Genomic DNA, 57671 nt, shown 5'->3' on the forward strand with positions numbered 1-57671 from the left:
GTAGATGGTGCGAACAAGCGAACGGCCCTGGCGGTGCACGGCTTTTTTGCGCTTGAACTGTGCTTTAATGGGTTTGCGCTTGGCGTAAGGACCGATAAAGGTGGATACCGTAGCGGCGGTAGGGCGTATGGCAGCAGTTACTTTACCAACTGTTTCGCCCAAAGCCATGAACAGCAGAGCCCCAAAAAGTAAAAAGTATTTGTGTGGCATAGGGAAGTAGAAAAGGTGAAATGGTTGGGCTAGGTATATTGGGTGTACTAAACATAGGAAACTTATATGGATTATAGAAAATATTTGCTTTTTTATAATTCATTAATTCAATTACTACTTTCCTATTGCTGAATTTTAATGATTGGCCGCGTAACATTGTATCCACAAAAAAGCCCCCCGGAATCTATCTGGGGGGCTTTTTTGTGGCAATAGAGAAAAGGCGTATAGACCTTTATTGGGAAGCAATTACCTACGAGTCTTGGTTGGCCTTAGGCTTAGGAGCGGTATTTTACTTTTTCTCCTTTTGCTCATCAATCGGCTCGGCCGACGTGTTGTCGTCATCGGCGGCTTCAACGACCTTATTAACCACTACTACAGCTACGGCCGCAATGGCGGCAATCCCCAGAATCAGCTGGGTAGTCGTTAGGCGCTGAGCTGTCTTTTTCAGCAGCGCCCCACCGTGCTTAAGCAGGTCGTCGATACGGTCGTGGTCGCCCTGAAAGATAACGTGGTAGGCACTCTCAAGCGTACGGGTGATGTCTTCGGGCAGAATTTTTTCTAGCTGAGCTTCTAGTTGGGTTTGGTTGTCCATAGCGGAGGTTAGTCGAAACGAGTGAAAAGTCGATACAGGATGGTGAGGTAGCCACCGGGAAGCATGTACGCAAAAAGCCGCCAGCAGTTATTAGTTCTTCTTTATTCGGCGGTCAGCGCTCAGCGAGTAATGCGGTGGCTGTTGATAAGAGCAGCCGGCCAACGAATCATAAATCAGTAAAGAAGCTCTCTATTTCAACACCACCAACAGGCGTGAGCTAGCGCGGCTTCCTTCCACCACATGACAGTAGTAGGAGCCCGCAGCAAGCCCCTGAACATCCAAGGATAGCTTTTGCGGGCCTTTGGGCAGCGTTCGGTCTGCCAGCCGCACCACCTCCCGACCTATCGTATCGAATAGTAATACCTGCACATGGCTGCCACTGGCATCGAAGGCTATGGTCGAATAGTCGCGCGCGGGGTTTGGGTACACGCTGAAGTTGGCCACACTCACCTCGGCCGCTGGAAGCACGCTGGTCACTACGCTTGAGCGCAAAACTGGTACGTAGGGCAGTTGCCCGGTAGTAGAAGGTAGTAGCGCGTTGAGCGTACTTTGCGGCACCAAAAACCAATCTTTCAGGATGCTGGCGTAGATGCTACGAAAGTCGAACTGCATGGGCACGTTGTCGTTTACGCCCGCACTGGTGGGCAGCAGCGGATTGGTGCCATGAATCAGGGGGTTGACGCCGGTGCCGAACACAATAAGAGGAGCGGCCGCGCCGTGGTCAGTGCCTTTGCTTGCGTTGGATTTGATGCGCCGCCCAAATTCGGAGAATGTCATCCCCACCACCCGGTCCTGCACCCGCAGACGCTGCAAATCATCCTGAAATGCTTCCAGCGCCTGTGAAATCCTGCCCAGCAGCGTCGCATGGGTGCCCGTGGAGGTACTGCCCGTAGCGGCTACCTGGTTGGCATGGGTATCGAAGCCCCCCATATTACAGACATATATCCGGGTTTGTAGGCCCCCAGCTATCAGCTGCGCTACAATCTTAAGCTGGTCAGCTAAGGTATTCTGGCCAGCCGCAGGATAGAGCGGCGACAAGTTTTTGGCCTTACCAGCAGCCAGCTTTATACTGTCATTATATACCTGGGTTTGTTGCACGACTCGCCGGATAAAGGTGAGCTCGTGGCCGGCCGGCGTGTTGGGGGCGGTATCTACGCCGCCGGAAAGCAGCTGGTAGAAGGAGGACGTGCTGGCAATGGCCATCCCCATATTCACGGTGGGGCCCTGCACGCAATTGCTCACCACGGAGCCAATACTGATAGCCAGCGGATCAGGAGTATCAGCGCTGGGAAACCCGGTCGGAAAGCCTGGGTACTCCCCATCGAGGTAGCGGCCCGCCCAACCGGAGGTAATGGTTACGTTAGAGTCGGAGCCGGAGGTCCAGATGTCGGTAGCGCGGAAGTGGCTGAAATTAGGGTTCGGGTAGCCTACGCTCTGCACTACCCCAATCTGACCATTCGCATACATATTCTGGAGGCCTGCCATAGCCGGATGAATACCGGTAGCGGCGGTTAGGCGCAGCACTTCACTTTCGGCAATGGCAACATCGGGCCGGGCCTTCATCAGCGACGAATACTGATCAAGCGGGATAATCATGTTCAGGCCATCATTGCCGCCGTTGAGCTGAATAAGCACGAGTACCCTGTCTGTTTGCGTAACCCCGCCCGTGAGTTGGTATAGCTCAGGCGAATAGCCATAGGCTCCGATAGGAAAGCCCCCCATAAGCGCTGGCAGTACAGCTGCGGTCGCGGTTGTATGAAGGAAGTCTCTGCGTTTCATAATCAAATGACTGGAGTAGATGAGGAGGCGCGAATGGCAGAAAGCAGAAGCTCGTTGGCAGGCCAGCGCGTCATTTCTGCCCTCCCCTGAGTATTTGCTTGTTAGCTCAGATGGTATTCCGCCAAGCCCATCATCGCCCGGAGCATAGCTTGCAGCTTAGTCATCACGGCCGCTTTTTTGGCCGCAGTAGTCGGCGTGGCCAGGTAAGCATTCCACTCTACTGTCCACTCGAAATCGGGCAGGCCAGGCAAAAGAGTGTCTTTCAAGAAGTCTAATTGATTGCTGGTAAGCGCGATAGGCAGAAGAAGCTTCGCGTATTCGGCTACTAGCTGAGTAGGATCGGCCGCCACGGCCGGAGGCAGCGTGAGCGTGAGGGCAATAGGGTCAATGAAAATCTTAAAGCTGTTGCGAGTGAAGCCCGGACCAATGAGCACATCGGTAAACTGATTCCGCCGGGGCAGTGTCACGGCATTAATCCACATTTCGTAGAACTGCGGCGTTTGGTAGTAGGCTGGCCATCCCGCCACGTTGGGTGGGTCGCCGAGCAATTGCTGCTGCACGTTGGTCTGGGTATTGAGGTAGTCCCACATACCGTACTGGGCCACGACACTCGAAGCGGGAGGAAAGGCTACCTGCATCTGCCGGCATGCTGTCACGGAGAAGTCCAGGGGGCTTTTAATGACGCAGCCCAGGTTGGCAGCGTCAAAAAAATGCTCGCTGGTAAGTAAAGCCCGCAGTACCGGAGCCACCTCGTAGTTACTCTGAATGAGCAGTGTCGCCATTGGCTGAATCACTAGCTCCTCCGTCGACTCATCAATAACGTAGTACACAAACCAGCGGTACAGGGCCCGGCAAAGGTTGCGCGCCGTCTCGGCCTGACTGAAAATCATGTCAATCAGGGTCTTGTACTCCTGGTCGCCGCCGTTGCTGATAATACGGTTTCCAAAGGCCGCCGAAAACTGCTTGGTGCCCGTATCGTGGCGGCTGGCCGTGTAATAACCCGTCAGGGTGGTTGTGTTATCGCGCCAGCCAGTAAGCACCCGAGCGGCCGCCTTCACGTCATCTTCCGTATAGTTGGTGTAGTTTCCGGGGGCAATGAGGGGGCCTTTTCCGACGGTGAAAAGCTCCAGCAGCTCACGCCCGTAATTCTCATTGGGGGCCGCCGCCGTACTCTGATTGCCATTGAGGTAGCGGAGCATGGCGGGCGTGATTGTCACGTCCTTAATTAACTGCTTGCTATTGCCGAGCGCCTGCTGCCGAAGCAGTGCAGTATAGGCATAGCCGTAGCGCGCATCGTTAATATCGCCTAACTCAACTACGAAGCGATTGTGCCAGAATAAGGTCATCTTTTCCGTCAGGGAAATCCCCTGACCTACGAGTTGACCCATCCACCACGACCGCAGCGACGAGCGGCGCGCGCCTTCCACCGCCTGATCAAAGGGTTTCGTCACCCATGTCTCGCCAACGGCCACGCTGGTATCGGCGGCGGCCACATTCAGGGGCGGGGAGGAGGGGGCAGTGGGCGTGAGAAGGTCGTTCACTACCTGTGTCAGACCCCGGCTCGCCGCCGTTATAATCTCGGTGCGGGTCGGTCCAAATAAGGTTCGACGCAGCAAATGAGCCGCCTGCGCTTCCGTCCAGGAACCGCTATAAGGAGCCAGGCCAGTCGTAGTGGTGATAGTAGGCGCTGGCAGCTTTTTGTTCGCGTATGGGCTAATGCTTTCCTCGCCACCATCACCGGTCAGGCTGGCAGATGCGCCGGCTTGGTGCACGGCCGGTGCTACTAACGGGGCTGAAATGGCCAAGGCACGGCTATTTTTCAGAAGAAAGGCTCTTCGATTCATTAGTAGCGCGAATAGGTAGGGAAAGAAGAACCTAAGACCATTAAAAATAGAGTATTTATAGCACTAATACTAATAGCTTAATTTTGCACTAAGAGTAGAGACGGGTACAGTGCTTATGACTTATAAAGTTGATGCACATACTGATAACGCAGAGGTACTACAGTAACAGACTGCACAAAAAAGCCCCCCAGGCCTAAGGTCTGGGGGGCTTTTTTGTGCATTAGGCGCTACTTATTCGTAAACCTTTACTACGAACACAAAATCCTGCAGCTTACGCAGCTGCTGCGGCCGCGTGTTGCCGGTGAGCTGATTGAAACGAGGTAAGTTGTACGGTTGAGCAGGCTTCGCCGTGGCCAGCGAATCAACCAGACGCATCAGGTACGACGACTTGGTGGCGAAAGCGGCACTTTGCACATCCGTCTGCCGACCGCTGATTATCCCGATTAGGTTGCCGCGGTCGTCGAGCAGCGGGCCGCCGCTGTTGCCCGGATTCACGGGAATAGAAATCTGATAAAATCCAGTGTCACCTTCAAAACCCGACCGAGCACTCAGCGAGCCATCGTTAAACACCAGATCTTCCCGTGGATAACCCAGGGTGTATACTCTCTCACCCAGCTCGGCCAGGCCACGCTTGAACGAATAAGGCAAGCGCCCAAAACCATTAAACTTTGGATCAGTAATGCGCAGGATAGCTAGGTCGTGGGCTACATCGGAGAAGACGGGCTCGGCGCGGTAGCGCTGCCGGTCGCGGCTCTCAATGAGGACTGAATCTGCCCCCTGAATGACGTGGTAGCTGGTTACCAGGTAGCCGTCGGTAGTCAGGGCAAAGCCCGTTCCGCTAAACTTACCCGGATTTACTTCCTCATTAGGGCGTGGCTCATCCATCTGAGTGAGGGCCTTATTCATCGCACGCTGGTTGCGCTTGATGCGCTCTACCTCGCGTCGCAACACCGTGTAGCCGTATAGCGAAGGCTTTTGCTGGGCCGTACGCCACATCTCCAGGCCAAGCAAGGTGGCGAATACCGCCAGTATGGCCACCGAAGCCGCTACCGCGATAGTGGCCCGATGGCTGCTCCAGAACTCCCGCAAGTGCTGCTCCGTGCGCGAAATGCGCATGACCGGCATGGAAGGGTGGCCAGTTTCGAGAACGGCTTCCGTGGCGGCCTGCTCGGCGTCGAGGGCGGCCTGCATGGCCCGCAGCTTGCGCCGGGTAGTCAGACGCCGACCATAGCCATGCAGGGTGTCAGTCAGCTCATTGAAGTCGACCAGCTGCTGGGCTAAGTCCGGCTCGGTAGCTAGGCGGTGCTCCAGGGCAGCCTGCTCTTCCGGGGGCAGCTGGCCGCTCTGGTAAGCGTCGAATAAGGCGTAGTAATCAGCTTCAGTTTTCATAAGACTAATCGGAAGCGCGCTTCCTCTGTACTGGGAACCGAGTGGGTCGCTAAAAAGATTCTTCTTCCTTATAATGAGTGAAAAACAGCTTTTTAAGACGCACTAAGCACTTGTATTTTTGATTTTTGGCGTTGTCGGCGTTGGTATAGCCAAACTCAGCCGTGAGTTGCTGCATGGATTTCTCCTGCAGATAAAACCCTTCAAGCAGCGACCGGCAAGGCTCTCCCAGGTGGTTGAGGGCTTCGGCCATAGTAGCGAAGCGCTGATCGCGGTCCTCCGCCTGGTCTACATCCGCCTCCGCACCGGTTTCGAGGTAAGGCTCATGGTCTTCGAGACGACCGCCAAAACGGTTTTTCTCAGCTAACCGCTTGAGCCACAACCGACGGCACACCGCGTAGAGGTAGGTTTTGATCTGGCAGCTGAGCTCCAAAGAGCCTTCGCGCACCTTTTCATAAAACACCATTACGCCCTCCTGATACACGTCCTTGGCTTCGTCCTCGGTGCCGCTGTTTTGCAGCACCAGGTGCGAAATCATGGGCAGATGCAGGCGGTACAGTTGTGCCAATGCCCGATCGTCGCCGCCTTGGATGGCGGCCACGAACTCTTCATCAGTGTAGGAAGGTTGACCCTTACCCATTCGCTTTGGTCTTTAATACAAAGAAGGTGAGTTAGTAACCCTCCCCAAATTTATTTTCTACTACCAGGTTACCTTTTGCCTCTACAGGTATAAAGGGCGTTTTTTAGACAACTTTCCAAACCTAACACCAAAATGAAGAACCTTCTGAAAGTATCTGCCCTGGCTTTTGTATTCGCTGCTGCCCTGACTTCCTGCGAGTCGAAGCCCGCTACTACTGAAACTACCACCACCGAGATGAGCACCGAGACCACAACTCCTGCTATGGGCGACTCAACTATGATGTCGGCTGATTCGACCATGATGACGGCTCCCGTCGATGGTGCTTCTACCACGACTACGACGACTACACAACAATAAAAGTAAGCAGCTATTGGCTTAGGCCAGTGAGTTGCTAAACGGCCCGGCTTCCCTAAAAAGGAAGCCGGGCCGTTTTTTTAAGGTATTTGGTTAAGAGTTAATTCAGTGGGCGCGGTTCAGTGTGCTGTATACCAGCGCTTTGACTGCGGAGCTATAGTTTTTCTTCCAGCCACAAAAAGCCAGCGCCCAGCAAAAACAGCCCAAAAAACCAGGCCGCCGGCCACGATTGGCGAGTGAGCTCAGGGGAGGCCGCACGAGGGGATGAGGAAGTTGCCAGCCACGCCTGCGCGGCCTGCCGGCGCAGCTCATTCTCGGGCCCGAGCCAATTTTGCCCCCCAAACACATAAAACCAGTGGGATGCTTTGTCGGGCAAAGCCACACGATACCAGCCCGCCGAGTCGGGCCAGAATTGACCGGTGCTCCACTCGGGCAGGCGCGTATCCTGGCGCATAGACAGCGTTACGGGCCGTCCTGCGGCACCCCGCACCGTGGGCGCGGCAGCAGGAAAGGCGGCCGCTGTGAGTTGCACCTCTACGGGTACATTGGAGCGGGGCCAGGCAGTAATGACGCGCCAGGTAGCGGTAGCTGGCTCGGGCCGGGCCACCGCCGTAAGCAGCCGGCTCCAGTAGGCATTATACGTGAGCGAATCGTTTTGCAGAGCCCAGCGAAAGGTTTCGGGCAGCACCGACACCACCATTGTGCCGGCTCCCACGCGCTGGGCCGCTACCACTGCTTGCCCTTGCCCCGTCGTAATAAGAGGGCGCAGACGGGCCGAAGCCCGCACGGTAGCCGGCACGGTAGTCGTAGCACGGCCCGGCCCGCCTTGCCACCGAACAGGCTGGGGCCGCGCCGAGGCTGCCGTAGCCACCGGCACGATGCTGAAAGCGGCCCGACCCGGTGTAAGGCGGGGCAGCGGCCCGGCGTCGGCCAGCAGGATAAGGCCCGGCCCACCGGCGCGCAAGGCAGCCGTCAGCTGCTGCGCTTCGCCGCCCGCCAGCGTGCTCGCATCGGCTACTACGGCGTCGTAGCGAGTCAGCAGGGCGGGCGTGAGGCGGGAAATATCGTGGGCGGGCTGGTTGAGAAACTCGGTTTGGGTCAGGCCCCGGCTGATGCCCACGCGCAAAGCCACCGCGTGCTGGCGGGTACCGAGCTGGTTTTTGAGAAACTTAAACTCAAAGGAAGGGGTGCCGGCCAGCAGCAGCACCCGCAGGGCGCGGGTCGGCACCACCTCCACTGGCACGGGCTCAGTAGCCAGAATTTGCCCCCCGCGCCGCGCTATCAGCTCGTACACCGCCAGGCCGGCCGCTTTGGGCACGTACGTCAGCTGAAAAGCCCCCCGGCCGGCCGGCAGGCGCACGGAGTCGCGCGGCGCGCCCCCGGCCCGGAGGTGTACCCACACCGGCGCGGATTTGGCAGCATCGGGGAGCAAATTGTCGAAGAAGCCCGCTATCAGCAACGGTTGGCCCAGCTCCGGGCGAGGCGTCCAGTTGGCCGTGCGAAAACCCACCCGAGCCGACGGCGCGTGCCAGACAAGCCGAACCGGGCCTAGCATCGGTAGATCGGCAGCTGGCAAACCCCGACCCAAAACGTGCAGGCGGCGCAGGCTGGGCTGCTGCTCTCGCAGCTGCAAAAGATTGCTAACCATTACGGTATCGGCACCGGTGGTAGAACTAGTGCGCCACAGGCGGGTAGCCGGCCCCAGGCGGCGCAGCAGGGTGCTCAGGGTATCGGGCTGAAAACCATCGGTCAGCAGAATAGCCTCGGCGCGGGGCCCTGGTACGGTGCGCGCGGGCGGATAAGCAGTAAGCCAGAGTCCGGCTCCGGCTACTGCTCCGGCCAGCAGGCGCAGCACGAGCCGCTGCCGATTGGGCCGCCGTAGGGCCACCCAACTCAAGCCAAGAACCAGCAGCCCACACAAAGTAAGCAGGGCGTAAAACAGAAACGTGGGGGGCATTTTAGACAAAGCTTACCGGCTTAATTCTTGAAAATACCGCTGCGCCAACGGATTAGCGCCGGGCGGGCGCACGGGCGCGGCGGGCGGCGCGGGCAGCAACCCAGTAAGAGCCCGCTCCACGGAGGGCATAAGCTCGGGGCGTAGCGGCCGGCCGGCGCGCACGTCGGCTACCAGTCCGCGCAGGTCGCGCAGAGCCGCGAGATAGGCGCCGGGCCGCTGCAAAGCTGCCTGGGAGATGGCCTGTCCGGCCCGCTCCAGTACCAGTGCATCGTTGGGCTTCACGGCCTGACCCCGCCGGGCGGCACCCAGCCAGCGCAGCGCGTCGCGCACGGCGGGCTGCGCTGGCTGGGGGGCAATTTTCTGCTCCCGGCGCGGCGCGGCGGCGTTGCCCATCTCGCCGGTGAGGCGGAGGGTGGCTTCGGGCAGCACGGGCGGCGTAAAGCCTGATTTTTTGACGTAGGCGCGGGTTTGCTGCTGCACCTGCTTGAGCAGGCGCAGGGCGCGGTACTCGTAGGGCAGCGCCTCCTTCAGCCGACTGGTGCGCAGGCGCAGCTCGGCTTCCCACATTTGGGCTAATACGCCGCGCAGCTTGGCTTTCACGGCGGGCTCCAGAAAGTCGGCCGTTTCACTGTCGTCGTGCAGGTGCATGTAGGGCTCCATGAGCGCGGCCGTGGCGGCCTGGCCGGGGACGTCGGTGGCGGCAGGAAACTTGTCGCCGCTGTGGTCGTGGCCATCGTCGGCTGAGTGTACTTCCTCTTCTTTGCTTTCCTCCTGCTCGGCGGTAGCGGGGTTGTCTTCCACTTTTTTCTCGACGGGTGGACGGGTGGCGGTTTCGCCGATGCCCTGCTCAAACTCTTCGCCCAAAAATTTCCCGTAGCGCATACGCAGGATTTTCTGGTCGAAGCCCAGGTTGTTGCCACGCTCCGCAACCGTAGTGGCCGTCAGGCGAGACTGCTCCGCGATAAGCTTTTCGGTGTCAATAATAATCTGGCGCTGACTGCGGAAGTAGGCCGGCACCACGTTCACGCCCAATGACAAATCGGAAGTGCCATCTACCAAGGCCGTGTCTTCCCACTGCACCAGATAAGTATCGGAGCGGGTGCTGCCGCGGGCGTTATCCCAGGCCTGCACGTAGAAATACACCTCGTCGCCGTAGGTGAGGCCGAGCTTGGGTAAGCTGAGCAGATGCGTAGCCGTGGCCTGCGTGGGCTGGCCCCGCAGTGGCCCGCTGAGGTCGGTGACGACCTCCGTAAATTTCACGGCCTCGCCCTGCCCTTGCGCCACCGTAGCTACCAGGCGGGCGCGGCTCAGGCCGTAGTCATCACGCAGGGCGATGCGCACCGCTAGTTGCGGCTTATCGCCAAACTCGATGAGGGTATACGGCTTCGGATTCTGAATCTGAAGTACGGGTGCCTGGTCAGGCTGCACCTCAATGGCGTAGTCATCGGACGGTTTGCCCGCGAACCGCACCCGGTACAGCACGGAAGCCGTCAGCGTCTGCTCCGCCACGAAGGTATTTGCCTGCCCCGCCACGGCCCGAAAAACGACTCGCCGCTGGCCCAATTCCAACTGGGGCGGGGCATCGGTGGCCCGATTCACCCGCACCGTCCAGCGCACCTTCGACCCGCTGGGGCAACGAAAGGAAGCCATAGCGGCGGTAGTGGCCGGCTGCCGCGTATAGGCGGGCGGCGTCACGTTAATACGGGTGTCGATAACGCGCGGCGCGGCCTGGGCTGCCGGGTTGATTTTTTCTTCGGGAAAGTTCAGGGCTACGGCCGGGGCTGTGGTAGCAACGGTGGTTTGTGCCGTTGGCCTCAGCCACCAGGCCGCCCCGGCCAGGAGCAGCAGCAAGCCCGCCCACCCTAGTGCCGGCCGGTGATTGACCGGCAGCAATGTTTTCTTCGTGTCTCGCAGCTCTTGCAGACGTCTGCTTACCCGTTGCTGCTGAATGCTTTCCAGCAGATTAAAGGCAGATGGTTCGCGCAGCAACAGGCCCGTGCTGTCTTCCAGTTCTGGGAATTGCCGGTCGAGGCGTTGAGTAACCGGCACCAGACTGGACTGCCAGTAGCGGCGCAATCGCAGGATGACAAAAGCCACCAGAAGCACCCCCGCCCCGCCTGCTGCCCAACCAGGTAAAGGCCAGGAACGAGCTACTATCGCTAGCAAAATGCCCCCCGCCACTACGGGCAGCAGCAGGGCCCCCGTGCGGCGCAAAGCGTAGCCGCGCCACTCCGCCCGGAGGGCGGGCGAGGCCGCCACAAAAGGTGCTTCGGCAGCTTGGGTGGTAGGTGTCATGCAGTGGAAACTGAAGAAGAAATTGGGCGACGCTGCGCCAGCAGGCGCTCTACGGCAAATAGCAAACCCGCCAGCAGCACCGCCCAGGGCCGTAGGTTGGTGAAAGTATCAGCCGCCGGTTTAGCCGCCGGCTGGGGGGCATTTTGCGCTGCTGCCAGGCGAGGCTGAATTGCCGCCTGAATCTGAGCCGGGGCAGCTATTCGATAGTCATTACGAGCCAAGGATAGGGATGGGGTGGCGGGCTGTACTAAGTCCAGGAGCAAAGCAGGCAGCTCCGGGCTGTCCGGCAGGCCACTCCAGGCGGGGTTCAGACGCGTGTGCAGCTTGTAAACCTGTCCCCGCCCCTCGGCCCGCCGCGACAACACGGCCTGCCCCGTGCCATCGGCCCAGACAGTGGCGCTGGGGGGCAAAGTTGTAGCCTTGGCCCGCCGCAAAAGAGGAATAAGTGCTTCCGCGCCAGGCGGGCCAAATGATGCCGTAGTAGCTACGCCCGGTGCTGGTGCCTGTTGCCACCAGATTAGTCCCTGCCTCACCCGCGCTTTCCACGCGGCCGGCATCGGCGCATCGCTCAGCCAGAATACCCACGCCAGCGAATCGGTGGACGTAGGGGCAACGGCCGAAACCGTAATGACCGGGGGCACCAGCAGGCCGCTGCCCGCCGCCCGCAGCGCCGCCCCCAAATAGCGCGCATCTTCGGCTTGATCAGGTGCATAATACACCCACAAGCGCGGTGCGGCCCGTTGCACGGGCGTACCCGCCGAGTCAGCCGCCAGCCGCACCACGACCTGACCCGTCGGGCTGGTTTCATAGCGCAATCCAGATAAGTCTGGTACCGTCAGGGCACCATCGGCAGCAGGACGAGCCACCGACGTGGCCCGAAACGTTGTTTTCTCCTCGTCACTGCGCCCAATTAGTAGTCGCAGCTTATCCGAGCCGCTGAAAGCTGCTGCCTGCACCCAGGCACCCGAATCAGCAGTAGGGATGAGCTGCCAGGTGAGGTTGGGGGGTAAATTTGGGCGAGTGCCCTGCAAATCAGCTAGTCGGGCGGATGTGAGCAAATGCACGGGCCGCTCCGCAAAGCGACGGGCCGCTTGCTCGGCCCGCGCCCACAAAAAGGCCGTTTCAGTAGTACCCAGGCTATCAGTACTAGCGGGGGGAGCGAGTAATGCCGTCCACTCTTCCGCTGAAATTAACAGAAAACCCCGTTCTAAACGGCTCACTTCGTAGCCCTTGCGCCGTAGCGAATCAACCAGCGGGCGCACCGAGGGAATGTTCATTGAGGTCAGCAGCTCCGGGCTTACCAGCACCTGCCCACGGGCGGGCGGCGCGGGGCGCTGCCAGGCTGGCCCGGCCAAAGCCACGGCCAGTATTGCCACCACGGCCGCCCGCAGCAGCAGCAGCAATAGCTGCTCCAGCTTCAGGCTACGCAGCCGTCGGTTGGCCGAGGCCGCCAGCCACCGCACGCTGCCCACCCGCACCGTACGGCCCGGCCGCCGGTTCCAGAGGTGGATGGCCAGGGGCACCAATAGCCCCAGCAAAGCCAGCAACGCGGATGGAGTGAGAAGAGTGAGCAAGAGAGGAATAAATTAAGAGTTTATTGAAAATAGGCAGTCATGCAGGGGCGGAGCCGAGGTATGACGTTCTAGTGGGTTTGTATTTGGAAAAAAGATAGTATCATTCAAAAACAGAAATTCAATTAAAAAAGCCCCCCAGCCGCTCATAGCTGCGTCTCGCGGCGGCGCAGAAACTCGCGCAATGCCTGGTCCAATGGGTCGGCGGTGCTGAGCTGGTGATAGTCGAAGCCGTGGCGGCGGGCCGATTGGGCCGTAGCGCGCAGCCATTCCTGGTGGTTCTGCTGATATGCCGCCCGCTGCTGATCGGCGTCGAGCTGGAGAATCTGGCCGGTTTCGAGGTCTTCAAACGTGATGGAGCCCCGGTAGGAAAACGTCACTTCATTTTGGGCCACCAGATGCAGCACCAGCACCTCACCGGCTACGGCCTGCAAACGGGTGAGCAGGCGTTCCATCTCCGCTTCCTCTTCATATAAATCACTCACGAAAACCGTCAGGGCACGCTGGCGGCGGGCGGTGAGTGGAGCCAGGATGGCCGACGTCGGAAAAAGCCCCCCGGCCTCCGTTTTTTCCAGCAGGTTGTACAGGCGCGGCAGCTGGCGCGACTCGGCTCTGGGGGGCAAATGCTGCACTCCCTCGGGCCGCAGGATGCTCAGTGCCACGGCATCGCCCTGATTGGTAGCCAAATATGCCATGCTGGCCAGCACCAGACGGGCGTAGTCCAGCTTGGTCAGGCCGTTGTCGTCGCGGTGGTTCATGCTGGCGCTGGCATCGAGCAGCAGATGCACCAGCAGACTCGTTTCCACCTCCGACTCGCGGATGTAGTAGCGGTCGGAGCGGGCGGCCAGACGCCAGTCGAGGCGGCGCAGGTCGTCGCCGGGCTGGTAGGGCCGGTACTGGCTGAACTCCAGGCCCGTGCCCCGCCGCCGGCTCCGGTGCTGACCGGCTAGAAAGCCTTCCGCCGCCTGTTTGGCGGCCAGCGGCAGGTTGCGCAGGGCGTGTAGGGTTTCGGGAGCGAGCATTTCCTAGAAGTGAGAAGTGAGAGAACGTATCATGCTGAGGAATCGAAGCATGATACGTTCTCTAAAATCTAAACAGCTACCGCTTTCAGCAGCTCCGCCACGGCGTCATCGGCCGTAATATTTTCGGCTTCGGCATTGAAATTCAGCAGCACCCGATGCCGCAGTACCGGCGGGGCCAGCGTCCGCAAGTCATCCAGCGTCACCGCGAAGCGGCCTTGCAGCAACGCCCGTGCTTTGGCGCACAGAATTAGCGCCTGCCCGGCCCGCGGCCCCGCACCCCAGCGCCCGTAGTCCTGAATAAACTTAACCTGCGTAGTGGCCGGCCGCGTAGCGCGCACCAGGCGGTTCACGAAATCCAGCAGCTCGGGGCTGAGGCTGACCTGGCGTACGAGCTGCTGCAACTGACGAATATCGGCGCTGCCCAGCACGGGCTTTACCTCGGCGCGGACCGTGCCCGTAGTGCCACTGAGTACCGCCAGCTCTTCCTGCTCCGATGGGTAGCCGATGCGTACGTAGAGCAGAAACCGGTCGAGCTGGGCTTCGGGCAACGGGTAGGTGCCGGCCTGCTCAATGGGGTTTTGGGTGGCCAGCAGAAAGAAAGGCTTCGGCAAAGCGTGCTCCTGACCGGCGTAGGTTACGTGGCCTTCCTGCATGGCTTCGAGCAGGGCCGCCTGCGTTTTGGGCGGCGTCCGGTTGATTTCGTCGGCTAAGACCAGGCTAGCGAAAATAGGCCCCTCATTAAACTTGAACGAGCGGTGGCCCGTGCCGTGGTCTTCCTCCAGTACTTCAGTGCCCAGAATATCGGTGGGCATGAGGTCGGGCGTGAACTGAATGCGCCGAAACGACATATCGGTGGCCGCAGCCAGGGTGCGCACGAGCAAGGTTTTGGCCAGGCCCGGCACGCCTTCCAGCAGGGCGTGGCCGCCGGCCAGCAGCGCTACGAGCACCTCATCGAGCACCTCACTTTGGCCGACGATTACTTTGGCAATTTCTTCTTTGAGCGGGGGAAGTTTGGCCAGCAGGCGATGTACTTCTTGTTCGGTCATGCAGGGGGCTTTTTCGGGCGTCAGTTCGTTCAGGCGTCGGTTCCCGCAGAGTTTCGCGGAGGGAAGGCGCAGAGGTTGGCTTGCGCCCTCCTTCGGGTCGCAGTGTTCTTTTAGATTCTTATCAATTCTTCATTCCTCATTAAGGCTACGCTGTCAAAGCATACATCAGGATGTTGACGCCGAACTTGGTGTTGTCTTCGGCTAGCCAGCGCTTGTTGCGGTAGTCGTAGTCCCACTCGCAGCCGTAGTCTTTGTTGGAGTACAAAACCCCAATACGGCCGTTGATTTCCACGGCTTTCAGGTAGTCGTGAATCAAATCGTCGCCCCAGCCATTCAGCTCGAAACCGGTGGGCGGGGGGCCGTCTTTGAAGGTGAAGAACGATTTGTAGAGGGGGTGCGTTTTAGGGATCTTCCTGAGCGCGCCGGTTCCGAAACACTGGCGCATCTGCTCCTCAAAGGAGCGGGCAAAGAGGCCGTCGATGTCGTGGTTGCAGTCGTCAACGAATACGAAGCCGCCGTTGCGCACATATTGGGTAAAATTCTGCTTTTCGGCCGCCGAAAATTGTACCAGGCGGTGGCCCGAGAGGTAACAAAACGGGTAGCTGAACAGCTCCGGGCTGTCGAGGGCCACCACTTTCTCCTTCTGATTCACGGGCACCGTCGTGTACTGAATCAGCGAGTGCAGCAGGTTGGTGGGCATTCGCTCATCCACGGAATCCCAGTCGCCGGAACGGTATTGGAGGCGGACGAAGGTAAAAGGAGCGGGCATAGCAGCGAGTAAGCAACGAAAAAGAGACGGCGCGGGGCCAACAAAGTTGCCTGGGGGGCAAATTCCAGCCGGAAAATACGGGCTTCCGCCCAAACGCACGGCCGCTCTCCCACCAGGGCTCACCAGCCCTCTTCCCGCTTTGGCCCAATTAATGCAAACTATTCATCTATAAATAATACACAGCCCTTGGCAATACTCTATTCTCCCCTACGTATTACTTACTCAATCTAACCCGCAGCCTACTATGAAACGTACTGTCCTATTGCTCTTTAGCTTGTTTTCCCTGGCCCTAAGCGCCCAGGCCCAATTTGGTGTGAAAGGTGGTATCAACCAGGCCGTGCTCAGCGGCAACGTCGGCGATGGTGCCGAATACCAGACCTCGTATCACGCCGGTATTTTTTATCAGGCCAAACTCCTCGGCCCGATTTCCCTGCAGCCCGAGCTGCTCTATTCTATGCAGGGTGCCCAGGCCCGCAGCCTCGTCCGCGACCAGTCGCTGGAGGAGTTCGACACCAAGCTGCACTACCTCACCCTGCCCGTGCTGGCGAAAGTGACCATCGGGCCCCTATTCGTAGAGGCCGGCCCGCAGTTCAGCTACCTGGTGTCGTCGCAGGATGAAGGCCGTACCCAGGTAAATATGACCAGCTCCGGCCCCCAGGAATACTTCGACTTCAACCGCAGCAACAGCGGCGACTACAAAAAAGGCGACCTGGGCGTAGCCCTCGGAGCCGGTATCAAGCTGCCATTGGGTTTGGCCGTGGGCGGCCGCTTCACCACCAGCCTCAACAACATCGGCGACTACCGCAACATCAGCGGCGTAAACGACCCGGAACTAAAGAACCGCGTGTTTCAGGCGTATGTAAGCTTTCAACTGGGGCGAGATAACTAATATGCTTTTCAGTTAAGTCAACAAAAAAGCCCCCCCAGAGCAACTCTGGGGGGCTTTTTTGTGAGAAAAACCAGTCGTTTACTTCGATGCTTTAGCCGCCAGCAGCAAATTATATTGCGCAATAATGGCGCGCATGTCGCGGTACTGGTAGTCAGACAGGTCCTGCTGAATCTTCTGCGCCAACTCGGGGCAATCTTTAAAGTATTCTGTCATTTGCTGGCGGAATATGCTGCGCTTTACTTCTACCAATTCGCCGCCTCGGCGCACGTACCAGTGGTTGTTTGTGTACGGAATGGCAGCCATAACCATCACTGCGCCGGCCAGTGGCGCAACAGGGATAGGAATAGCTTCCGCTTCCGCATAGTTGAACAGCTCTGCCGGCCCTTCCAACAATCTGGTAGCCAGCACCTTTTTGTTCTTTCCCTCAACAATCATAGTCTCAGAGTAAATACCTTCGACTACCATCGACTGCACCTTATCGACGCCTATCATCTTCATTTTCGGCTTGGATCGGATGTCGGGCGACTTATCGTAGAAGCTCAGAACCTTGCCGAAACCGTCGGTGCTGACGGGTAGATATAGGCGAATTTTGCGGCCCTCCGGCGTAGTAACTTCGCCCAGGGCAAAGCCTCGATATTCCCTGCCTGGTTTGGTTGAATTTACATCAAGGGTGTCTTGCTGGGCGAAGCCTACACCAGACAAGCCTAAAACGAGCCCTACAACGAGTAAAAGTTGTTTCATACAGAGTCAATGCGATTGTTTAAATCCGAAGCCGCACTACGCAAAAAATCCGACTGAAAGGTTTCAGGCGGACTTTTTACTACAAAAAAGTATGAATTTTTCGCGTTAACTACACCGCGTCCGACAAGCTGGTGAAGGTAAAGTCCCGAATCTTCAAAGGCGGCACCAGATTGCCCCCCAAGCGTTGCGGTTTGCCAATCGCCTCAATATTATTCAGCATAATGATGGGGCTTTCATTAAAGCGGAAGTTCTTCACCGGGTGCTTGATCTTGCCGTTCTCGATGTAGAAAGTACCGTCGCGCGTCAGGCCCGTGTACAACAGCGTCTGCGGGTCCACGTCGCGGATGTACCAGAGGCGCGTGACCAGGATGCCTTTCTCGGTGCTCTTGATCATGTCCTGCACCGTTTGGGTGCCGCCCTCCATGATAAAGCCGTTGGGAAAAGCGGTGGGTGCTACGTTGTTTTTCTGGGCCCAGAAGCGCGAGTAGAACATGTTCTTCATCACGCCCTTCTCAATCCAGACGGTGCGCTTCACCGGCAGGCCGTTGCCATCGAACACATTGCCCGGCGCTTCCGCATTGAGCGGGTCGGAGTAGATGGTTACGCGCTCATCGAACAGCTTCTGACCCAGCTTGTTGCCTCCTCCCTTTTTACTCAGAAAGCTGCGCCCTTCATCGGCCGAGCGGGCGTCGAGCGAATACATCAGGTTGTTGAGCAAGCCTTCATCGGAAACCAGCGCGGCCGGCTCCAGAATTACGGTGTACTTGCCCGGCTCAATGGCTTTGGCGTTCACGGAGCCAGCGGCTTTATCGGCCGCAATTTTGGTCAAGGCTTTGGCGTCGAGCTTGTTGGCGTCGGTGAAATCGGCCACGGCGTAGCCCGAGCCGGTCCCGTCGGGCGTGCGGACGGTGATAGAAAAGTCGAGGTTGGTATCCTGCTGGTAGGCTTCGAGCCCTTTGCTGTTGCGCAGGGCCAGGAAGCTGGCGCCATCCTCCAAGTAGCCCGCGGCCGTGAGCTTGCGCTCCTGGCACAGGGCAATGCTGTCGGCGGCGGCTTTGGCCCGGAAGTCGGGCGTGATGCCGGCCGTGCTTTGAGCAAACGCCACGGGCGTCAGGTACTGCTGCGGCCCCAGCAGCGGCACATAATCAGGGTCTTCGGGCGCGAGGCGGGCAATTTCCTCGGCCCGCTGCACGCAGCGGCGTAGCGTAGCTTCGTCGAACTCGTTGCAGGTGGCCACGCCCGAGCGTTTGCCAAAACCGGACTCCACCACCAACGACACGTTGTCGGTCGAGCCGGCGGTGCTCACGTTGTTGCGGGCGTAGCGGATGTTGCCGCTGGTGCGCCCCCGCAGCGAAACAGTACACTCGTCGGCCTTGCTATAGCTCAGAACTTTCTTGAGAATAGTCTGAGCTTCGTCTTTAGAGAGAATGGGCATTGTGATTTGCTGATGTTGATGTGTGAATGCGTTACCTCACCCCTAGCCCCTCTCCTCCGGGAGAGGGGGACTAGTTTCTAGCTTTTACTAGTGTCTAAAGCTAATTCCCCTCTCCCGGAGGACTTCGCGCCTCAAGCGAACCGTAGCTACGGGTGGGGTGCCCACTATCCAATCTTGCGTGCCGTGTTAATCACGTTCACGCCATTAAAGCGCGTGGTCGAACTGCCGTGGCTCACGGCGCTGCTCTGCGAGGGCTGACCTTTGCCGTCGTTGAAGAAGCCCGAGAAACGGTAGTCGGACTCATCACAGATGGCGGCGCAGCTGTTCCAGAACTCCAATGTGTTAGTCTGGTACGCCACGTCTTCCAGCATACCCGTGATTTTGCCTTTGTCAATCTCATAGAACACCTGACCACCAAACTGGGAGTTGTAGCGCTGCTGGTCGATGGAGAAGGAACCGTGGCCGGCGATGTAGATGCCTTTGTCCACGCCTTTTACCATGTCGTCTACCGAGAGCTTCGCCTTGCCGGGCTGCAAACTCACGTTGGGCATCCGCTGGAACTGCACGTCGCTCCACGACTGAGCGTAGCAGCAGCCATCCGACTCATTTTGACCCACCATGGCGGCCTGGTCGCGGATTTTCTGGTAATCGATGAGCATGCCGTCCTTGATGAGGTCCCACTTTTTGGTCTTCACACCTTCATCGTCATAACCCACCGCACCCAGCGAATTCGCCTGCTGCTTATCGGCTACGATATTCACCAATTTAGAGCCGTAGGGCTGCTTTTTGGCTTTCCATTCCAGGGTAGCGAAGCTGGTGCCGGCATAGTTGGCTTCGTAGCCCAATACGCGGTCCAGCTCCGTGGGGTGCCCCACGCTTTCGTGGATGGTCAGGCCCAGGTGATGAGGGTCCAGCACGAGGTCGTATTTACCGGGCGTTACCGATTTAGCGGTCAGCTTTTGCTTTACCTGCTTGGTAGCGGCCGTAGCATCCTCCAGGATGTCGTAGCTGTTTTTATAGCCTACCAGATCAGAGCCGGCGGGGCCAGCCACTTTATCAGCGGCTTTGGGCATCATGTACTCGTAGCCCATGCCCATAGGTGCGCTCAAAGCCTGGCGGCTGCGGAACTTGCCGGAAGCCCGGTCAATAGCGGTTACGCTGAACGTGGGCCAGATGCGGTGAATATCCTGGTCGATGTAGGAGCCGTCGGTACTGGCAAAGTACTTCTGCTCATTCACCTGGAACAAGGCTGAGTTGATGAAGCTGGCGCCATTTTCCAGGGCTTTCGCATTGGCACCCAACAGCAAGTCTACCTTTTGAGCAATGGGCACCTCGAAGGCATTCTGCTGAATGGGCGTCTTCCAGCTCACTTCGCCGTGGCCTTTCACCGGAGCCAGCTTCACCTGCTCTTTCTGCACCTTGGAATTCGCTTTGGCAATCTGCACGGCTAGCTGGGCGGCTTTGGCTAAGCCTTCCTCACTTACCGTATTGGTGGCCGCAAAGCCCCAGGTGCCATTGGCCAGTACCCGCACCCCGGCCCCGTAGCTTTCGGTGCTTTGAATGTTCTGCACCTGCTTCTCGCGGGTGAAAATGCCTTGGTTCAGGGAGCGGCCAATGCGTACATCAGCGTACGAAGCCCCTGCTGACTTAGCCGCGTTGAGGGCGGCGTCGGCCAGGCGCTTTTTCAGGGCTACGTCGGCGGCGGGCACCAGCAATTGCTCGGGCGTAACCAAATTGCCCCCCAGGCCGGGGAAACCGGGCAAGAACAGGGCGCCGGCCGCTAAGCTGGACATCCCGACAAAATCGCGTCGTTTCAAGAAAGTAGAAGTTTTGAGTGAGGAGTAAAATGTAAGTACAAAACCCGCCGGCCGTAGCCGACGGGTTTTGTAGTAATCAACCGCTAGACAGCGTCCGACAGACTCGTGAAGGTGAAGTCGCGAATCTTCAAAGGCGGCACCAGATTGCCCCCCACGCGCTGGGGCTTACCGATGGCCTCCAAGTTGTTGAGCATAATAATGGGCGACTCATTAAAGCGGAAGTTCTTCACCGGGTGCTTGATCTTACCATTCTCGATGTAGAAGGTACCGTCGCGCGTCAGGCCCGTGTACAACAGCGTCTGCGGATCAACGGGGCGGATGTACCACAGGCGCGTGACCAGAATACCTTTCTCGGTGCCCTTGATCATATCCTGCACTGACTGGGGGCCGCCTTCCATAATCCAGCCGCTGGGGCGGGGAATGTCGGGGATGCCGGCTTTCTGGGCCCAGAAGCGCGTGGTGTAAAGGTTTTTTACCACACCTTTCTCAATCCAGGTCATTTTCTGCTGGGGGCGGCCATCGCCGGAGAAGGTGAGGGTCGGAATCTCCGCATTGAGCGGGTCGGAATAGATGGTTACGCGCTCATCGAACAGCTTTTCGCCCTTCTTATTTCCTCCCCCTTTTTTGCTCAGAAAGCTACGGCCTTCGTCGGCGTTTCGGGCATCCAGAGCGCCCATCAGGGCTGCCAGCAGCGAGGCGTCGGTGTTGGCTACCAGCGCGGCGGGCTCCAGAATCACGGTGTACTTGCCAGGCTCGATGGCTTTGGCACCTACCGAGGCGGAAGCTTTATCGGCGGCAATCTGGGTCAGGCGGGCCGCGTCGAACTTGCCGGCGTCGTTGTAGTCAGCCGTGGCGTAGCCCGAGCCGGTGCCGTCGGGCGTGCGCACCGTCACGGAGTACTCCAGGTTAGTGGCCTGCTGGTAGGCTTCGAGGCCCTTGCTGTTGCGCTTGGCTACAAAGCCGGCTTGGTCGTTCAGGAAGCCCGCCGAGCTAAGCTTTTTCTGCTCGCACAGCTTCATGCTGGCGGCGGTTTGCTGGGCGCGGTAGTCGGGCGTAATATTGGCCGTGGCTGCCGCAAACGTGGCGGGCGAAGGAGCTAGGTATTTCTGAGCCCCCAGCAGCGGCACGTATTCGGGGCTCTCCGGCGCGAGGCGGGCAATTTCCTCAGCCCGCTGCACACAGCGGCGCAGCGTAGCCTCGTCGAACTCATTGCAGGTAGCAACACCCGAGCGCTTGCCAAAGCGCGACTCGACGGCCAGCGACACGTTGTCGACGGCCCCGCTGGTCGAAATGGCATTGCGCGCCGAGCGCACGTTGCCGCCCGTAGTACCGTTGAGCGTGACTTCACACTCGTCGGCTTTGCTGTAGCTCAGCACTTTGGTCAGGATAGCCTGAGCTTCGTCTTTGGAAAGGATGGCCATGTATATGTTGTGGATGTACTGGTTTTGTGTGTGGATTTGCCCCCTGGTGGACCCCACCCCTAACCCCTCCCCGGTGGGGAGGGGAACTAGTTTTCTAGCTCTTTATTCAGTTACCTATTTTCTAAAGCTAGTACCCCTCCCCACCGGGGAGGGGTTAGGGGTGGGGTACTAACCAATCTTGCGTGCCGTGTTAATCACGTTCACGCCATTAAAGCGCGTGGTCGAGCTGCCGTGGCTCACGGCCGACACCTGCGAAGGCTGTCCTTTGCCATCGAAGAACGACCCGAACAGACGGTAGTCGGACTCGTCGCAGATGGCGGCACAGCTGTTCCAGAACTCCAGCGTGTTGGTCTGGTAGGCCACGTCTTCCAGCATGCCGTCAATCTTACCCTTGTTGATGGCGTAAAACACCGTGCCGCCAAACTGCGAGTTGTAGCGCTGCTGGTCGATGGAGAAGGAACCACGACCGGCGATATAAATGCCTTTGTCCACGTTCTTGATCATCTCATCTACGGAGAGCTTCGCCTTGCCCGGTTGCAGGCTCACGTTCGGCATGCGCTGGAACTGAACTGAATCCCAGGAATCGGCATAGCAGCACCCGTCGGACTCGTTCTGGCCGACCATGGCGGCCTGGTCGCGAATTTTCTGGTAATCAACCAGCACCCCATCTTTAATCAGGTCCCACTGCTTGGTTTTTACGCCTTCATCGTCGTAGCCTACCGCGCCCAAGGAGCCGGGCTGGAGCTTATCGGCCACGATGTTGACCAGCTTGGAGCCGTAGGGCTGCTTTTTGGCTTTCCAGTCAAGCGTGGCGAAGCTGGTGCCGGCGTAGTTGGCCTCGTAACCCAGTACACGGTCCAACTCGGTGGGGTGCCCCACGCTTTCGTGGATGGTCAGGCCCAAATGGTTCGGGTCGAGCACCAGATCGTACTTGCCCGGCACCACCGATTTAGCGGTGATTTTCTCCTTGGCCTGCTTGGCGGCCAGGGTGGCATCTTCCAGAATATCGTAGCTGTTTTTGTAGCCAATGAGGCCCGTGCCGGCCGGGCCGGCAATTTTCCCGTCGGCCTTAGGATTCATGTACTCGTAACCCATGCCCATGGGCGCGCTCAAAGCCTGCCGCGTCCGAAATTTGCCCGAAGCCCGGTCGATGGCCGTTACGTCAAACGTGGGCCAGATGCGGTGTACATCCTGGTCGATGTAGGAGCCGTCGGTGCTGGCAAAGTACTTCTGCTCATTTATTTGGAAGAGCGCCGAGTTGACGAAGTTGGCCCCGTTGTCCAGGGCTTTGGCATTAGCCGCGAGCAGCAATTCCACTTTCTGGGCAATGGGCACCTCGAAGGCATTCTGCTGAATGGGCGTCTTCCAAGCTACTTCACCGTGGCCTTTCACCGGAGCCAATTTTACCTGCTCTTTCTGCACTTTGGAGTTGGCCTTGGCAATCTGCACGGCCAGCTGAGCGGCTTTGGCCAGGCCGGCTTCCGTCACCGTGTTGGTAGCGGCAAAGCCCCAGGTGCCATTGGCCAGCACCCGCACCCCAGCCCCGAAGCTCTCACCGCTGGCGATGTTCTGCACCTGCTTCTCGCGGGTGAAAATGCTTTGGTTCAAGTACCGGCCGATGCGTACGTCGGCGTAGGAAGCGCCGGCCGATTTGGCGGCGTTGAGGGCGGCGTCGGCCAGGCGCTTTTTCAGGGCCGGGTCCACGGTTTCGAGCAGGCGTTCAGGATCAACCAGGGTGCCGCCGAAACCTGGGAAACTAGGCAGGAATATAGCGCCGGTAGCCAGGCCCGCCAAGCCTACAAAATCACGTCTTTTCAAGAAGGTAAGGTTTTGGGAAGATGAGTGGAGAGGGAAGTTTAGGCAGAAATTGGGAGAAACTCAATTTCAAAGACAAAGAATGCCCCCCAGGGCTGCATTGAGGAAGCAGATTGAGGTTGACCGCCTTTTTGGAAAATTCCCTCACTTAATCAATCCCAGCAAATCAGCCGCGATGCCGGGCCAGGGCTGGTTTAGATCCAGCGTCACGACGCGGACGGGGTGGCCGCCGAGCGTGTAGCGCAAATCCACTTCGCGGGCGGCGGCGGGGTAGAGCAAAATGCCTTCTAAAAGTTGACCGGGGGGCAAATTCTGATTCTGCAAGTAGGCATACAACTGGTACAGGTGCGGCGCAATGAGGCGCTGCCGGTCGTAGCGCGGGCGCAGGGCGGCGTAGTAATACTTGGTGTCGAGGATAATTTTGCGGTCGGGCGCTTCCAGTGTGGTGTCGGTTATCATGGCCGGCAGCAGGCTCAGATCGTCGGGCTCGTCAGCAGCGGCCTGCCAGCTGATGGTTTCCGATAACACCCGAAACCGGCGCTGCTCCAGACGGTAGAAATTTCGCACGAAGGCTTCAAACAGCTGGGCCATCAGCCGCTCATCGCGCCGAAAATCAAGAAAGCGCGCGGGGCCGTCGGCAGCCGGCTCGGGTAGGGCGCTGCGGTGCAATAATTCGCACACATTCAATAACAGCGCCTCATAGCCAACAGGGCGAGTGCGGCGCACGGCGCGCAACGTGTGGCCGCTCAGCGGCGTGGGGGGCAAATCGGTGGGGAATCGCCGCCGCACGGCCCGCAGTTCCTGGCGTAGTGAGACCGACACCTGCCGCGCCCGCCCCAACTGATCCAGCGCCCCGAGCAGCACGCGAGTAAAGGGCGTATCTGGCCCCAGCTCGTCATAAGCGCACACCGCCCGTCCTTGCCGCAGCAGGTCGCGCGACAGCGAAGAGTCCAGCAATACGCGTCCCCGCAGCTCGCCCAGTTCCTGCTCGCGCTCCGCGTACGCCTGCTTCAGCCCCCGCCCCAACAGCCGCCGCGTACCCAGCAGCAACACCCGCCCCAGCAGCTCCACCGGCTGATGAAACGCCGTGGCCTCGGTCGTCAGCCACGCTTCCGGCTCCGGCAAGCGGTTCCAGGCGTAGCAGAGCAGGTAGTACAGGTTTTGGATGGGAATCATAAGGATAAATGAAGGTCGTCATCTTTCAACGATTGGCCTCACCCCCCGGCCCTGTTCAACGAGTGGCCTCACCCCCCGGCCCCCTCTCCAAGGGGAGAGGGGGAGCCAGGCGCTCGGCCTACGCGGCTACGTCGGCTGCTGCCTCCGCAACCGCTACCGTATAACTCAGATGGTTTCGCCGCGAAAGAAATTCAACGGCAGTAAACAGTCGCCCTAAAAAGTCTGGCTCTACAACCTGGTAGCAGTACCTGAGGCGACACCCGAAGGTGCTGCGTAGGCCGAGCGCCTGGCTCCCCCTCTCCCCTTGGAGAGGGGGCCGGGGGGTGAGGCCACTCGTTGAACAGGGCCGGGGGTGAGGCCACTCGTTGAACCAGAGGCCAACGGGGCTGGTCCTACCGCAGCAGCCGCTTCTTATGCGCCGCCGCCTTAGCTGGCTGATCGAGCCAGTACTCATCCAGCAGCGGCGCGATTTCCTGTTCCAGAATCAGCCTCAGCCAGCTCTCAGCGGTGGCCGGATCAGTGGGGGGCTGGCAGAAGTAGCTGTGGCCTACCTGATAGTCCTCGCCCAAGTCCGCGTCGTCACTGATAGCCTGGTTCAGCTCCGTGAGCCGCGCCACCAGCCGCGTGATGACAAGGGCCGGTACGCCTTTTTGGGCCAGAAATTCTTGCAGGCGCGCGCCAGACTCAGGCTGCATTTTTACGAAGGCAAACCGCCGGCGCAGGGCATAATCCAGTGGGGCCAGGGAGCGGTCGGCCGTGTTCATGGTGCCGATAACGTAGAGGTTATCGGGTACGAAAAACCGCGTCGCGTCGGGAGGCGAGTAGGGTAAGCGAACGGCGTGGTCCGGGCCGCGCTTATCGGCTTCCAGCAACAGCAGCAGCTCGCCAAAAATCCGGCTCAGGTTGCCCCGATTGATTTCATCAATCAACAGAAAATACGGCTTGCCGGGGTCCTGGGCGGCGCGCCCGCAAACGTCGGATAGTACACCCGGCGTCAGCCGAAAAGTGCCCTGGGCATCGGGCCGAAAACCCTGCACAAAATCCTCGTAGCTGTAGCTGGGATGAAACTGCACCAGCTCCACGCGGGCCGCGTTGGTGGCGCCCAGCTCCAGCCAGGCCAGGCGCCGGGCCAGAAAGGTTTTGCCCGTACCGGGCGGGCCATGCAGAATCAGGTTGCGCCGGCGCCGCAAAGCCGCTAGCGCATCATCCAGCTTTTGCTCCGACACGAATAGCTCATGCAAAGCCGCAGCGCGGTCGTAGGGCGCGCTGGGGGGCAAATTATAGCTAGAAGCGGGCTCCTGTACTTCCGTTTTTTGCTCCTTAGTTTTTTCAGCCAGAGCTGAGTCGCTGGGGCGGCCGGTGTACAAATCCTGCATGGCCTGCTGGGCGGCCACGTCGCCGTCGAGGGGGGAATTGGCCAGGCTGGGACGCTTGGTGGCAACCGTAAAATCAAGCTGTTCCAGCAGGCCGTTGGTGGGGCCGCCAGCGGGCAGGGGCCACTTGGCATCAGTCTGGCCGGTAGCAAGGCGGTAGGCTAACTGGGCCACGGGCCGGGGCGGGTAGCGCCGCCCCCGATACACCAGGTCGTAAACGGTGCTGGGGGGCAAATTCAGCCCTTGCCGATCGATGTGCCGGAGGGCGCGCAGCACATGGTCGCGGGTAAGCTGGGAAGGGTCGAACGAAGGGGCAGGCATCCGGTTTTAAAGGTAGGAGCAAAACGGATGCGACACCAGAAAGGGTTCGGGGTGGCGGGAAAAGGATGTGTCGGAGGCTGTAAGCTTGCTCAGAAGTGGATTGCGAAGGGAAAGCAAGCAACTTTTGAGTAACTAGGGTGCCCTTAACATTCCTTAATCAGAATGTCATGCAGAGCAACGTGAAGCATCTCGCGTGCTGACGTTGCCAAGCTAACCGTGTCATGCTGAGGCCACGAAGCATCTCTACTGGTTTTCAACCTCAATGGTACTGCCACGAAGCGGTAGAGATGCTTCGACAAGCGGCCGCCAGATGGAGCATGACAATACTATTGCAGGCAGGATGCTTCGTCGCCACTTGATGCGCGGAATGCTCGGCATGACGGGCTAACTACAGCTTTTACACACCGACTTCCTCCAACGCCTGCCTATCTCTTTCTCCTCATCTCATGAAAAAACGCTACCTCACCGCCGCAGCCCTGCTGCTCACCGCCGCTGCCCTGGCCCAAAGACCCGCCCCCGCCCCGCAAGCCGCCGCGCCCGCCGCTTATCAGGAAACGGCTCCCAAAATCAACGCCCTGGTTCACACCAAGCTCGATCTGCAATTCGACTACAAAAAGCGCTACGCCTACGGTAAAGCCTGGCTGACCCTGAAGCCCTACGCCTATCCCACCGACTCCCTGCGGCTTGATGCCAAAGGCATGGACATCAAAACGGTGGCCTTGGTAAATGGCAGCAACCAGCAGCCCCTGAAATACAGCTACGCCGACGGGCAAAACCTGCGCATCAACCTCGGCAAAACGGTAGCGCCCGGCACCGACTACACGGTCTATATCGAGTACACGGCCAAGCCCGATGAGCTAAAGACCAAAGGCAGCGCCGCCATTACCGACGCCAAGGGTTTGTACTTCATCAACCCCGACAGCGCCGTGGCCGGCAAGCCCGTGCAGATCTGGACTCAGGGCGAGACGGAAGCGTCCTCCGTGTGGTTTCCTACTATCGACCGGCCCAACCAGAAAACGACCTCGGAAATCAGCCTGACCGTGCCTAGTAAGTACGTGACGCTGAGCAATGGTGCGCTGGTAAGCCAGAAACCGGCGGGTGCGGGCTTGCGCACCGACACTTGGAAAATGGAGCAGCCCCACGCGCCCTACCTGTTCATGCTGGCCATCGGCGACTTTAAGATTACGAAGGACAAGTGGCAGGGCAAAGACGTCGATTATTACCTAGAACCCGCTTACGCACCCTACGCCAAGCAGATTTTCGGCGATACGCCCGAAATGCTGGAGTTTTTCTCCCAAAAGCTCGGCGTGGCTTACCCCTGGAATAAGTACGCCCAGATAGTCGTGCGCGACTACGTGAGCGGGGCCATGGAAAACACCACCGCCACCCTGCACGGCGACTTCGTGCAGCAGACGCCCCGGCAGATGCTTGACCGTGACTACGCCGGAGGGCTTTCCGTCATTGCCCACGAGCTGTTTCACCAGTGGTTTGGCGACTACGTGACGGCCGAAAGCTGGAGCAACCTGACTGTGAATGAGTCGTTTGCCGACTTCAGCGAAGGCCTCTGGGCCGAACACAAGTACGGCCAGGATGCCGCCGATGCCCACAACTACCGCTACCTGCGCCGCTACCTCGGCAGCCCCCGCGACGCCGTGAAGCCGCTGGTGCGCTTCTACTATGACGACAAGGAGGAAATGTTTGACCTGGTGTCGTACCAGAAGGGCGGGGCCGTGCTGCAACTGCTGCGCACCCACCTCGGCGACCCGGTGTTTTTCGCCGGCCTGAAGCAGTACCTGACCCAAAACGCCCTGGGCACCGGCGAGGCTCATCAGCTACGCCTGGCCCTGGAAGCCGCTTCCGGCCAGGATCTGAACTGGTTTTTCAACCAGTGGTACTTCGCGCCCGGCCACCCCATCGTGACCATCGACTACGCCTGGGATGCGGCCCGCAAAGTGCAGTCCGTGACGGTGAAGCAAACTCAGCCGGGCGAGCCGTTTACGTTGCCGCTGGCCATTGATCTGTACGTGGGGGGCAAAACCCAGCGTCGCAACGTGGTGCTGCGCCAGCCCACTGAAACCCTGGAGTTCCCCGTGGCCGCCCAGCCCGACCTGGTGAACGTAGACGCCACCAAGACCATGGTTTGGCAGAAAACGGATAATAAGCCCCTGGCCGCCTACGCCTATCAGTACAAAAATGCCCCCCGGCTGGTCGACCGCCACGAGGCCATCGTGGCGGCCCAGGCCAAGCCCACCGAAGCCGCCGCCCGCGGGGTTTTGCTGGCGGGTTTGAACGATAAGTTCTATGGTCTGCGGATGCTGGCGATTCAGTCCCTGAACCTGGAAAATGCCGCCCTGCGCAAGGCCGCCACGCCTGTTTTGCGCAAGCTGGCCGCTTCCGACAAGGAAACCGTAGTGCGGGCCGAAGCCCTGCTGGCCCTGGGCAAAATCAAAGAGAAGCGCGATGAGAAGCTGTTTGCCCAGCAGCTCAAAAGTGAGTCGTATGCCGTGAAGGGGGCCGCGCTGCGGGCGCTGGCGGAGGTGAGTCCGGCCAAAGCATTGGCGCAGGCCAAGGCATTTGAAGCTGATAAAGGCAGCGGCCTCACCCCGGCTATTACGGAGGTATATGCCGCCCACGGCGGCGCGGCGCAGTGGCCCTACATCCGCGACAGATTCGATGCGGGCAGTCCCCGCACCAAAGCCATGCTGCTGGAAGGTATGCTCGCCATGATGACACGCCTCGATGACCCGACAGCCTTCTCCGAGAACCTCGATCGGATTAAAGCCGTGGCCATTCAATTCAAAAGTCAGGGGGCTGACAAGGCCATCATCCCGCTGCTGCAAGCCGTGAAAGACAAGAAAACCGGCCCCAACGCTGCCCAGGCCCAGCAAGCCTTAGACAAAGCAGTCCAGGAAATTGAGCAAGCGAAGTAAAATAGGAGCAGGAAGCTAGAAGAGCGTCATGCAGAGCGGCAGCGAAGCATCTCGCGTGCTGACGCAGGAGGGCTATTTACCAATAAAAAGGCGGTCATGCTGAGGTCGGGTCATGCTCCATCTGGCGTCCGCTTGTCGAAGCATCTCTACCGAGTACTAACCTCAATCACTGCTCAACGAAGCGGTAGAGCTGCTTGGACAAGCGGACGCCAGATGGAGCATGACCGCCAGATGGAGCATGGCAGGCCGCGTGGGTCGTTCATGCATACATTGCACTACAAGCCCCGCCGCTAAATACCTTTACCGCATAATCACCGCCTTATGTCCACTTCATTGAAGTTGTTCCTATTGATTCTGCTCCTCGGTAGCATCGCCCAGCTATTCCTGCCGTGGTGGAGCATCACGCCGGTGGCTTTCGTTCTGGCATTTTGGCTGGGTCGCCGGGGCTGGGGGGCTTTTTTGGCGGGTTTCGCGGGTATCGGGCTGGGGTGGCTGGGAATGGCCGCCTGGCTGAACATCCGGAACGACGGCCACCTGAGCCACCGCGTGGCCGAGCTGCTGCCGCTGGGCGGTAATGGCTGGCTGCTGGTGCTGGTAACGGCCGTGCTGGGCGGACTGGTGGGGGGAATGGCGGCGCTGGCCGGCGTGTGGCTGCGCCAGGCGCTAATGAGTAGCCGAGCGTCGGCGGCGCGGTAGCTTTCTGTTTGTAGCGGTAGCACAAAGAGGCTCGCAGAAAAGGCTACTGTCAGTCCGGGCACAGCGAGGAATCTGAAGGCCTTTGTTTACCAGTTTTACCCAGATTCCTCGCTGCGCTCGGAATGGCAGGCTTCAGACGCGGCCCCATCGCAAAAACCGGCGTGGGGGGCATTTTGCGCAAGCAGGTGCTACAGTTTGAAAAGCTGCGCTGTTAGTTAGCTTTACCGCATGCTGCCAACCGCGATTCGCTCCATCGAGATTTTCAAGCTCTTTCTGCCCCTGCACGAGCCGTTTATTATTTCCCTGGGCCCCATCAAGGAGGTGCAAAATGTGGTTATCCGGATCCGCACGGCCGACGGCTGCACCGGCTACGGCGAGTGCAGTCCCTACCTGACCATCAACGGCGAAAGCGTCGATACCTGCTTTGTCGTGGCTCAATACCTGGCCCGCGGCCTGCACGGGCACGATGCCCTCGATATTGCCGGGGCGCTGGCCATTATGAACCGCATCATCTACGCCAACAGCAGCATTAAAAGCGCGTTTGACATCGCCCTGCACGACATTGCGGCCCAGCAGGCCGGCCTGCCGCTCTACGCTTTTCTGGGGGGCAAATCCGATAAAGTCCTCACCACCGACATGACCGTGAGCCTGGGGCCGCCCGCCAAGATGCAAGCCGATGCCGTCCGGTTTCAGCAGCAGGGCTTTCCGGCCATCAAGGTAAAGCTGGGCGAAACCCTGGAGGCCGACGTGGCGCGCATCCGCGCCATCCGCGCGGGCATCGGCCCCGACCACCTGCTCAGCATCGACGCCAACCAGGGCTGGCACACGGCCGACGCGGCCATTGCCGTTTTGCGGGCCCTGGCACCTTACCACATTGCCCACTGCGAAGAGCCCATTGCCCGCCACCTGTTTATGGACCTGGCCCGCGTGTCGGCCGCGTCGCCCATTCCCATCATGGCCGACGAGAGCTGCGGCGACGAGCACGACGCGGCCCGCCTGATTCAGCTGCGCGCCTGCCCCCAATTCAACATCAAGCTGGGCAAGTCGTCGGGGCTGCACCGGGCCCGGAAAATAGTGGAGCTGGGCGAGGCCGCCGGCCTGACCCTGCAAGTCGGCGGCTTCATGGAATCGCGCCTGGGCATGACCGCCGCCGCCCACCTGGCCCTCACCAGCGCCGCCATCCGCCACTGCGACTTCGATACGCCCCTCATGTACACCGAAGACCCCGTGCTGGGGGGCATTTGCTATCGGCCTAATGGCATAATCGAGGTTCCTGACGTGCCGGGCCTGGGGGCCATTATTAATGAAGAGTATCTGCGAAACGCCGAAAAGCAGGTGATTGAGTGATAAAGAATTTAATCAGTAGTCAACAGCCACCTGTCTACTTTCTTCGTGGTCGAATAGCCGCCGCGCGGCGGCTATTCGACCACGAGGGCTACTTCACTTCCTGAAATTCTCCAAAAAAGGCCAGAGCCTCCAGCGTGTACTGGGGCACGGAGGAAAAGTGGTTGCCGTCTTTGATCGGGCGCAACTCTACCTGCGTCGCGCCGCGGGCGCGCATGGCTTTGTAGGCGTCTTCGGAGTTGAAAAACGGCACGTAGTCGTCGGCGGTGCCGTGGAAGAGGGCTAACGGGGCGCGGGGCCGCCAGTCGTAGATGTCGTTGGCGCGGAAGGCCGCCGTCATGGGCTGGTCGGTTTTGTTGAGAATACCCGCCCGAAACGGCTCCGTGAATAGCTGCCGGGCCATCTCCGGCACTTTGGCAAACGGATTGGCCTGGAGCTGCGTAGCCCAGGGCTCCTGAAAATACTGGGTGAGGGGCCGGTTGAGGTGGTACACCCGATTATAGGTGTCCAGCACCCATACGTAGGAGCTCAGAAAGTTCAGGGACTGCTCGGACTTCAGAATATAGTCGGCGAAGGCCGACTTATGGTACGCCCCCGCCCCCGGCGCGCTGGCCGTCACGGTAAGCTCTGGGGCGTGCTTTTCCTCCATCAGCTTGTGCAGGGCCAGCGTGGCAAAGCCGCCTTCGGAGTAACCCAGCAGAAAGTTCTTATCGTTGAGCTGAATCTTCTCCCGCTGGCAAAACTCCCGCGCGGCCCGCAGCATATCCAACGAGGCCGAGGCCAGCGACGCGGCGTGCTCGTACGGGTGCGGCAGGTTTTTGGAAGCGCCATAGCCGATATAATCCGGGGCTGCCACTAGGTAGCCCGAGGAGGCCAGCACCGAGATGGCCGTCCAGACTTCGCCACCGGGGCGGTAGTAGGAGGGAGCCCGGGCCTCATCTTTGGGCGAAATGGTACCGTGCTGGTAACTCAGCAGCGGCAACGCCTCGGCGGCCACCGGCACCAGCACCGCGCCCGACGCCGTTATGGGTTGGCCGTCGGTGTTGGGCGTGGTATAGGTGAGCCGGTATACCCGGATGGAATACCGGGTGAGGGCGCTAACGATGGGCAAATTGGGTACGCGCTTGGCGAGCTCGGTGGGCGTGTATTCGCCAATGAGGGTACTGCTCAGCAGGCGGTTGCTCTCGGCTAGAATAGCCGGCGCGACCGGCAGGGTCGGCGCCGCGGTAAGGGCGGCTGGCTCTTTGGTGCAGCTCAGGCCCGGCGCGACCAGCAAACTCAGCCAAAGCAGCAAAGCGAGATAAGGCAAGCGGTGAATTCGAATTCTCAAAGACAGTCAGATGAAGTTGGGGGGCAATTTTTACCCTCAACACTATTTAGCCCAAAAGATTTCGTGCCGCCAGGAAAGGACGGATGACCCTGGCGGGTGTGGTACCACGACTCTTTCTGTCGTGGTACCACTATCGTTGCGGATGCTTGAACGACGTTGTTCAACGATAGTGGTAGTAGACAGAAAGAGTCGTACTACCACTCGTGCAACTTCTGGCGGCCAACGATAATGATACTACGACGGGAAAAGCCGCACCACCACTCCCCAGCGCCACTTTTCAACCCAAACATTCCGTTACCTAAAGAATTAGTTGTTTAACTAAAATATTAGTTGTAAGTTTATCTCAATAACTCCCTTTCTCATGCAAACCTTCCCTGAGCTCACCCGCGCCGAGGAGCAGGTCATGCAGGTGCTCTGGCAGCGCGGCCCTTCTTTCGTGAAGGACGTGCTGGCCGAAATGCCCGCCCCGCCGCCCGCCTACAATACCGTTTCCACCATCATCCGCATTCTGGAGCAGAAGGGCTTCGTGGGCCACGAGGCCTTCGGACGTACTCACCGCTACCACGCGCTGGTCGCCCAGGATGAGTACCGCCGCTTCTCGCTGCGCAAGCTGCTGGGGGGCTATTTCGGCAATTCCTTTCCCCAGCTGGTTTCTTTTTTCGCGAAGGAAGAAAACCTCGACGCGGCCCAGCTCGACGAGCTGCTGCGCCATGCTTCCCCACCCCCAACCGCCGACTCCGATGAACCCGATCAGCCTGCTTAACTGGATGGTGCTCAGCACGGTGCTGCTGGGCGCGTGGTGGCTCTGCTACCGAATAGCCCTGCGCGACGAGCGCAGCTTTGCCTACAACCGGGCATTTCTGGTGCTGGGGCCGCTGCTGGCGGCGGGGCTGCCGCTGGTGTCGTTGGCCTGGCCCGCGGGCTGGGGTGCTGGTCCGGCCGCGACGTTGCCGGGCATCGCCACCGTGCTGCTGCCCGCTGCGCACATAAGGCCAGCGGGCACCGCCGCCGGCGTGGACTGGGCGCTCTGGTGGCAGGTCGCCTACGCCGTCGGCGTGTTGGCGGCGGTAGTGCAATTGGGCGTCGGACTGGGCAAGCTATGGCTGGCTACCCGCACGCTGCCCCGCGAAAAGCGCGCCGGCTATACGCTGGTCCGCATCCAGGGTCGGGTACCAACCAGCTCCTTTGGTCCGGTGGTTTTTTGGGATGAAACGCTGCCCTTGAGCGCCGCCGAAGCCCGTCAGGTACTAGACCACGAGCTGGCCCACGTGCGCCAGGGCCACACCTACGACCGGCTGCTGCTGGAGGTGGTGCGCGCCGTGCTCTGGTTCAATCCGTTTGCCCACCTCTGTAGCCGGGCGCTTATCCTCACCCACGAGTTTCTGGCCGATGAGGCGGCGCTCCGCCCCGAAGCCGCAGCCTCGTCCGAGGCTGTATTACTGCCGCATTCTTACACTCATCTGCTGGCCCGGCAAGTGGCCACCCGCCTCGGTTTCTCCCTTCCGCTTGCGCACTCTTTTTCTCATTCCCAAACCTTACGTCGCATTGCCATGATTCACCGAACCTCCCCCATCCGCCGCTGGAAACAGTGGCTCGCGCTGCCGCTGGTCGCGCTCCTAACTTTCACCGTCGCCTGCGAGCGAAATACGGAGACCGTCGCTCCGGCCACTCGCGCTGCTACGCAGAACGCGAAAATGCCACCACCCCCTCCGCCGCCGCCGCTTCCGCCGCCAGCACTTGACGTGGCACCGCCGCCGCCGCCGCCGCCGCCGCCGCCGCCCACACTCAACAGAGTCTATACCAGTGTAGAAGAGATGCCATTGTTTCGCACTGGCAACAATAATGATATCGTATCCTTTATTCAAAGCAAGCTTCAATACCCCGCCGAGGCTTTGCGCAACAAGGTGGAAGGCAGAGTTATCATTGCTTTTATAATTGATGAAGATGGTAAAGTAGGAGATGTTTCTATAGAGAAGGGAATAGGATCAGGCTGCGACGAAGCAGCGCTGAATGCAGTCCGCCAACTACCGCCATTTACGCCCGGCAAGCAAGATGGTAAGCCAGTGTTTGTGCGCTTTATGGTGCCCGTTCAATTTGCCCTAAGTGCCCCCGCAAAAAGCAGATAAGTAGCCGGCCTGACGGAGTTGGGGGTATCTGCTGCCGGCTCTTTCTGGCCCATTTCAAGGAGAAACCGCTTGAAAAGCTCCGGCCGCTGTCGGGGCCTTTCTGCGTTTGGCTTTATACGAACCGCCCGAAATGAGCTAACTTGCGGATAGTTATTGGCCTTCTAATCAAGATGTATTCAGTGTCCTTCTCCTTTTTACCCCGCCACGCCGTAGTGGCCGCCTCCCTGAGCCTGCTCTCTTTATCCGCGCTGCCCGGCTGCGGCACCCGCTCCGATGGCGAAAGCACCGCCGCTAAAGTCGCCGCGCCGGCCAGCCCCGCACCCCTCGACACGATGCAGATCAAGCTGGCCGCCATGCGCCGCGACTCGCTCAAGGCCGACTCCATCGTGCGGGCCAACGGGCAGCTGCCGGGGGCCATTTTGCCGGGCCACCGCATCGTGGCGTTTTATGGCAATATCCGGGCGAAGGGCATGGGTATTCTGGGCCGCGAGCCCAAGGAGCAGATGTTCCGCAAGTTTGATAAAGTCATCAAGGAGTGGGAAGCCGCCGACCCCAGCATTCCGGTGCAGCGGGCTATTCACAACGTGACCATTACGGCCCAGGGCGCGGCCGGCAAGGACGGCAAATACCGCCTGATGAACTCCAAAGCCACCATTGAGGAGGTTATTCAGTGGGGCAAGGAGCACAACTGCATCGTGTTTCTGGACGTGCAGGTGGGCCTGAGCAACCTGGAAAACGAGCTGCACAAGCTGGAGCCTTACCTGAAGGACCCCATCGTACACCTGGGCATCGACCCCGAGTTTGCTATGGAAACCAAAGGTGTGCGCCCCGGCAAGAAAATCGGCACCTACGACGCGAAAGACGTGAACTTCGCCGTCAAGTTTCTGGCCCGCATCGTGAGCGAGAACAAATTGCCCCCCAAGGTGCTCACCGTACACCGCTTTACCCAGGGCATGCTTACGAACTACAAAAACATTAAGACCGACCCGCGCGTGCAGATCGTGATGCACATGGATGGCTGGGGCGACCCGACCCTGAAAAAGGATTCTTACAAGGCCTACATTCAGCGGGAGCCTGTGCAGTATACCGGCTTCAAGCTGTTCTACGAGTACGACATCAAGCCCAAAAACTCCCACCTGATGACGCCCAAAGAAGTAATCGCCCTCACGCCCACGCCCCTGTACGTGCAGTATCAATAGTGAAATGGTGAAGTGGTGAGTGGTGAGTTTACCATTCACGTTGACATAAAAAAAAGCCCCCCAGAGCAACTCCGGGGGGCTTTTTTATTGTACGGCCTGAATAGCAAACTCACCATCTCACACCTCACCGCTAGTGGGCCGCATTGAGGTCGACGGCCTGACCGGGGCGGTTGCGCTTGATAATGAGTACCAGCGGCAGGCAAAGCAGGAAGAAAGCGCCAATCAGCAGGAAGGTCTGGGCGTAGGTGATGATGGCCGTTTGCTTCATCAGTGCACCTTCCAGCGCGGCGTAGGCCTGCTGCTGGGCCTGCATGAGGCTGGCGCCTTTAGCCATGAACCCGGCCACCAGCCCTTGCAGACGCTGCCGGGTTTCGGGGTCGTAGAGGGAGATGTTGGGGAGCATCGACACGCGGTTCTGAAATATGGAGCGGTCCAGGTACGTGCCCACCAGCGCCACGCCAAACGAGCCGCCCAGCTGGCGAATCATGCCTGTAAGACCGGCGGCCTGCCCGGCATCCTTGCCGCTGATGCCCGACAAGGACATGGTGGTGATCGGCAGAAAGAGCAGGGCCAAACCGAAGCCGCGCAGCATAAGCGGTCAGAAAAAGTCGCTTTCCCCGGCCAGGGGCGTGATGCGCGTGCTCATCCAGTAGGAGAAGAAAAAGAAGCTGGCGAAGCCCACGGGCAGAATATACTTCTGCGGTATGCCGCCCTGAATCATCTTGCCCACCACCGGCATCATAAAGCCCGATAGCAACGCGCCCGGCAGCAGCAGATACCCGGTTTGGGCGGCCGTAAAGCCCAGGATGCGCTGGCCTTCGAGGACATCGCGCGGCGGGAGCAGGAAACTACCATGCAGCTGGCCCTGAATAACGCTCTGCTCCACATTAAGGAGCGCGGCGAGCTGTTTCGCGCCATTGCCACCGAAATAAATCGGGTGGTGCCCTGCGACTATTTCGGCGTGCGCGTGCGCTTGTTGAGCACACCGGGAAGGGCATTTGCTGAGTTTGGCAAAGCCGCTGACGGCACTTTCGGACCCCTCAACGAGAACCGCTGGGACGACCTGCCCAACGCCGAAGAAGCCAGGCAGGCAGTAGTCGAGCTGTTTTCGCGGCCGGAGGTGTACATGGGGGGCAATTTTGAGGCGCTGACCCAGCGCTACGACCTGCTGCGCTATATCCGCGACCAACGGGGCACGCAGGCCTTGTTGTGCGTGCCCCTGGACGTGAACGACGCGCAAACGGCCGCCCTCATCCTTTCCAGTAAAGAGCCCCTGGCCTTCACCGACGACACTCTGGCCCTGATGCTGAATCTGGTGCCTCAGATTCAGCTGGCGGTGCAGAACGTGTTTGCCTTCGAGCAGATTGAGGCTTTGCGCGCGCAGCTGGAGCAGGAGAAAACCTACCTGATTGATGAGATAAATACCACGGGCAAGTTTGAGGATTTCGTGGGGCCGAGCGCCGGCATGCAACAGGTGCAGGTACGCATTACGCAGGTAGCGCCCACCGATACGACGGTGCTGGTAACGGGCGAAACGGGCACCGGCAAGGAGCTGGTAGCCCGCGCCATCCACAACCTCTCGCCCCGCCGGGAGCGCGCCCTGATTAAGCTCAACTGCGCCGCCCTGCCCGCCCAGTTAATTGAAAGTGAGCTTTTTGGTCACGAAAAAGGCGCTTTTACGGGCGCTCACGACCGGCGCATCGGCAAGTTTGAGTTGGCCGACGGCGGCAGCATCTTTCTGGATGAAATCGGTGAGCTGCCGCTGGATTTGCAGGCCAAGCTGCTGCGCGTGTTGCAGGAGAAAGAGTTTGAGCGCATTGGCGGCCGGCGCGTTATTCAAACCAACGCGCGCGTTATCGCGGCCACCAACCGGGTGCTGGAAGATGAGGTAGCCGCTGGCCGCTTCCGCGCCGATCTGTATTACCGGCTCAATGTTTTCCCCGTGCAACTGCCCGCCCTGCGCGAGCAGCCTAAGGACATTGAGCCGCTTATCCGCCATTTCCTCGACCGGCTCAGCCGCAAGCTGGCCAAGCCCGTGCGCGGCCTGCGCGAGCGGGATTTGCGCGCCCTGCGGCAGTACACCTGGCCCGGTAATGTGCGGGAGCTGGAGCACGTGCTGGAGCAGGCAGTTATCGTGTCGCAGGGGGCATTTTTGGAGTTTGGGGGCTTCTCGGCCACGCGCAGCCCAGCGGCGGCGAAGCTCGACAATGCCCCGCTAAAAACGCTAAAGAATCAGGAGCGCGACCACATTCTGGCCGCCCTGCACCGCACCGGCGGCCGGGTGAGCGGTCCCAACGGTGCCGCCGCTCTGCTCGACATCAACCCCAAAACCCTGGAAGCTCGCATGAAAAAGCTGGGCATCCGGCGAATAGTGGGAGTAGAAGATTTGTCCGGCTAGAGCGTACGGGTTTTTATTTTGCGTAACTCCTCCTTAAACCCTGTTATTGGCTTGCCTTCTTTTTTTGCCTGATCGATGGCCTTTTGCTGAGTAGCTTCAGCCTCCGTATTCAGCCGAAGTGTGTACAACAGATGAGCCAGGGTGTCATAATAAGCGGCTTGAGGATCAACTTCAATGGTGCGCTGACTCCAGCGCATGGCTTGCACTAGGTAGCTGCTGCGCCGCGTGCCGGTCAGGTAAAGGCTCCAGGCTCCGTTGTTCAGCTCAACGGCATAGAGGTCCGGGCCCTTAAACTTGGATTCTACCCAAGTCACTTTTGCCGTGGAGTCGCGCTTGGCCAGGTTGGGGTAGGGTGGCGGATTTTGAAAAGGCCCCCGTAAAGTACGCTGGGCCGCCTGTCGGCGCCGTACGGTATCAGCCGGGGTGGCCATATACTGCTGCTCGTAGTACCGAACCAGCATCGGAAGATACTGCGTTGTATCGCCCACGGCCCGGTAGTAGCGCATCATGTTCTGATCGTAGACGCGGGCACCCATCTGGTAGTTACGGGTCGCGTTCCAGGAGCCGCGGGCGAAGTTTGATCCTAGCATGGCCAGCTTGGGATCACGGCGCTCGATAGCATCCTGAATGGTGTTGCTGATAATCAGGCTGTTGATACCCGACCGCCGCGCGAGCGGCAATGTGGTGTACAAGCTGTCCACCAATCGTTGATTAAGACGAGCCAGCTTATGCGCCCGGCTATCGACCACCGGGCCACACTCATGCACAAACACCACCTCCGAAAACTGGTCGAAGGCTTTTACTGGCAATTCCTGCACGTAGGCATCTAGCAAGGCAGCACTGATGGGCGCGCCTATGCTACGCCGAGCCAAGATATACTGGCGCAGAAACGGTGCGCTTCGCTCACCCTGGGCGTAGCGCTGTTCCAGGCGGCTCAGGTTATCGGGGCTGGCCAGCTTCTGGCGAAACGTTTCAATGTCTTTTAGATAGCGTTGCGCCTCGTGCGTATTGCCAAAGCTACGGTGAAGCACCGTGCCATCGGAATGCAGGTAGAGATAAGTCGGAAAACCGCTTACGTAGTAGCGGCGCGCCAGCTTCTGGCCCGCCGCGCTGGTAAAAGCAGGAGCCTTCACCAGCATAAAATCACGCTGTAATACGGCTGCTACGGCCGCGTCATCCAGGCCCGTACCATAACGCTTTTCGACATCCTCCTTCGGGGTGCCGGGCGGTGGTGCCGGGGCACTGAACAGCAGAAACACCGGCTTCTGGAGCTGCTGAGCCCGCCGGAGTACCTGACCTAGGGAGTCCTTCTCAAAGCGCAGCTGCTGCGCCGAAACGGTAGTGCCCAGTAGCAGCGCCAGCACGACCGCCACCTGGCGGAATACTATGATTCTCATCACGGTCAAGATCAGCAGAAGGTGAAATGGTATTGGGCGAAAGTACAGAAAAACACCCCACGGCAAAGTGGTGGTGGCTCTGCTGCTTGTTCGTTTGGGCTAAAGTGAATAAGGAGGCACAAAACCTGCCGTTTTTTCCTTTTTCCTCGTACAAAGGCTATCTATCCATCTTACTACCAACGCTCATGGCCACTACCACATCCACGCCCAAGCATACCGACCCCGCCACCAAGAATAAGGAAAAGAAGAACGAGGAGACCGTGAAAGACAAGCCCGACGGCAAGAAAAAGACGACGCAGCAGAAGTAAGCTGCCAGCTACGAAAGCCCGACTCGCGTACAGCAGTCGGGCTTTTTCGTGCCCAAAAGTGGCTCGGAGCAGGCGCTAAACCTATTATCGGCACCTGGGATTGCAGCTCAATTTGCTCCCCGGCCCATGTTGGCTCGCGCGGCGGCCAGCTCACCCACGGGCGACGGAAAATTGCCCCCCAGCCTCGCCAAGTGCGGCCGAAAACCGAACTTAGGCGCATCAATCCGGCTCTATGAAACCACTTGTCCTGCTGCCCGTGCTGCTCCTGCTGACTGCTTGCGCCGCCCGGCCATCCACCGTAGCCCGGCCCGCGCTGCCTGATTTTGCCAGCTACCCCGTCTACCACGGCCCCGATCTGGGCCTCACGTTCCGGGAAGGCCGCGCTACGCTGCGGGTATGGGCCCCCACGGCTGAGGCCCTTCACCTCAAGCTCTATGAAGCCGGCACGGGCGGCACGCCGGTAACCGACGTTGCCATGCAAAAGGCCGAAAGCGGGACCTGGACCTATACTTTGCCGCCGCGACCCGCCGGCCGCTTCTACGTGGTGCAGGCCACCATTGGGGGGCAAAAACTGGCCGAAGTGCCCGACCCCTACGTCCACGCCGTGGGCCTGAACGGGCAGCGCGGCGCTTTGCTCGACCCGGCCATGGTGAACCCCATCGGCTGGCCCGATGACCGGCGCCCGATGCTGGCCAAACCCACCGACGTCATCATCGGGGAGCTGCACCTGCGCGACCTGTCCATGCACCCCGAATCGGGCATAGAGCAGAAAGGCAAGTACGCAGGGTTGGCCGAAGGCAACACCCGAGGCCCCCAGGGCGTCAGTACCGGCCTGGGCCATCTCACGGAGCTGGGCATCAGCCACGTACATCTGCTGCCGACCAACGATTTCGCTTCCATTGATGAGAGCAAGCTGAGCGAAAACCGCTATAACTGGGGCTACGATCCTCTGCACTTTTCAGTGCCGGAGGGCTCCTACGCTACTGACCCCGCCGACCCGGCCGCCCGCATCCGGGAGCTGAAGCAGGTGGTGCAGGCCCTCCATCGGCGCGGCCTGCGCCTGGTGCTCGACGTGGTGTATAACCACGCCACCGCCGTAGCCCGCACCAGCTTCGAGCAGCTCGTGCCCGGCTACTACTACCGCCACAATGCCGATGGCAGCCTCTCCAACGCCACAGCCTGCGGCAACGAAATAGCGTCTGAGCGGCCTATGGTGCGCAAGCTCATCGTGGAGTCGGTGGCGTACTGGGCCCGCGAGTATCACGCCGATGGCTTTCGGTTTGACCTGATGGGCGTGCTGGACCTGGAAACCATGCGCGCCGTGCGCGTAACCCTGGATCAGCAGGATCATAGTATTCTGATCTACGGCGAGGGCTGGGCGGCCGGAACCAGCCCCTTGCCCGAAACCGAGCGGGCTGTGAAGGTTAATGTGTCGCGCCTGGACCGCGTGGCCGCCTTCAGTGACGAACTGCGCGACGGCGTGCGCGGGCACTACGCCCGGCACACAGAGGCGGGCTTCGCCAGCGGGCAGCCGGGCCTGGAGGAGAGCGTGAAGTTCGGCATCGTGGCCGCCACTGAGCACCCGCAGCTGGATTACACCAAAGTAAATTACAGCAAAGCACCCTGGGCCGCCTCGCCCGCCCAAACCATCAACTACGTAGCCTGCCACGACGACCAGCTCCTTTGGGACAAGCTGCAAGCCTCCAACCCCGGGGCCACCGAAGCAGAGCTGATTCAGCGTGATTTGCTCAGCAATACCATCGTCTTCACCTCCCAAGGCATCCCGTTTCTGCCCATCGGCGACGAGTTCCTGCGCACCAAAGGCGGCTCCCACAATTCCTTCGATCAGCCCGACAGCGTAAACCAGATCGACTGGGGCCGCAAAGCCCGCTACGCGCCGGTATACGAGTTTTATAAGCAACTGCTGGCCTTACGCCGGGCGCATCCGGCCTTCCGCCTGCCCACCCGCGAGCTGATTCAGCAGCACCTCGAATTCCTGCCCGATTTGCCCCCCGGCACCATTGCCTACCGCCTGCGCGACCACGCCGGGGACGACGAGTGGCAAAATATTGTGGTGGTGTTCAATGGCAACCGCACGGCTGCCTCAGTAGTGGTGCCGGCTGGCCAGTACACCATGGTGCTGCGCGGCGACCAAGTTGTATTAACTGGCATCGAGAAAATGCCCCCCAGTAGCACCCCGCTTACCCTGAAAATGCCCCCCAGTACGGCTATGATTCTAGTGGAGCCATAGAGAGCAGACGGACCTCAATAATGGGTTATTCAACCACTATCTCATGCTTGCTCAACAGCCCTGGCAAGCCTTCCAGGCTAAAGCGCGCCTTCTTCACTGCGTTTATTTCAGGGTCGATGAGGAAACCGGAGGCCGTCGTGAAATCGGCTCCGACAAGCTGCGTTTGCTCAAATATCGCCCCGGTCAGAGTGCATTCCTGGAATACCGCTTCCGTCATGTCGGCGTAGGAAAAATCTGCCTCGGTCAGGACGCAGTGAGCGAAGCGGGTACCGCGCAGACGCTTGCCGTGGAAAGAAGCGTACGGAAGCTGGCAGTGAGCAAAACCTACCTCAAACCCCAACTCCCGACAGGCCGAAAACTGCACGCCCGAAAGCTTACACTCGCTGAACTCCACATTTTGCAGCCCCGCGCCCGCTAGTGTGACCAACGACAGGTTGCATTGCTCAAACCGACAGTCGATAAAGCGCTTATTGGTCAGGTCAGCGCCCGAGAAATTGCCGGCCACGAACCGGTATTGCTCCATCTCCTGCTGGGGGGCAATTTCCGCCGCCGTCCAGCGCTCAAACACATTCTCGGCGAGAAAAATAATTGGTTTGCGGGCAGCCGCAGTAGTGCGCCGTGGTTTCATAGAAAAAGATAAAATGATGCGGCTTCACCACGGCACCTAGTCCAGCGACCGGCCGTGGAAGAGCAGGTAGCCGATGTGGCCAAACACCCCAAAGCGCTTGGCGGAGTCGTCGTAATAAATGCCGTGCAAGGCCAGCGGCCCAAGCGGCGTTTGATACACGAAGCCCGTGCTGGCCGTCAGGCGGGGCCGGTCGAAGCCAGCGTTCATGATGGCGCGCTGACCTTCGCTATCGCGCAGAGGCTTATACACTAGGTGAGCGAATGCTTCGGAGCGCCATTCCAGCTTACTGGCCAGTAGGCTTTGCGAAAAACGCAGTCCAGCAGCGGCATAGCGTGGTGACCTATAATTATCCAAAAATAAGGTGCGCGAATCTACCAAAGGAGAAAATACCGGCGCGGTGGTCATAGAAGAGCGGTAGTTGGCGAAGCGAGTCTGCCCACTGACTACTACTTCCCCGAAGTACCCCCACACCTGTTTTTTGCTCGGCAGCATAAAATACTGCTCCGTGGTAGCTGAGAACTGCAGCCATTGATGATGGTTGTGGTATTCATTCGCGAATACCGACGTGGAGCCGGGACTGTAAATCTCGGTGCCTTGCACCCCGCGTATACTCACCAGCGCCCGGCGTCCGGCCGTAGGATACTGCTTGCGGTTTAGAGAGTTGCGGCTGTAGCGGAGCGCCGATGTCAGGCCGCGGAAACTGGTGCGGTCCAGCACGTCGCTGGAGGATACATCCCGGGTGTTGGCGTAGTTATCTTGGTTGCCAAAATAGCCAGCCTCAAATGAAACGCGGCTGCGGTAGCGGGGGCTAATCCCGATTTGCACGCCCAGCGCCAGGTCGCTTTGCTCGATGAGCGTATTCTGAATATCGCGCCCCAGCAGGCCGCCGGTTTGCTGGTAGCTCCAGTTGTTGTAGGTCACGCTGGGCTCCACGAAGAAGGGCAGTTTTTCGGGGATGCTAACCCGGAACCGGCCCTGCACGGCGTTATAAAAACGTCCTAAGTTGGCATTCGCAGCCGCCGAATACAGGTATTTAGTCAGCCAACGATATTCCAGGCCCACATAAATATTGTCCACGGCTCTGGTAGCCAGTACAAAGCCCGCTTCAGCCGAGAGGTTATTATTCTGGCGGGCATCGATGTTGAAAACGTAGCCCTGCTGGTCTTTATCGTAGCGAATACGCGGATAGATGTTGCGGAAAAAGTCGTCGGCGGCCAGGCGGTAGTAACCTTCCTCAATCTCATCGATGGAGTAGCTGCGCCCCTCGCGGCGGAAAAAGCGGCTCACGTAGGTGTTCTGCTTCTGCCTTAGGCCCTGCACCGTAATGCGCTTAAAGACAGGACCGGGGGCCAACGTTTGAAACTCGCGTCGACGGCTGGCCAGCGCCAGTGTATCGACCCGGCGCGGGATGCGTCGCAGCATCTGCGTGAGCTTATCCTGCGCTGCCTTCTCGCCCAGCTCAATCAGCTCGCGCACTTTGTCGAAATCAGTGGCGCCATAGCCCTCTAGATCGGGCTGAATAAATACCCCGTTCGGACCCACGGCTAGCGTATCGGCGACATCAGCGCCCAAAAACACGAGTGAACCCAGCAAAAGCTCGTCGTCCTTCTCGAAAGGGTATTTTTTGTACGCCACATCGCCCACGTTCACCCCAATGATAATATCAGGCTGAAACGCGGACCGCATCACGTCGGTGGGGAAGTTGTTATAGATGCCCCCGTCGAAGAGATAGCGGCCATCGAGGTTGCGAATGGGTCGAAAGACCAGGGGCACTGTCATCGAATTGCGCACGGCATCAGCGAGCGAGCCGTTCTCCTGCACTACCTGTTTGCGGGTAAACACCTCGGCGGCGAGGCAGCGGAAGGGAATAAACAGGTTGTCGAAGTCGTAGTTGGCAGCAGCGGCGGCCGGGGCCAGAAACTTGGCCAGCGCGAAGTTTAGGTTGACGTCGTTGATCAGGTTGGGCGAGATGCGCGTGTTCAACGACGAGTCGATGGCCACGCCCACGCGCAGGGCCGCCGGCGAGGCGTCGGCATTCAGGTAATTGAAGCTTTTATCCTGCAATTGCTCGCCCGACACCCAGTACTGAAAGTCCGGGTCCATGACGATTTTCTCAATCTCAGTGGGCGAATATCCAGCCGCGTACATAGCGCCCACCACCGAGCCCATACTCGTGCCGATGATATAGTCAATCGGTATCTTGTTCTTTTCCAGAACCTTCAATACGCCCACATGCGCCAATCCCTTTGCGCCACCTCCGCTTAGCACCAAACCAACTTTCTGAGCCTGCGCCGGCAAAGCAGGCCAGCCGAGCCCCATGATCAGGAGGCCGAAAAAAGGAAACCAATTACGTAGCATAAATAGGAAGTAGCACAAAAAAGCCCCCCAGGGGCAGCGGGCCGACGCCAGTTGGCGCGACTGGTCAGCAAATTACCGCTTTCCGGCGGCACTACCGTTTAGCTTACCATTTGCGAAAGATGACGTACACCGCCGCCACCAGCAGCCCAAAGCCCAGCACATGGTTCCAAGCTAGCTTATCGGTTTTGAAAATGTACACCGCGCACAGCGCGAATACGCTCAACGAAATGACCTCCTGAATAACCTTGAGCTGAAACAGGTTAAAGGGTCCGCCATTTTCCGCGAAGCCAATACGGTTGGCCGGCACTTGAAACACGTACTCAAAAAACGCCAGGCCCCAACTCACCAGAATCACACCTACCAACCCCAAACCGTGCAGCCAGGTTATCTTCTTAAACTGCAAATGCCCGTACCAGGCAAACGTCATGAAGAGGTTGGAGACGGTGAGCAGCAGAATGGTATAAAGCGCTTTCATAGATGCCGGGTTACTCCTCGTGGCCCGCAATACTGCGCTGGGGGGCATTTTTCAGGTCCGTGCTTTCCTTATCGAGGCGGCGCTGCTCGGCGGCGGAAATGCCGGGGGGCAAATTGGTCAGGTCGGGCTGGCCGGCATTCACCCAGCAGGTGTACCAGAAAGCCCCCACCAGCTGCACCGCCCGGCGCATCTGCCGCTCCACCTGTCCGTGCAGGCGCTCATGGTAAGCGCGGCTGAAGTCGCGTGAATACACCCGCACGGCACCTTGGGCACCGCGTTCTTCAAAGCCATATTTCTTGTCATTGGGAAAACGGCTGGTCAGCTCCTGCTCAAACCGCAATACTGAGTCTACGGCCGCGTTGGAGCGCCCCACGGCCTCCCAGATGCTGAAGGTGGGGTTATCCAGGTAAGGGGCCGGGCCGGTGAAGAAGTCATAGTTCGCGCTCAGCAGCTCGGGCAAGCGGCTCTCCCACAGCCCATGAATGCCCCGCTGGTTAGTCAGCTGCCCGTTATAGTTGCGGGTGCTGTGCAGCGGCACGCAGGCGTCGGCCACGTAGTGACCCAGATCGGCGGAAAGATGCAGGATGCGGTCGGCGTCGCGGGTCCGAAAAGCCTCCGTCAGTTGGAGCTGCATGCGGGCTACATGCCACGGCACAATCCCGTGCCGTTGCAACGTGTCTTCGCCATACCGCGCCACGGCGTCGGCCCAGCTGCGGGGCAAACGCACTAGGGCGCTGTCGCCGTAGGCATCCACGTCCAGAAAATGACGTGCGGCCTCGCCGGGCACCACGGCCCGACGCTGGTCGGGACGGGTAGCATGATCGGTGAGGTAATCGATGTGCTTTTTGTAAAACCCCAGCAGCTCGGCTGGCAGCGTAAACACTGCCAGCCGATTGATAAGCCGATGGCCGAAGAACCCCCACGCCCGCGGCTGCAAAGGCAGTAGCAGGAGCAACAGAAGTAGCGGGAGTTTCTTCATGATCGGTAGCTGGGGGCAAATTCTTTCGGCTTAGCGCCGCCCTTGCCCCGCGAAGCGAAGCCGATAATCGGCCTTCACGTCGCCCTTGCTAATGCGGGTGAGCTTGCCCTTGAGCAGCTGCTTCTTGAAGCCCGACAAATGGTCAGTGAACAGAATACCCTCCAGGTGGTCGTACTCGTGCTGAATAACGCGGGCAGTCATACCGGAGAAAGCCTCTTCGCGCACCATGCGGGCTTCGTCCTCGTAGCGCAGCACGATATTGGCCGGCCGGAACACCATCTCCCGCACACCCGGAATGCTCAGGCAGCCTTCCTCGAAGCCCCATTCCTCACCGGTTTCGCTCACCATCACGGGGTTAATGAAAGCACGCTTCACGGCCTGATCCTGGGGGGCATTTTCGGAGACTTGCACGGCTTCCACGTTTTCTTCTTCGGCCTCTTGCTCGTCCTCATCCTCATCCTCATCGTCCAGCATAGGCGCCGAGTCAATAACGAACAAGCGCACCCCGCGTCCAATCTGCGGAGCGGCCAAGCCCACGCCGCGAGCGTGATACATGGTGTCAAACATATCGGCAATGAGCTGTTTCAGCTCCTGAGCCTCAATATCTGCTGATATGGCTTTGGCGGGCGTTTTCAGCACCGGGTCGCCGAAGGCAACGATGGGGTAAATCATCGGGAATTAAGGAAAGATTGCAAAATAAGCGTGGCACTCACGCGGTCGACCGTGGCTTTATCGCGGCGGTCTTTCTTAGAAAGCCCCCCCGCCAGCATTGCCGCGTGCGCCATGCGCGAGGTGTAGCGCTCGTCAAGTTCGTGCACCGGCACGGTCGGCAGCTCGCGCCGCAAACGCCGCACCAAACCAACCACGGCGCTTGTCACATCCGTTGGCTCGTTGAGCAAGGTACGCGGCATCCCGACCACAATGGCGGCCAGCGGCTCGCGTTGGTGATACGCCTGCACGTATGCCAACAGGTCCTGGCTATGGATGGTTTCGAGGGGCGTCGCAATGAGCTGCAACGGGTCGGTTACGGCCAGTCCCACGCGCTTGTTGCCGTAGTCAATGGCAAGAATTCGGCTCATCGCTTCAAGGTGAAATAAAAGGGGGCGCGGTAACGCCGCTACCCGCCCCAAAGATACGGCCCTCATCTCTATTGCCCGAAACGTCAACTCGATCTAAGGTAATACAAGTAAAACGCGGCAGTTATCCTTTTTATTGAAAAAGTCATATATAAAGCACTATGCTCTTTATAGCGCACCTTAGCATATATATGGCTTTATCACCTAGTTATCTTATAAATATGTATTACGAAATATAAAATTGCATTGTTATTTGAAAATAATAAACGCTTAATAATGGGCATGGTTTTCCCGTAATAGTTTTAATAGATTTGGAATGTTGCCTTGTCGCTAACTCCCATTTATAGTTAAAACATCTACTCTTCCAGCCTTTTATGAACGCCAAGTCGAACACTGTTTCGACGCCTGCTCCGGAGCTTACTCCGATGTCGGCGCCTCGTGCTTCCCGCTTCCATGTGCGGCAGCCATGGCTACTAGCGTTGGTGCTAGCCGGCGGTATGTTGGTAGGAGCTAATCCATTCAAACCATCGGGGCAAAATCCCGACAGCACCTCGCGGGGCTACCTGAAGTTCAAGGAGATTCTGAGCTACGTAGACCGCGATTATGTCGATTCAGTCGATGCTGAAGCGCTGTCTGACTATGCTATTGGTCGTATGTTGGAGCGTCTCGACCCACACTCGGTATTTATTCCAGCAAAAGACCAAATTCAGGCGTCAGCCTTTCTGCAAAGTGATTTCGACGGTGTAGGCGTAGAGTTTAATATCTTTCAGGATACGGTAACAGTAATAGCTTCGCTGGGTGGCGGCCCGGCGGAGCATGCTGGTCTTCGCCCCGGCGACCAGCTGCTGGCCGTTAACGGCGAAGCGGTGTCGGGCGTGCACATGACCACCGAGCAGATGTACAGCAAGCTGCGCGGCCCGCGGGCCAGTCGTGTGCAGCTTCAGCTTCAGCGCCGCGGCTCGCCCAAGCTCCTGAACGTGATGGTAATCCGCGAGCGGGTACCCAATAGCTCGGTGGAAGTAGCTTACATGGTTGATAATCAGACGGGCTATATCAAGGTGAGCCGGTTTGCCAACAATACCTACGAGGAATTCAAGCAGGCACTGGGTGACCTGCACCGTCAGGGCATGTCGCGCCTGGTATTGGACCTGCGGGGCAACCCCGGCGGCTACCTCGACCGGGCCACCAAAATGGCCGATGAGTTTATTGCCGGCACCCGCAAAATCGTGTATACCGATGGGAAGGGCGATCAATACGATACCCAAACCTACTCACGCGTGCTGGGTGAGTTCGAAGAAGGCCCGCTAGTAGTGCTGGTAGATGAAGGCAGCGCCTCGGCTGCAGAGGTAGTAGCCGGTGCTCTGCAAGACCATGATCGGGCTCTGCTGGTAGGTCGTCGCACTTTTGGGAAAGGCCTGGTGCAGCAGCCCATCGCCCTGAACGATGGCTCCGAGCTGCGCCTGACAATTGCCCGCTATTACACGCCTTCGGGTCGCTCCATTCAGAAATCATATCAGGGTGGGCACGCTGAGTATGAGAAGGAACTGGCCACGCGCCAGCGCCGAGGCGAGTATTTCCACGCCGATAGCATTCATTTCGCCGACTCGTTGCGGTATCGTACGATGCACGGCCGCACGGTGTATGGGGGCGGCGGTATCATGCCCGACTTGTTCGTGCCCCGCGATACCACGGCTTTCTCAAAGTATTATCGCCGTCTGCAAAGCCGCAATCTGGTGCGTGAATTCGCTCTAAAATTTTACCAGGACCATCAGGCTGAGCTGGAAGGACTGCGTTTTGAGCAATTCAATGTGTCGTTTCGTGTCACGGATACGCAACTCCAGGCTTTAAGCGCTTTAGCGATCCGTACGGGCCTGGCGGCCGATGCGGCTGGATTGCGTCGAGCGGCTCCGCTATTGCGCTCGCAGCTCAAGGCGCACATCGCGCGGATAGCTTATGGCAAAAATGCCTATTACACGGTATTGGCTGAGCAGGACATAGAATTCCAGCAGGCCCTACGCGCCATTGATACGAGTACGGCTCAGCTTACGGGCAACTGAGCATAGTTCTTGCCTATCACCGGTCTCTGCCATGTAGCTTATTGAATTGAGGCAGGAGACAGATAGGTTATCGCCACTTCAATTGATTGATTAGTAAGTGATTGTTGATAGTGCTCCAACACCTGCTTAGGCTGTTTTTTTGGTGGAAAGCCCCGCCGTTATGGTAGACGCAAGTAACCTTTTTTTGGAAAACGAATGAGCGACGCAAACAAAGATTTACAGCAGGCTCTGGAGCAATTCTGGAGCTATATGGCGCGGCGGCAAGGTGGAACAGTATTGGTGGAAGAACTGAAGCTAAACTTCTGGGATGACGACCACGATACCATGGAGCGTCGGCGCTACCGCAGTGATCTGCATCGGGCCACCATATCCGAGATTGAAAAACAGAACGGCGGCTGGGGCGACGTGAGCGGCATCGACCTGCTGCTGGAAGCCATCACGGCCGACTATCTGCACGAGGATGTTCTGTATGAGTGCCTCGAAACACTTAAGCCCGCTCGCCGCACCATTCTCCTGGAGCGCGGCTTGCTTTCGCCGCTTTACCATACGCGGTACTTAGCCGCTGAGCACGTAGCGCACTATATCATTCCGCATCGTACGGAGCTGATGGAGTTCCTCATCTGCCACGACGATCATAAGCTGGTCAGCCGGTACGCGCTCAATACTTTGTCGGACCTGCACCCTGCGAAAGCGGTAGAGTACGCTTTGCCGCGCCTCACCGACGAAGATGCCTACATGCGCTTAGCTAGTGTGCTGGCGCTGCAAGCAGCAGGGCATAGCCTGCCCGCCGAGTTGGTAGCCACTCTGCGTACCGATTCGAATGAGTACGTCCGCGAAGCCGCTACCGAGTTGGTAGTAGCCAAACAGTAACTTCCTATTTATCTCTATTTGCTAAAACTCTACTATACTTAAGTACTTATCAAGCAAAATGCCGGTCGTTCCCTACGTAGGGAACAACTGGCCTTTTTGTGATTTAAGGCTGAATGGCAGTGATTTTTCGCTTTGTTACTCATAGATATAGCAATTCTACAACCAGTGCAGGGACGCGTATTCTCGTCTCTACATTGTTCGTGAAACTGCTATTAAAGCCAGGAAAAGCTACTTACGCTTGGTGGGGGGCAATTTTAGGTCTTGATAGTAGAAGTGTTGCTCCAGACTCGTGAATGGCTGCCCATCAACCTCGGCGTAGGGATAAACGAAATAATTGAGCGGGGCACCTTGCTGGCTGGGGGCCAATGTAAGGTCGCGGCCGCGGGTCAGCTCAACCCGGTTCTCATCGTGGGCTCCAAAAAAGTAAGCGCGTTGCGCTGGGTTTTTGGCCGCCTCGGAGGCGTCGATGGGTACCCAGCCGGTTTCGGGGGTATAAAACTCTGCCCAGCAGTGATACCCTTTTAGTTCGCCTGTGCCCCGCTCGGGAGGCAAGGGAAACCCGATGCTGAAGCGTGCTGGGATGCCAAGGGCGCGGCAGTAGCCGATAAATACCGCGTGAAAATCGGTGCAGTTACCCCGGCGCGCATCGCAGGCGTAGTAGATGTCGCCGCGTCCCCAGCCCTGACCCGTTTTATCGTACTTGACGGTAGAAACCACATGGTTATAAATGGCTTGCGCCTTCTCCAGGTTGGTGTGGGCATTGGCTTGCGCCACTACCTCGTTGGCCCACTGCCTGATCTTGCCATCCAGCGGCACCAGGCGGTCGGGCTGGAGCCAGCGGGTCATGTTGGGGTCCGGTGCTTCGGTAGCACTGGCAGCATCAGCAGATTTAGGCGCCACAACCGGGTTTAGGTGCTCACGTCGCGCCGCCTGAAAGCGCACCGACACGGTGAAAGGCTCGGCCGACGGACTCCTCACCTTCAGACGCAGCATTTGGTTGTTGTACTGCGCCTTCACCACCTCATACGGATGCGGAGATTCTATCTTTAAGTCGCTAATAGTTTGAGACTTATCGGAGTGCGGCACGGGTAGCCACAGATCAACGGCACTGGCGCTGGGGGGCAAATCCCGAACGGTTGTTTTGTATTCGAATACGAAAGTGCGTATGCGAACCGGCTGGGGGGCTTTTTTGGGGGCTGGCTTCGTCCCTAAGCTGGGGTTAGGCGTAAACGCGGTAATCAAAAACAGAAAAGCAAGTTGGCCAATCCATTTAGGCGAAAGCAAAGCATTAATCACAACTAGAGGGTATTTTTACTACAAGCTCCGGCTCCAATAAAAAGTTGGTGAGCAGCAGCTTATGAATGAAGTAGATACAAAGGGCGGTACGCGCCCGCAAAGGTAAGGCGTTGGCGCGAGGCGAACTTAGCGCGTAGCGTTTCTAGGGGAATTTGCCGACCTTCCAGCTCGTATTTTTGAGCAATGCTAGCCTTGCTTTGTCTACTTATCTTATGGCTTACTACCACCGCCTCGGCCAGATTCCGCGCAAGCGCCACACCCAGTTCCGGCAGCCCGACGGCTCGCTTTACGCCGAGCAACTCGTGGGTACGCTGGGCTTCCACGGCGTCTCATCTTTGCTCTACCACATTCATCCGCCTACCCAGATAAAAGAGGTAGGTGAGCCGGTGCCCTACGGCGAAAAACTGTTGAAGGATAGAGCTTTGCAGCCCAGCCACCTGCGGACCTTGGCCCAGACCACCACCGGCGGTGACTACCTGCAGGCCCGTCAGACGCTCATGGGCAATGCCGATGTGATGCTCAGCATCTGTAACCCGACGGAGCGGCGGATGCGGTATTACTACAAAAACGCGCTGGCCGACGAGGTGATTTTTGTGCACGAGGGCCGGGGCGAGCTGTGGAGCCAGCTAGGCAAAGTCAGCTTTGAGCCCGGCGACTACGTGGTAGTGCCGCGCACCATTATTCACCAGTTTCACTTCGAGGAAGGGCCGGTGCGCCTGCTTATTATCGAGTCGTTCAGCCCCATTGAGACGTGCCGGCGCTACCGCAACCACTTTGGGCAGCTGCTGGAGCATTCGCCTTATTGCGAGCGGGATATGCGCGCCCCGAGCGAGTTAATCATTGAAGACGAGCCCGGCGAATACCGCGTGCAGGTCAAGAAAGAAGGCTACCTGCATCAGCTCACTTACGCCCATTCGCCTTTCGATGTGGTCGGTTGGGACGGCTATTTCTTTCCCTACGCCTTTTCTATCCATGATTTTGAGCCTATTACGGGCCGCATTCATCAGCCCCCGCCCGTGCATCAGACGTTCGAGGCCCACAACTTCGTCATCTGCTCCTTCGTGCCGCGCCTCTTCGATTATCACCCGCTGAGCATTCCGGCGCCCTACAACCATTCCAACGTGGACTCCGACGAGGTGCTGTACTACGTGGCCGGTAATTTTATGTCGCGCAAAGGCGTTGATCTGGCGTCGTTTACGGTGCACCCCAGCGGGCTGCCCCACGGCCCGCACCCCGGCACGGTGGAAGCCAGCATCGGCAAAAAGGAAACCCACGAGCTGGCCGTGATGGTGGACACCTTCCGGCCCCTCTATCTCACCGAGACGGCGCTGCAATACGTGGACGATAAATACCCGATGAGCTGGAATCCGGATTTTAAGCACGAAGCGCCCCGCGCGGCGGATATGATGGATTAAATGAAATTTTCCGGGCTCAAATCGATTGGCTGAATTGTTGCGGAAAAGCGCCAAAAGCTAATCACATGAAAAAAATACTGTTTCTAGTTCCACTCGCTTTCTTGCTGGTAGCCATTGGCTGCAAGAAAATTGACCAATTACTCACCTTCTACATCGAAGACACGCAGAATATTCGCGTGGCCGGCAACTCCGTGGTGGGGCTCATACCCATCGCGCCCGTAGCCGTGACCACCCGCTCGGAGGAGAAGTTCAAGAATGAAGACACCCGCGCCGATTTGGTGAAAGACGTGAGCTTGAACAAGCTGACGCTCACTATTACCGACCCCAACAACGAGAATTTCGACTTTCTGGAAAGCGTTACGCTCTATATCAGCACTGAGCAGAGCGACCGGGTGGCACTAGCCTCGCTGAGTTCGGTGCCGACGGGCCAGAAGGTAATTGAGCTGAAGCCCAGCGGTGCCAAGCTGGATAAATACCTCAAGGCTTCCAGCTACACGCTCACTACCGAAGCCCGCGTCAAGCGCGCCGTCTCCCAGGATATCACCATGCGCGCCGACTCGCGCTTCAAGGTAACGGCCGATCCGCTGTAAATCGTCACTCAATTTCTGGATACTAAAAAAGCCCCCCACGAGCGTTCGTGGGGGGCTTTTTTAATTACTATAATGTCGCTTTAGGGCTGCACTGTCTTGTTGTATTCGTCTACAAGCTGCACTACATGGCCCAGGTCGGTAAACGAGAGGTTGTGGGCAGTGGCGTACGCGGCCATCCGGTTGGCATCGTCGCCAAATAGCTTCAAGATGGCACTCTTGTTCAAGCCTGTTTCCTGCGCTATTGGTCGCTTGGGCACGTGGGCGTACAATCGACTTACTCGTTGTATACTCTGATTAGCCGGCTTACCTGTGCCACCGGGTGTGATGCTTGCGGTAGCGCTGCTTTGCAACACTACCTCGTGCAACAACAAGAGCTGCACCGGTCCGGAAGCAGTAGTTAGCTTTTCAAATAAATTATAGTCGCGTTTCGACTGCTCCGACTTATAGGGGTGCGCCACAAACTCGCGGTAGACGGAGGGCAAGGCAGTGCTGAACTGTGCGGCCTGAAACTGAGGAAGTAATAATACAGTATCGGGCCGGGCGGGAGGCCCTGGGCGGTGCATTTCCAGCGCACGGGCCATCAAATTGTAGCGCATCTCAGCCTTCAATTCCTGACCATTAGCCAACTTTATGGTGCCAAGCCGCCAATCACTATCATAGTACGTCAAAGGTGAGGCGGCTCGAAGCTCCTCCAACATGCGCTGCTGCTGACCCGACCTAACCGCTATCTGAAAGGTTTCCTGCCGCATCTGAGACATGGAAGTTTCATGGCGGGAATAATCCATGTTTACTGTTCCTTGGGCCAAGCTGAACGGAGATAGTCCCATTGTCAGGACTATGCTAAGTCCTAAGCAAGTAATAGTAGAGATTTTCATATAGTAGAGGTGCTGTTAAAATCCTTGGTTAAAGCTATTGATAGTCACCTACCGGTTGCGCCCGTACTGCTCATGGCTGCTTACCCAGTCGCTACTCGATATAGCCGCGCCCAGACTCAGCTCGCCGGCCAGCACCACCCCAGCTACTATTTCGGCAAACTTATTCACCGTGCCCCGGCCCACGCAGCCCAGCATCCGCAGGCACTCGTTCTGGGTGGCCAGGCCCGTGCCGCCGCCGTGGGTCGCCACGATGAGGGAAGGAATGGTAATATTCATGTATAAGTCGCCCTCCTTGGTTACCTCCGTATATAGCACTCCCGCCGACGACTCCGACACATTGGCCACATCCTGACCAGTGGCGATAAACATGGCGGTAATACCGTTGGCCGAGTGCGCGCCGTTGTTGTTGGCCCCGGAAATAAAGGCCCCCACGTTGCTCACTTGACCGTGGTAAGCGAGCTGCTCGGGCGTCACGCGCATGCGCTGATGCAAGATGTCGCGCTTGATGACGGCCTCGGCTACTACGCGCTTGCCTCGGGTTCGCATCACGTTGATCTGGGAGGCTTTTTTGTCGGTGGCGAAGTTAGATTCGAGGTAGAAGTGGCGAATGGCGGGGCCTTTGTAGTTCTCCAGAATCCAGGAGCAGGCGGCGAAAGTGGCGCGGCCCACCATGTTCTGCCCGGCCGCGTCGCCGGTGCTGTAGTTGAAGCGCAGGTAGGCAAACTTGGTAGCCAGATACGTATCGATGTACTGGAGTTTGGCTATCCGCGAGGTGCTTTCGGCTTCCTGACGAATGGCATCGATTTCGGCCTCCACCCACTTACTAAAGTCGCGCGCACCGCGGGCGTCGTCGAATACGAACACGGGCGCTCGCTGCATGGCGTCGCCGATGACGGTGCATTTTACGCCTCCGCATAGGTTGAGCACCTGCATACCGCGGTTGTAGCTGGCTACCAGCGTACCTTCGGTGGTGGCCATCGGAATGAGAAAGTCGCCCTGGGCGTGCTCGCCGTGTACGGTCAGCGGGCCGGCCAGGCCCACCGGAATCTGAGCCACGCCCACGAAATGCTCGCAGTTGCCCTGGAGCATGTGGGGGTCGAAGGAGTAGTGCTTGAGGTGCTTAAACTCTTGCTCGGTGTACTGCTCAGCGAAGCGCTGCCGCTCCTGAATGGCCGCCTCCGAGTAGTCGTCGGCGTCCTGGCGCGGAATGCGCGTGCGGTTCGTCGACTGATTTACAATGCTGTCCTCTACTTCCACATGCAGGTCGCCGAAGGGCTCGGCCGCAAACTGCACCTGCACGCCGTGAATACCCTCGGTCAGGGCAGCAGTAGTCAGGTAAAACGTAATGCTGTGGCCCACCAGAAACTCCAGGCCGCCGGGCGTGCGGCTCAGCACATCGGGGGCGGGGCGAATGTCGCCGTCGCCCAGGTCTAGGGCTATGTGCTCGGGGGTGATATGCTCTTCATTAATCTGCACGTAGTCGAGGCGGGTGAAGCGCACCGTGTCGAGGCGGTTCTTGATGCTGAAGGCCACGCCGTTGGGCGTGTTGCGCAGGCTGCCACGCGTATAGAGCAGCTTGAGCAGCATAGGACTGGGCGTAAAGATCATAAGCCGGAGGAGGTGGGGTTAGAACTATTGGCTTATAAGGTGCGAATTTTTTGGAAAGGAAACGCATGAGATAGCAGAAATTGCCACCACTATAAGCTGTGACAATTTCTGCCGTATAGATCACTCATTTCTTTTCTGTTATCTAATGCACCTTTGTTTTAGGCCCTTTTGCTACCCAGCTATAGTACAGCCAGCCATACACGCCACCTCCAATACCGAAGTTTATCACGTCAAGGTATTTAGACCTACTCAGTAGCGGATAAAGATTTAGAATGTGCTTGGAGGGACTCACAAAAATTAGAAAAATGGCAGCGGCCAAAACAAACCCTACTCCTACCGATAGCTGCCAACTACCTCCGTTGGAGTAGTGAAAAATAATATAATGAAGTAACATGAATAAAATATAGAATAAACCGCCATACACTAGTACCGTAAAAAAACGAACAATGCAGTTGGATAAGAATCATCAGGGCTTAAAAGACCTATAAGTATAGAGGATACTAATAAAGCCGCCGCTACGGACACTAGTGCTTTTATAAATTTCTTCATATGGACTTGTTAACTATCCAAGGTTAAACGTGGTACCCCAAACTGAGGTCCTGCTCGAAATAGACAACAGTCCTACCTTAAAAAACAAAGGTAGATTGACAATATGCAAGCATAGGAAGTTATACCAACACTGCCAGCGCCTTCAATTAGTTACAATCTACGGTCGATAAAGATTGCCCATTCTTTAATGCTTGTTGTATTTTATCCCATTTGGGACGATTAGTTATTGGTGGGTTAACACTAACAATAATTCTAGGTTTGCCGGGAATCTCTGGTTGCTTATCAAATATTTCTGCCTTTATATTTGTCATCAATAGCTCCCATAACTTATCGGCCTTAGTAAATTGAACAGCCTCTCCATTAAGGTTACCATCCGTTAAAATATCTGATATAAAAGCTAGTGTGGCGTCCCCATAACCTGTAACTCTGTCAGCCCTACTGGCGCGAGTTTAGCGCAGCGTAA

General features: G+C 58.5%; 47 protein-coding genes. 15 read left to right on the forward strand and 32 right to left on the reverse strand.

What is annotated here, in order from left to right:
- From B9A24_RS09595 to B9A24_RS09620, 6 genes are all read right to left on the reverse strand, one after another.
- Nucleotides 1-210, reverse strand: a 210-nt coding sequence (locus B9A24_RS09595; RefSeq protein ID WP_143434877.1) for a hypothetical protein, incomplete at its 3' end; no start/stop codon positions are given.
- Nucleotides 211-499: 289 nt separating this feature from the next.
- Nucleotides 500-802, reverse strand: a complete 303-nt coding sequence (locus B9A24_RS09600) for a hypothetical protein (RefSeq protein WP_084445024.1) — start codon at nt 800-802, stop codon at nt 500-502.
- A 189-nt stretch (nt 803-991) separates the two neighbouring features.
- Nucleotides 992-2524 carry a DUF1501 domain-containing protein gene (locus tag B9A24_RS09605; RefSeq protein ID WP_159452011.1) on the reverse strand — a complete coding sequence of 511 codons (1533 nt, stop codon included), beginning with the start codon at nt 2522-2524 and terminating at the stop codon, nt 992-994.
- A 158-nt stretch (nt 2525-2682) separates the two neighbouring features.
- On the reverse strand, nt 2683-4386 hold the full coding sequence (locus B9A24_RS09610) for a DUF1800 domain-containing protein (protein WP_159452012.1): 1704 nt from the start codon (nt 4384-4386) through the stop codon (nt 2683-2685).
- A 270-nt stretch (nt 4387-4656) separates the two neighbouring features.
- On the reverse strand, nt 4657-5814 hold the full coding sequence (locus tag B9A24_RS09615; protein WP_084445031.1) for a S1 family peptidase: 1158 nt from the start codon (nt 5812-5814) through the stop codon (nt 4657-4659).
- 49 nt (nt 5815-5863) lie between these two features.
- Complete coding sequence (locus tag B9A24_RS09620; RefSeq protein ID WP_084445033.1) at nt 5864-6451, reverse strand: RNA polymerase sigma factor; 588 nt, start codon at nt 6449-6451, stop codon at nt 5864-5866.
- A gap of 132 nt (nt 6452-6583) precedes the next feature.
- Here B9A24_RS09620 and B9A24_RS09625 point away from each other — a divergent pair, with 132 nt between their 5' ends.
- Nucleotides 6584-6808, forward strand: coding sequence for a hypothetical protein (locus B9A24_RS09625; protein WP_084445035.1), 225 nt, complete (start codon nt 6584-6586; stop codon nt 6806-6808).
- A gap of 151 nt (nt 6809-6959) precedes the next feature.
- Here B9A24_RS09625 and B9A24_RS09630 read toward each other — a convergent pair whose 3' ends face one another.
- The 6 genes from B9A24_RS09630 to B9A24_RS09655 form a co-directional block, all read right to left on the reverse strand.
- Entirely contained in the window at nt 6960-8762 is a 1803-nt protein-coding gene (locus B9A24_RS09630; RefSeq protein WP_084445037.1) for a hypothetical protein, read from the reverse strand.
- A 12-nt stretch (nt 8763-8774) separates the two neighbouring features.
- Nucleotides 8775-11057, reverse strand: a complete 2283-nt coding sequence (locus B9A24_RS09635) for a DUF4175 family protein (protein WP_084445039.1) — start codon at nt 11055-11057, stop codon at nt 8775-8777.
- Nucleotides 11054-12631, reverse strand: a complete 1578-nt coding sequence (locus B9A24_RS09640; protein WP_159452013.1) for a BatA domain-containing protein — start codon at nt 12629-12631, stop codon at nt 11054-11056. Before B9A24_RS09640 ends, B9A24_RS09635 begins: the two co-directional genes overlap by 4 nt.
- A gap of 143 nt (nt 12632-12774) precedes the next feature.
- Nucleotides 12775-13650, reverse strand: coding sequence for a DUF58 domain-containing protein (locus B9A24_RS09645; protein WP_084445043.1), 876 nt, complete (start codon nt 13648-13650; stop codon nt 12775-12777).
- A 68-nt stretch (nt 13651-13718) separates the two neighbouring features.
- Nucleotides 13719-14696: an AAA family ATPase gene (locus tag B9A24_RS09650; RefSeq protein WP_084445045.1), complete on the reverse strand. Its 978-nt coding sequence runs from the start codon at nt 14694-14696 to the stop codon at nt 13719-13721.
- Nucleotides 14697-14841: 145 nt separating this feature from the next.
- Nucleotides 14842-15465, reverse strand: a complete 624-nt coding sequence (locus tag B9A24_RS09655) for a DUF4159 domain-containing protein (RefSeq protein WP_084445047.1) — start codon at nt 15463-15465, stop codon at nt 14842-14844.
- A 244-nt stretch (nt 15466-15709) separates the two neighbouring features.
- On the opposite strand from B9A24_RS09655, the gene B9A24_RS09660 reads away from it, so the two are divergent.
- Entirely contained in the window at nt 15710-16354 is a 645-nt protein-coding gene (locus B9A24_RS09660; protein WP_084445049.1) for a porin family protein, read from the forward strand.
- A gap of 78 nt (nt 16355-16432) precedes the next feature.
- On the opposite strand, the gene B9A24_RS09665 is transcribed toward B9A24_RS09660, so the two are convergent.
- From B9A24_RS09665 to B9A24_RS22060, 7 genes are all read right to left on the reverse strand, one after another.
- Nucleotides 16433-17095, reverse strand: a complete 663-nt coding sequence (locus B9A24_RS09665; RefSeq protein ID WP_143434878.1) for a hypothetical protein — start codon at nt 17093-17095, stop codon at nt 16433-16435.
- Between the two features lie 109 nt (nt 17096-17204).
- Entirely contained in the window at nt 17205-18530 is a 1326-nt protein-coding gene (locus tag B9A24_RS09670) for a TldD/PmbA family protein (protein ID WP_084445054.1), read from the reverse strand.
- 164 nt (nt 18531-18694) lie between these two features.
- Nucleotides 18695-20347, reverse strand: a complete 1653-nt coding sequence (locus tag B9A24_RS09675) for a TldD/PmbA family protein (RefSeq protein ID WP_084445056.1) — start codon at nt 20345-20347, stop codon at nt 18695-18697.
- An 83-nt stretch (nt 20348-20430) separates the two neighbouring features.
- The gene (locus B9A24_RS09680) at nt 20431-21768 is read right to left on the reverse strand and encodes a TldD/PmbA family protein (protein WP_084445058.1); all 1338 of its coding nucleotides are present in this window, start codon (nt 21766-21768) and stop codon (nt 20431-20433) included.
- Between the two features lie 168 nt (nt 21769-21936).
- Nucleotides 21937-23586: a TldD/PmbA family protein gene (locus B9A24_RS09685; RefSeq protein WP_084445060.1), complete on the reverse strand. Its 1650-nt coding sequence runs from the start codon at nt 23584-23586 to the stop codon at nt 21937-21939.
- A 141-nt stretch (nt 23587-23727) separates the two neighbouring features.
- Nucleotides 23728-24759 carry a 5-methylcytosine restriction system specificity protein McrC gene (locus B9A24_RS09690; protein ID WP_084445062.1) on the reverse strand — a complete coding sequence of 344 codons (1032 nt, stop codon included), beginning with the start codon at nt 24757-24759 and terminating at the stop codon, nt 23728-23730.
- A gap of 392 nt (nt 24760-25151) precedes the next feature.
- A complete protein-coding gene (locus tag B9A24_RS22060; protein ID WP_159452014.1) occupies nt 25152-26453 on the reverse strand; it encodes an AAA family ATPase in 1302 nt (433 codons plus the stop codon).
- A 446-nt stretch (nt 26454-26899) separates the two neighbouring features.
- Between B9A24_RS22060 and B9A24_RS09700 the strand changes: the two genes are divergently transcribed.
- From B9A24_RS09700 to B9A24_RS09710, 3 genes are all read left to right on the forward strand, one after another.
- Nucleotides 26900-29383 (forward strand): M1 family aminopeptidase, encoded by a 2484-nt coding sequence (locus B9A24_RS09700; RefSeq protein WP_084445064.1) that lies wholly within the window; start codon nt 26900-26902, stop codon nt 29381-29383.
- Nucleotides 29384-29704: 321 nt separating this feature from the next.
- The gene (locus B9A24_RS09705; RefSeq protein WP_084445066.1) at nt 29705-30079 is read left to right on the forward strand and encodes a hypothetical protein; all 375 of its coding nucleotides are present in this window, start codon (nt 29705-29707) and stop codon (nt 30077-30079) included.
- Nucleotides 30080-30307: 228 nt separating this feature from the next.
- Entirely contained in the window at nt 30308-31426 is a 1119-nt protein-coding gene (locus B9A24_RS09710; RefSeq protein ID WP_084445068.1) for a mandelate racemase/muconate lactonizing enzyme family protein, read from the forward strand.
- 88 nt (nt 31427-31514) lie between these two features.
- Here B9A24_RS09710 and B9A24_RS09715 read toward each other — a convergent pair whose 3' ends face one another.
- A complete protein-coding gene (locus B9A24_RS09715; protein WP_234997163.1) occupies nt 31515-32753 on the reverse strand; it encodes an alpha/beta hydrolase family protein in 1239 nt (412 codons plus the stop codon).
- A gap of 361 nt (nt 32754-33114) precedes the next feature.
- On the opposite strand from B9A24_RS09715, the gene B9A24_RS09720 reads away from it, so the two are divergent.
- The 3 genes from B9A24_RS09720 (at nt 33115) to B9A24_RS09730 (ending at nt 36078) form a co-directional block, all read left to right on the forward strand.
- Nucleotides 33115-33516: a BlaI/MecI/CopY family transcriptional regulator gene (locus B9A24_RS09720; RefSeq protein WP_084445072.1), complete on the forward strand. Its 402-nt coding sequence runs from the start codon at nt 33115-33117 to the stop codon at nt 33514-33516.
- Nucleotides 33494-34879 (forward strand): M56 family metallopeptidase, encoded by a 1386-nt coding sequence (locus tag B9A24_RS09725; protein ID WP_159452015.1) that lies wholly within the window; start codon nt 33494-33496, stop codon nt 34877-34879. The genes B9A24_RS09720 and B9A24_RS09725 overlap by 23 nt, the downstream gene beginning before the upstream one ends.
- Nucleotides 34880-35058: 179 nt before the next feature.
- A complete protein-coding gene (locus B9A24_RS09730) occupies nt 35059-36078 on the forward strand; it encodes a hypothetical protein (RefSeq protein ID WP_234997164.1) in 1020 nt (339 codons plus the stop codon).
- A 130-nt stretch (nt 36079-36208) separates the two neighbouring features.
- Here the strand turns inward: B9A24_RS09730 and B9A24_RS09735 are convergent, their stop codons facing one another.
- Together B9A24_RS09735 and B9A24_RS21655 are read right to left on the reverse strand one after the other, a co-directional pair.
- Nucleotides 36209-36670 (reverse strand): MFS transporter, encoded by a 462-nt coding sequence (locus tag B9A24_RS09735; protein ID WP_084445077.1) that lies wholly within the window; start codon nt 36668-36670, stop codon nt 36209-36211.
- A gap of 6 nt (nt 36671-36676) precedes the next feature.
- Entirely contained in the window at nt 36677-36964 is a 288-nt protein-coding gene (locus B9A24_RS21655; protein WP_143434879.1) for a multidrug efflux MFS transporter, read from the reverse strand.
- Here B9A24_RS21655 and B9A24_RS09740 point away from each other — a divergent pair.
- Nucleotides 36932-38476: a sigma-54 interaction domain-containing protein gene (locus B9A24_RS09740; protein ID WP_143434880.1), complete on the forward strand. Its 1545-nt coding sequence runs from the start codon at nt 36932-36934 to the stop codon at nt 38474-38476. The genes B9A24_RS21655 and B9A24_RS09740 overlap by 33 nt on opposite strands.
- On the opposite strand, the gene B9A24_RS09745 is transcribed toward B9A24_RS09740, so the two are convergent.
- Complete coding sequence (locus B9A24_RS09745) at nt 38473-39873, reverse strand: hypothetical protein (protein ID WP_084445081.1); 1401 nt, start codon at nt 39871-39873, stop codon at nt 38473-38475. The two genes, B9A24_RS09740 and B9A24_RS09745, sit on opposite strands and share 4 nt — an antisense overlap.
- Nucleotides 39874-40058: 185 nt before the next feature.
- On the opposite strand from B9A24_RS09745, the gene B9A24_RS22965 reads away from it, so the two are divergent.
- On the forward strand, nt 40059-40181 hold the full coding sequence (locus tag B9A24_RS22965) for a hypothetical protein (RefSeq protein ID WP_262490593.1): 123 nt from the start codon (nt 40059-40061) through the stop codon (nt 40179-40181).
- Nucleotides 40182-40413: 232 nt separating this feature from the next.
- Complete coding sequence (pulA, locus tag B9A24_RS09755) at nt 40414-42432, forward strand: type I pullulanase (RefSeq protein WP_200813902.1); 2019 nt, start codon at nt 40414-40416, stop codon at nt 42430-42432.
- 25 nt (nt 42433-42457) lie between these two features.
- Here the strand turns inward: pulA and B9A24_RS09760 are convergent, their stop codons facing one another.
- From B9A24_RS09760 to ruvX, 6 genes are all read right to left on the reverse strand, one after another.
- On the reverse strand, nt 42458-43060 hold the full coding sequence (locus tag B9A24_RS09760) for a pentapeptide repeat-containing protein (RefSeq protein ID WP_084445085.1): 603 nt from the start codon (nt 43058-43060) through the stop codon (nt 42458-42460).
- Nucleotides 43061-43096: 36 nt separating this feature from the next.
- Nucleotides 43097-45418, reverse strand: coding sequence for a patatin-like phospholipase family protein (locus tag B9A24_RS09765; RefSeq protein WP_084445087.1), 2322 nt, complete (start codon nt 45416-45418; stop codon nt 43097-43099).
- A 103-nt stretch (nt 45419-45521) separates the two neighbouring features.
- Nucleotides 45522-45893 carry a DMT family protein gene (locus tag B9A24_RS09770; protein ID WP_084445089.1) on the reverse strand — a complete coding sequence of 124 codons (372 nt, stop codon included), beginning with the start codon at nt 45891-45893 and terminating at the stop codon, nt 45522-45524.
- Between the two features lie 10 nt (nt 45894-45903).
- A complete protein-coding gene (locus B9A24_RS09775) occupies nt 45904-46872 on the reverse strand; it encodes a zinc dependent phospholipase C family protein (RefSeq protein ID WP_084445091.1) in 969 nt (322 codons plus the stop codon).
- A gap of 30 nt (nt 46873-46902) precedes the next feature.
- Nucleotides 46903-47544, reverse strand: a complete 642-nt coding sequence (locus B9A24_RS09780) for a peptide deformylase (RefSeq protein ID WP_084445093.1) — start codon at nt 47542-47544, stop codon at nt 46903-46905.
- Entirely contained in the window at nt 47541-47951 is a 411-nt protein-coding gene (gene ruvX / locus B9A24_RS09785) for a Holliday junction resolvase RuvX (RefSeq protein WP_084445095.1), read from the reverse strand. The genes B9A24_RS09780 and ruvX overlap by 4 nt, the downstream gene beginning before the upstream one ends.
- A gap of 371 nt (nt 47952-48322) precedes the next feature.
- Between ruvX and B9A24_RS09790 the strand changes: the two genes are divergently transcribed.
- Together B9A24_RS09790 and B9A24_RS09795 are read left to right on the forward strand one after the other, a co-directional pair.
- Nucleotides 48323-50005, forward strand: a complete 1683-nt coding sequence (locus B9A24_RS09790) for a S41 family peptidase (protein ID WP_234997167.1) — start codon at nt 48323-48325, stop codon at nt 50003-50005.
- Nucleotides 50006-50200: 195 nt separating this feature from the next.
- Nucleotides 50201-50875, forward strand: coding sequence for a HEAT repeat domain-containing protein (locus B9A24_RS09795; protein ID WP_084445099.1), 675 nt, complete (start codon nt 50201-50203; stop codon nt 50873-50875).
- 228 nt (nt 50876-51103) lie between these two features.
- Here B9A24_RS09795 and B9A24_RS09800 read toward each other — a convergent pair whose 3' ends face one another.
- Nucleotides 51104-52117 (reverse strand): transglutaminase-like domain-containing protein, encoded by a 1014-nt coding sequence (locus B9A24_RS09800; protein WP_234997169.1) that lies wholly within the window; start codon nt 52115-52117, stop codon nt 51104-51106.
- Between the two features lie 266 nt (nt 52118-52383).
- Between B9A24_RS09800 and B9A24_RS09805 the strand changes: the two genes are divergently transcribed.
- Both B9A24_RS09805 and B9A24_RS09810 read left to right on the forward strand, forming a co-directional pair.
- Nucleotides 52384-53586 (forward strand): homogentisate 1,2-dioxygenase, encoded by a 1203-nt coding sequence (locus tag B9A24_RS09805; protein WP_084445101.1) that lies wholly within the window; start codon nt 52384-52386, stop codon nt 53584-53586.
- Nucleotides 53587-53651: 65 nt separating this feature from the next.
- Entirely contained in the window at nt 53652-54176 is a 525-nt protein-coding gene (locus tag B9A24_RS09810) for a hypothetical protein (protein ID WP_084445103.1), read from the forward strand.
- 80 nt (nt 54177-54256) lie between these two features.
- Here B9A24_RS09810 and B9A24_RS09815 read toward each other — a convergent pair whose 3' ends face one another.
- The gene (locus B9A24_RS09815) at nt 54257-54934 is read right to left on the reverse strand and encodes a hypothetical protein (protein ID WP_143434881.1); all 678 of its coding nucleotides are present in this window, start codon (nt 54932-54934) and stop codon (nt 54257-54259) included.
- Nucleotides 54935-55099: 165 nt separating this feature from the next.
- Entirely contained in the window at nt 55100-56659 is a 1560-nt protein-coding gene (locus B9A24_RS09820) for a hydroxymethylglutaryl-CoA reductase (RefSeq protein ID WP_084445108.1), read from the reverse strand.
- Between the last annotated feature and the right edge of the window lie 1012 nt (nt 56660-57671).

This window comes from Hymenobacter roseosalivarius DSM 11622, assembly GCF_900176135.1.
Lineage (GTDB): Bacteria > Bacteroidota > Bacteroidia > Cytophagales > Hymenobacteraceae > Hymenobacter > Hymenobacter roseosalivarius.

What these genes read in the sequence shown, in the direction of transcription:
- B9A24_RS09600 (WP_084445024.1), bottom strand. Translation starts at nt 802, where the DNA reads ATGGACAACCAAACCCAACTAGAAGCTCAGCTAGAAAAAATTCTGCCC.
- B9A24_RS09605 (WP_159452011.1), bottom strand. Translation starts at nt 2,524, where the DNA reads ATGGGGGGCTTTCCTATCGGAGCCTATGGCTATTCGCCTGAGCTATAC.
- B9A24_RS09615 (WP_084445031.1), bottom strand. Translation starts at nt 5,814, where the DNA reads ATGAAAACTGAAGCTGATTACTACGCCTTATTCGACGCTTACCAGAGC.
- B9A24_RS09620 (WP_084445033.1), bottom strand. Translation starts at nt 6,451, where the DNA reads ATGGGTAAGGGTCAACCTTCCTACACTGATGAAGAGTTCGTGGCCGCC.
- B9A24_RS09625 (WP_084445035.1), top strand. Translation starts at nt 6,584, where the DNA reads ATGAAGAACCTTCTGAAAGTATCTGCCCTGGCTTTTGTATTCGCTGCT.
- B9A24_RS09630 (WP_084445037.1), bottom strand. Translation starts at nt 8,762, where the DNA reads ATGCCCCCCACGTTTCTGTTTTACGCCCTGCTTACTTTGTGTGGGCTG.
- B9A24_RS09635 (WP_084445039.1), bottom strand. Translation starts at nt 11,057, where the DNA reads ATGACACCTACCACCCAAGCTGCCGAAGCACCTTTTGTGGCGGCCTCG.
- B9A24_RS09645 (WP_084445043.1), bottom strand. Translation starts at nt 13,650, where the DNA reads ATGCTCGCTCCCGAAACCCTACACGCCCTGCGCAACCTGCCGCTGGCC.
- B9A24_RS09650 (WP_084445045.1), bottom strand. Translation starts at nt 14,696, where the DNA reads ATGACCGAACAAGAAGTACATCGCCTGCTGGCCAAACTTCCCCCGCTC.
- B9A24_RS09655 (WP_084445047.1), bottom strand. Translation starts at nt 15,465, where the DNA reads ATGCCCGCTCCTTTTACCTTCGTCCGCCTCCAATACCGTTCCGGCGAC.
- B9A24_RS09660 (WP_084445049.1), top strand. Translation starts at nt 15,710, where the DNA reads ATGAAACGTACTGTCCTATTGCTCTTTAGCTTGTTTTCCCTGGCCCTA.
- B9A24_RS09665 (WP_143434878.1), bottom strand. Translation starts at nt 17,095, where the DNA reads ATGAAACAACTTTTACTCGTTGTAGGGCTCGTTTTAGGCTTGTCTGGT.
- B9A24_RS09670 (WP_084445054.1), bottom strand. Translation starts at nt 18,530, where the DNA reads ATGCCCATTCTCTCTAAAGACGAAGCTCAGACTATTCTCAAGAAAGTT.
- B9A24_RS09680 (WP_084445058.1), bottom strand. Translation starts at nt 21,768, where the DNA reads ATGGCCATCCTTTCCAAAGACGAAGCTCAGGCTATCCTGACCAAAGTG.
- B9A24_RS09690 (WP_084445062.1), bottom strand. Translation starts at nt 24,759, where the DNA reads ATGATTCCCATCCAAAACCTGTACTACCTGCTCTGCTACGCCTGGAAC.
- B9A24_RS22060 (WP_159452014.1), bottom strand. Translation starts at nt 26,453, where the DNA reads ATGCCTGCCCCTTCGTTCGACCCTTCCCAGCTTACCCGCGACCATGTG.
- B9A24_RS09700 (WP_084445064.1), top strand. Translation starts at nt 26,900, where the DNA reads ATGAAAAAACGCTACCTCACCGCCGCAGCCCTGCTGCTCACCGCCGCT.
- B9A24_RS09705 (WP_084445066.1), top strand. Translation starts at nt 29,705, where the DNA reads ATGTCCACTTCATTGAAGTTGTTCCTATTGATTCTGCTCCTCGGTAGC.
- B9A24_RS09710 (WP_084445068.1), top strand. Translation starts at nt 30,308, where the DNA reads ATGCTGCCAACCGCGATTCGCTCCATCGAGATTTTCAAGCTCTTTCTG.
- B9A24_RS09720 (WP_084445072.1), top strand. Translation starts at nt 33,115, where the DNA reads ATGCAAACCTTCCCTGAGCTCACCCGCGCCGAGGAGCAGGTCATGCAG.
- B9A24_RS09725 (WP_159452015.1), top strand. Translation starts at nt 33,494, where the DNA reads ATGAACCCGATCAGCCTGCTTAACTGGATGGTGCTCAGCACGGTGCTG.
- B9A24_RS09735 (WP_084445077.1), bottom strand. Translation starts at nt 36,670, where the DNA reads ATGCTGCGCGGCTTCGGTTTGGCCCTGCTCTTTCTGCCGATCACCACC.
- B9A24_RS09740 (WP_143434880.1), top strand. Translation starts at nt 36,932, where the DNA reads ATGCAGCTGGCCCTGAATAACGCTCTGCTCCACATTAAGGAGCGCGGC.
- B9A24_RS09745 (WP_084445081.1), bottom strand. Translation starts at nt 39,873, where the DNA reads ATGAGAATCATAGTATTCCGCCAGGTGGCGGTCGTGCTGGCGCTGCTA.
- B9A24_RS22965 (WP_262490593.1), top strand. Translation starts at nt 40,059, where the DNA reads ATGGCCACTACCACATCCACGCCCAAGCATACCGACCCCGCCACCAAG.
- pulA (WP_200813902.1), top strand. Translation starts at nt 40,414, where the DNA reads ATGAAACCACTTGTCCTGCTGCCCGTGCTGCTCCTGCTGACTGCTTGC.
- B9A24_RS09760 (WP_084445085.1), bottom strand. Translation starts at nt 43,060, where the DNA reads ATGAAACCACGGCGCACTACTGCGGCTGCCCGCAAACCAATTATTTTT.
- B9A24_RS09765 (WP_084445087.1), bottom strand. Translation starts at nt 45,418, where the DNA reads ATGCTACGTAATTGGTTTCCTTTTTTCGGCCTCCTGATCATGGGGCTC.
- B9A24_RS09770 (WP_084445089.1), bottom strand. Translation starts at nt 45,893, where the DNA reads ATGAAAGCGCTTTATACCATTCTGCTGCTCACCGTCTCCAACCTCTTC.
- B9A24_RS09775 (WP_084445091.1), bottom strand. Translation starts at nt 46,872, where the DNA reads ATGAAGAAACTCCCGCTACTTCTGTTGCTCCTGCTACTGCCTTTGCAG.
- B9A24_RS09780 (WP_084445093.1), bottom strand. Translation starts at nt 47,544, where the DNA reads ATGATTTACCCCATCGTTGCCTTCGGCGACCCGGTGCTGAAAACGCCC.
- ruvX (WP_084445095.1), bottom strand. Translation starts at nt 47,951, where the DNA reads ATGAGCCGAATTCTTGCCATTGACTACGGCAACAAGCGCGTGGGACTG.
- B9A24_RS09790 (WP_234997167.1), top strand. Translation starts at nt 48,323, where the DNA reads ATGAACGCCAAGTCGAACACTGTTTCGACGCCTGCTCCGGAGCTTACT.
- B9A24_RS09795 (WP_084445099.1), top strand. Translation starts at nt 50,201, where the DNA reads ATGAGCGACGCAAACAAAGATTTACAGCAGGCTCTGGAGCAATTCTGG.
- B9A24_RS09805 (WP_084445101.1), top strand. Translation starts at nt 52,384, where the DNA reads ATGGCTTACTACCACCGCCTCGGCCAGATTCCGCGCAAGCGCCACACC.
- B9A24_RS09810 (WP_084445103.1), top strand. Translation starts at nt 53,652, where the DNA reads ATGAAAAAAATACTGTTTCTAGTTCCACTCGCTTTCTTGCTGGTAGCC.
- B9A24_RS09815 (WP_143434881.1), bottom strand. Translation starts at nt 54,934, where the DNA reads ATGTCTCAGATGCGGCAGGAAACCTTTCAGATAGCGGTTAGGTCGGGT.
- B9A24_RS09820 (WP_084445108.1), bottom strand. Translation starts at nt 56,659, where the DNA reads ATGATCTTTACGCCCAGTCCTATGCTGCTCAAGCTGCTCTATACGCGT.